Origin of the sequence: Rhodococcus sp. PvP016 (assembly GCF_017832185.1) — a bacterium.
GTDB lineage: Bacteria > Actinomycetota > Actinomycetes > Mycobacteriales > Mycobacteriaceae > Rhodococcoides.
This window is the reverse complement of record NZ_JAFIBH010000001.1, coordinates 115,343-173,013: the sequence shown is the minus strand read 5'-3', so window position 1 is coordinate 173,013 and position 57,671 is coordinate 115,343. Positions and strand designations below refer to the sequence as shown.

The window sequence follows — 57,671 nt, the reverse complement described above, 5'->3', positions numbered from 1 at the left end:
GTGAGGAACTCGGACTGTCCGGCGGCATCTGGGATGCGGTGGCCGCGGTCGATCTCACCCTGGCGGGTCAGATCGTGGTGGTCGTGTTCGTGGCGGTGTGGATCGGCTCGATCGTCTACTACAAGGCGGCGCGCATCGACGACCGGTTCGAGCGGGCGGCTCGGAAGACGTCGCCGAGCTGACTCGTGGGGTCATCGGGCGACGATGGCGTCGTGCAGTTCGGCGTGGTCGTCGAAGTACACGGTTCGGCTGCCGAAGTGCTGCCAGGTGTCGCTGCCTCGACCCGCCACGACGACGGTGTCCCCGGCCGCCGCGTCCGCCACGGCGTGATGGAATGCTGCGCGCCGGTCCGCGATCTCGACCACGCGGACGCCCCGATGGCCGGACCGGGAACCGAAGACGACGTCGGCGCGAATGGAGTGCGGATCCTCGCCGTTGGCGCTCTCGTCCGTGACGACGATGTCGTCCGCATACTCCGCGGCGACCGTGCCCAGTTCGACACGCTTGCCCACGTCACGGTCACCGGTCGCCCCGATGACCAGGATCAGCCGACCCGGCGTGATGCTCCGCAGGTACGGCAGGATCGCGCGCTGGCCGGACACGTTGTGCATGTAGTCGACGAGGGCGGTGAAGTCCTGGCCGGCCGCCACGGTCTCGCACCGGCCGGGAATGCTGTGCAGCGCCGAGATCCCGGCGGCCGCACTCTCGGCGTCCACCCCACCGGAGACGAGGGAGGCGAGTGCGACCAGAGCGTTCGCCACCTGGTGTGGTCCGAGGACCTGCAGCGAGAGCGGGAGTTCGCCCACCGGGGTCCGGGCGAGGAACCGGGTGCGGTGCGTCGTGCAGTCGATGCGATCGGCGCGGAAGTCCGCCGAAGGATCGGACACCGAGCACGTCACCGTCGGCACCGCGCACTCCGACGCGAGCCGCCGCCCGTACTCGTCGTCGATCATGACGACGGCTCGTCCGGTGCGGTCCGGGGTGAACAGTGAGGCCTTGGTCCGGTAGTACTCCTCCATCGAGCCGTGGAAGTCGAGGTGGTCCCGGCCGAGATTGGTGAAGGCGGTGACGGCGAACTCGACTCCGTCGACGCGGTGCTGGGCGATGGCATGCGACGACACCTCGAGGGCGGCGGCCGTGCATCCGTTGTGGACGAACGTCGACAGCGTGCGCTGGAGCACCGTCGCCTCGGGAGTGGTGCGCACCGGGGCCTCGTCGCTGCCGGCGCCGCTGACCGCCACCCCGGAGATCATCCCCGCACGATGACCGGCGGCGCGCAGGCCGGCGTGGTGGAAGTGGGTCGTGCTCGTCTTGCCGTTGGTACCCGTCGCTCCGAACACGGCCATCGACGAGGACGGGCTCCCGTGGAACCATGCGGCCAGCGGACCGACGACGACCCGCGGATCCGCGACCACGACGCTCGGCAACCGGGTGCCGGGCCGATCGCTGAGCACGGCCACCGCGCCGGCGCGCTGCGCGTCCTCTTCGAAATCGAGACCGTGCCAGCGTGTTCCGGGGAGTGCGACATACAGATCGCCGGGCCGCACCGCACGCGAATCGTCGCAGAGATCGTCCACAGTGACCGGCTCGGCGGCACCCGCCACCGATCCACCCACGCGGTCGGCGACGTCGAGGAGTGACCTCGCCGACTGGCCACCGGCATGCCGGATCGGACGGCGGGACACGACACTCACCAGAGGGCGGTACCCGAAAGCGGAACGCCCAACCACCTCGGTGCGACACCCGGGACACTGGAGGGGTGAGCGCAGCCGACGGAGACTCCACGCAGGCCCGAGTGGTGCTGAGGACCATGCCCGACGATCGACTTCCCGGATGGGTCGAACGCAGCCGCGGCGACTACCGCGCCGATCGCGTCCGCGCGGGGGACACCCTCGAACAGGCGACCGACAATGCCGATCAGAGCTTCTCCGCGTACTTCCCCGACGGCCGTCCGGCACCGCACCATCAGGTGTACGAGGTGCTGGACGACGAGACCGTGGTGGGGTCGCTGTGGATCGGGCCGCAGTCGATCGGGACCACGACCGACTGGTGGGTCTGGGAGGTCGCCATCGACGAGCGGTACCGGGGTCGCGGTCTCGGCCGGGCGGCGATGCTCCTGGCGGAGGACGCCGTGCGGGAGAACGGTGGAACGGTGCTCGGGCTCAACGTGTTCGGCTTCAACACGGCGGCGCGTCGGCTGTACGAGTCGCTGGGGTACGACACCGCGTCCCTCCGGATGCAGAAGGTTCTCCGGGAGGACGCGCGATGAGCGAGGAGGAGCCGGTGGTGTCCGACCTCGCCGCGGCGCGCGACGAGTTCACGCGATTCATGATGTCCTACCGCTTCGGCATGCAGGAGCTCACCACGAAGATCGACATCCTGAAGGACGAGTTCACGCACCTGCATTCCTACAGCCCCATCGAGCACGTGGTGTCGAGGCTCAAGACGCCGCGCAGCATCGCCGAGAAGGCCGTGCGCAAAGGGATTCCGTTGACGTTCCAGGCGATCCGGGCCGGTCTGTTCGACATCGCCGGCGTCCGGATCACCTGCAGTTTCATCGCCGACACCTATGCGGTGAAGGAGATGCTGGCGTCGCAGAGCGACATCCGGGTGCTCGAGTTCGAGGACTACATCGCGAATCCGAAGCCCAACGGGTACCGCAGTCTCCACCTCACCATCGAGATTCCGGTGTTCCTGTCCGACCGCACGGAGCACGTCTTCGTGGAGCTGCAGATCCGCACGATCGCGATGGACTTCTGGGCGAGTCTCGAACACAAGATCTTCTACAAGTACGACGGTGAGGTGCCGCAGCGCCTGCGGGACGAGTTGCGCGAGGCGGCGATTGCCGCGGGCACGCTCGACATCACGATGGAGCGACTGCACGCCGAGATGGTCCGTCTCGGCGGCGCCCGCACCGACGCCGGCCCCGACTACGAGGAGCTGTTCCTGCGCTCGCTCGTGCCGGGGCTGGCGCCGGATCCGCGGTCAGGCGGGGACGTTCCGCACCCGTAGCGAGGTCTTCGTGGCGAGCACCCAGTAGAGGGCGAAGCCGATACCGCAACCGATGAACCAGCTGTACTGCGCCGCGGTGTGCATTCCGGTGAGGGTGCCGCCCGTGAGCACGGGGAACATCGCGAAGACGGCACCGACGGCGGTGGCGATCAGCGCGGCCGGGTTGTAACCCTTGGCGTAGTGGTACGTGCCGCTCTCGTCCATGGTGAACAGGTCGTCGACGATGACCTTCTGCTTGCGGATGAGGTAGTAGTCGGCGATGAGGATGCCGAACAACGGTCCGATGAACGCTCCCAGGGTCTCCAGCGTGTAGTGGATGACGTCGGGATTGTTGTAGAGGTTCCACGGCGTGATGAGCACGGAGCCGACAGCGGCGATCATGCCGCCGGCGCGCCAGCTGATCTTCTGCGGGCTGACGTTGGAGAAGTCGAAGGCCGGCGAGATGAAGTTCGCGACGATGTTGATGCCGATCGTGGCGATCGTGAAGGTCAACGCGCCCAACACGATCGCGAAGGTGCTGTCGATGCGCGCCACCGTGGTGACCGGGTCGGTGATGAGCTCGCCGAAGACGGGAACGGTGAGGGACGCGGTGACGACGACGAGAATCGAGAAGAGCAGGAAGTTGACGGGCAGACCCAGGAAGTTGCCGCGTTTGACGGCGGCGTAGCTCTTTCCGTAGCGCGAGAAGTCGCCGAAGTTGAGCATCGGACCCGAGAAGTAGGAGACGACGAGCGCGATCGCGCCGAGCATGACGGGCACCGCGGCGAACCCCGTGTACGTGACGTCGCCGAGATTCAGGTCGATGGCACTCCAGCCCGCCTCGTGAATCAGGTATCCGCACAACAGGAACATGACGACGTAGACGGCCGGGCCGCAGAAGTCGATGAACTTGCGGATGGACTCCATGCCGCGCCAGAACACCGCCGCTTGCAGGACCCAGAGGAGCATGAAGCTGCCCCACCCCAGAGTGGACAGTCCCGCGAATCCGTGGAGATCTCGATCCGCCCAGGGGCCGAGTGCCGGGAACAGCTTGATCAACACGATGTCGAGGGCTGCGGAGGCCAGGAAGGTCTGGATCCCGTACCACGCCACCGCGATCAGTCCTCGAATGATGGCGGGAACGTTGGCCCCGAGCACGCCGAAGACAGATCGACAGATCACCGGGTACGGGACACCCGCGACCTGGCTGGGCTTGGCCACCAGGTTGCAGAACACGTAGACGATCGAGATGCCGACGAGGAGGCAGACGAGCACCTGCCAACTGGCCAGTCCCAGTGCGAAAAGGCTGCCCGCGGTGACGTATCCGCCCACGGAGTGCACGTCGGACATCCAGAACGCGAAGATGTTGTACGACGACCAGGTCTGCTTCCGCAGCGGGGCGAGGTCCTCGTTGGTGAGCCTCGGGTCGTACCCCTCCTTGATCAGCGCACCCCCGGCGGGGTGCTCCTCTGTCGTCGATCCGCCTCCGGGGAGTGGGTCGACGGGGCCGGTGTGCGGAATGGTGTCGGTCATCGTGTCTCCGTCGCTGGTGCGAACCGTGGTCGGTGCTGCGGAGAAGTCTGAGCCCGTTGTATTTCCGTGTCGTGACGAAACCGATATATTTTTTGACCGGCAGGTTTCCGGGTCCGGTATGTCCGGTTCCGGGATCAGGAGAGCAGGCCGGAACCGGACGGAAGCGTCGCGATGACGTCGTTCAGCCGCTCGTTGTGGTGCGCCGCCGCCGCCAGGAGTGCGGCCGAGTCACGGTCGACGAACGCGCGGACCATGACGGAGTGATCGTCGTTCAACGCCGCTCGATCCGCACCCTTCACGTGCACCATCGGTTGGACCGGCTCCGTGACGTTCCACGCGACGTCGAGCATGTGGAGCAGGCGGTGCATCCGAGACGGCGCGGTGAGGGCGACGTGGAACTCGCGACTCAACCGGTGGTAGCGCTGGGGATCGTCGTCGGCGATCGAGGAACGGAGGTCTCGCTCGATCTGTTCGGCACGACGCCGTTCCCCGTCGGTGGCGGACTCGGCCGCGACGGCGAGGGCGGCGTTCTCGAGCACCTCCCGGACGATGTACATCTCACGCAGTTCCTGAGAGGTCAACTGCGCGACCGTGTATCCGAGGTTGGGGCGATGCGACACCAGGTTCTCGCCGATGAGGGTCTTCAGCGATTCGCGCACCGGGATGCGGCTGACGCCGAACACGTCCGCGACGTCGCCGAGGGGAATGGGCGTTCCCGGCGGGGCGTCACCCGACAGGATGACCCGGCGGAGCTCGGTGAGGATCTCCTCCTGGGATCCCCCCGCGACGTCGCGGGACAGCTTCGCGAGCAGGGCCGAGCGGCGACGCGGCGGCATCGTGACCCCTTCTGCGAACCGGGACGGGACAGGGCGACTCTAACCGGGGGAGTCGTCGGATGCTCGCGTGTCGCCGCATCGGCGGCGACGAGAGTTGGTGAACGTTCACGTCGGTGGAAGCCGGTCGACCGATGCCCTGCTCGGCGGTCGGCTCGGCTGCTCGAACTCGCGCCGCGCGTTCCACGGCACACGTCGATCCGCGGGTGACGATCCGATCGGTGGCCGCTCGATCCGAGTGAACCTCAAGTCTCGCTTGACAGTCGAGACCGGGGATGCCGCCCGATCCGGGTCACGCCGTGCCGAGCAGCGCCGATGCACAGCGTGCGCTGGGTGAGTGTCCCTCGAACGGACCACAGCGCGATTCCCGCGTCGGTGGATGTTCGAGCCGATCCTGACCGACTTATGACAAATACCGAGAAAGGCCCTTACGATGACCCGATGCGCGACGGTCGTCTTCCCGATGGATTCGGAGTGCGTATCGATCCTCGAGTCCGGACTCTCTCGAACGGTCGAGTTCTCATCGGCGGATCGCCCACCAGGATGGTGATGCTGGCACCCGCTGCGGCCGCGATGATCGGCGACGGATTTCTGCGAGTGTCCGATCCGGACTCCGCCACGGTGGCGCGTCGACTGCTCGACTCCGGTGTCGCGAACCCCCGGCCGATGAGCACCCCGTCCGCCGCGGACGTGACGGTCGTGATCCCCGTCCGCGACAATCACGAGGGGCTGCTGCGGCTGATGCGGGCGCTGCGTGGTCTCCGTGTGATCGTCGTCGACGACGGGTCCCGCGTTCCCGTCCGGCGCGCCGAGATCGCCGTGGACGATCTGTGTGCCTCGGTCGCGGTGGTGCGGCACGACGCGCCCCGGGGACCGTCCGCGGCGCGCAACGCCGGCCTCGCCGCGGCCACGACCGATTTCGTCGCCTTCCTCGATTCCGACGTGGTGCCGCGCAAGGGCTGGCTCGAAGTCGTCCTGAGTCATTTCTCCGACCCCTCCGTCGGGCTCGTCGCTCCGCGCATCGTGGCGCTCGAGCCGGAGGGCAGTGCGCTCGCGCGCTATGAGCGCGCACGGTCCTCCCTCGATCTCGGTCGCCGCGAGGCGCCGGTCTTCGCGGGTGGCCCGGTGTCGTACGTCCCCAGTGCGGCGGTCGTCGCGCGGCGACGGGCCGTGCTCGACTGCGGGGGCTTCGACGAGGCGATGCACGTCGCCGAGGACGTCGATCTGTGCTGGCGGCTGCAGGACGCAGGATGGCGCCTGCGGTACGAGCCGGTGGCCCGCGTCGCCCACGATCACCGCGTCACCTTGCGGGAGTGGTTCGGCCGCAAGCTGTTCTACGGCACCGGTGCCACCGAGCTGGCCTCCCGCCACCACGGGAAGGTGCCGCCCGTGGCCATGGCGCGGTCGACACTGCTCGCGCTGCTGCTGGCCGCGTCCGGGACACGTGTGGGCATGCTCGGCGCGCTGGTCACGCTGATCACCACGGTGGTCCGCCTCCGGCGCCTGTTCGTCGACCTCGATCACCCCACCCGCCTCGCCGCGGTGTTCGCCGCGCGCGGAACCGTCGGGGGCGCTTGGCAGTTGGCCTCCGCGGCGGTGCGGCACTACTGGCCGATCACTCTGGTGGCCGTACTGTTCTCCCGGCGCATTCGTCGTCTGGCGCTGGCCATCGCGGTGGCGGAGGGTGTGCGGGACTGGGTCGAGCACCGGGAGCCGGGCGGCCTCGGTCCGGTGCGCTACGCGGCCTACAAGCGCATGGACGACGTCGCCTACGGCACCGGGCTCTGGGTGGGCGCCGTGTCGCACCGCGACCCCCGCGCTCTGGTGCCGCGTCTCGGCAACCGGTAGGCACTGCCGCCGATATGTGAGCTGGGTTACAGTGAAGGTCGGTCAGGTGTGCCGATCTGCCGGGCGAGGCTGTTGACGGAAGCGGGGTCTGTGGTGACGGTCAATCCGTGGGTCGCGATGAGACCCGGGGACGACGCCGCCACGCTCGCGCGCTCCGTCTCCCGCGCTCACGAGACCTTCGTCGGGCCGGGTCTGTCGACCGTGGGACTCGCGCGTCCCGTCGACCCCCACTCGCCCGTGCGGTCCGTCGTTCTCGACTCCTGGCTGCGTAGCCGTGACATGGGTGTCGATCCCGACCGTGGCGCGGACGATCTCCTCGACGACGTCACGCTCGCGCAGTACCGCGCCGATCACCCCATGGCCGTCATCCGACCGGTGGTGCGCAAGCTCCTCGTCGAGGACGCCGCCGACACGGGCCTGCTCGTGGCCATCACCGACGCGTCGGGCCGGCTGCTGTGGGTCGAGGGCGACACCGCGGCGAAGGACCGGGCGAACGCCATGAACTTCACCGAGGGCGCCGACTGGAGCGAGGGGCGGATGGGCACCAACGCCCCCGGCACCGCGCTGGCCATCGATCACTGCGTGCAGATCTTCGCCGCCGAGCACTTCTCGCGGCCCGTGCACGAGTGGAGCTGCAGTGCGGCCCCCGTCCACCACCCCGTCACCGGCCGCATCCTGGGGGCCATCGACATCACGGGTGGTCCCCGCGTCGCCGTTCCCGAAGTACTCTCCCTCGTGCGTGCGACGGTCGCCGCAGCCGAGTCGGAGCTGCGCCTGCACCTCCTCGAGTCGCCGCGTACCGGCATCGACACGCGACTGCGCCTCGAGGTACTGGGTTCCGGCAGGCCGGCGCTGGTGCGTGGGGGAGAGCGGATCACGCTGTCCGGCCGTCACGCCGAGATGTTGCTGCTTCTGCACGCGCACCCGGAAGGTCTCAGCTCGGACCACCTCGCGGTACTCCTCGACGAGAACGACCTGGACTCGGTGACCGTCCGCGCCGAAATGTCCCGCCTTCGCAAGGTTTTCGGTGCCGACGGTCTCGCCTCGCGACCGTACCGTCTGGTCGCCGAACTCGCGTCGGACGTCGAGGACGTCCGCGCGGCGCTCGATCGCGGCGACGTCGACTCGGCACTGCGCTCGTACGTCGGCGTCGTACTGCCGTCCTCCTACGCACCGGGCATCGAGGAGATCCGCGAGGAGTTGCGCGTGCGAGTGCAGGCGGCGCTGCTGCGGTCGGGCGACCCGGTACTGCTCGCGCGGTGGACGGCGTCGGTGCACGGCCGCGAGGACGCAGCGGCGTGGTCGGCCTATCTCCGCACTCTCGACCCGTCGTCCGTCCTATTCTCGCAGGTGCAGGCCCGTCTCGCACTGCTGGGTCGCTGACGCAACGTAGTTGCAACTGTCCGCGTTCTAGTGTTCCGCATCACAGCCCCCGATCACTCGGGGGCGCATCACCGATGAAGGAGCACGTTCGATGACTGTCTACGCTCGCCCGGGTACACCCGACGCCGCCATGTCCTTCGAGGCCCGCTACGACAACTGGATCGGCAACGAGTGGGTGGCTCCGGTCAAGGGTCAGTACTTCGAGAACCCGACGCCCGTCACGGGACAGAACTTCTGCGAGATCGCGCGGTCCACCGCCGAGGACATCGACCTCGCGCTGGACGCTGCACACAGGGCCGCTCCGGCATGGGGCAAGACCTCGCCCGCCGAGCGCGCCGTCATCCTGAACAAGATCGCGGACCGCATCGCCGAGAACCTCGACTCCATCGCGCTCGCCGAGTCGTGGGACAACGGCAAGCCGATCCGCGAGACCCTGAACGCGGACATTCCGCTCGCGATCGACCACTTCCGCTACTTCGCCGGATGCATTCGCGCGCAGGAGGGTTCGCTGTCCGAGATCGACAGCGACACCGTGGCGTACCACTTCCACGAGCCCCTCGGCGTCGTCGGCCAGATCATCCCCTGGAACTTCCCGATCCTCATGGCCGTGTGGAAGCTCGCTCCCGCACTCGCCGCCGGCAATGCCGTCGTCCTGAAGCCGGCCGAGCAGACCCCCGCGTCGATCATGTACCTGATCAGCGTCATCGGCGACCTGCTGCCTCCGGGCGTGCTCAACATCGTCAACGGTTTCGGCACCGAGGCCGGTAAGCCGCTGGCGTCGAGCCCCCGCATCAAGAAGATCGCCTTCACCGGTGAGACCACGACCGGGCGCTTGATCATGCAGTACGCCTCGCAGAACCTCATTCCGGTGACGCTCGAGCTCGGCGGCAAGAGCCCCAACATCTTCTTCTCCGACGTGTTGTCGCAGAACGACGACTACCAGGACAAGGCGCTCGAGGGCTTCACGATGTTCGCCCTCAACCAGGGTGAGGTCTGCACCTGCCCGTCGCGTTCGCTGATCCAGGAGGACATCTACGACGACTTCCTCGCCCTCGCCGCGATCCGCACCAAGGCCGTCCGTCAGGGTGATCCGCTGGACACCGAGACGATGATCGGCGCCCAGGCCTCGAACGACCAGCTCGAGAAGATCCTGTCCTACATCGAGATCGGTAAGGGTGAGGGCGCGAAGATCGTCACGGGCGGCGAGCGCGCGCAGCTCGGCGGCGACCTCAACGGCGGCTACTACGTGCAGCCCACCATCTTCACGGGTAAGAACAACATGCGCATCTTCCAGGAGGAGATCTTCGGACCCGTCGTCTCGGTCACGTCCTTCACCGACTACGCCAACGCCATCGAGATCGCCAACGACACGCTCTACGGCCTCGGCGCCGGTGTCTGGTCCCGTGACGGCGGCGTCGCCTACCGCGCCGGCCGCGACATCCAGGCCGGTCGTGTGTGGACCAACACGTACCACCAGTACCCGGCGCACGCGGCCTTCGGTGGCTACAAGCAGTCGGGCATCGGCCGCGAGAACCACAAGATGATGCTCGACCACTACCAGCAGACCAAGAACCTGCTGGTGAGCTACGCCCCGAAGGCTCAGGGCTTCTTCTGATGCTCCCGGATCACGGGTCGGTACCGCCTCCGAGGCTCAAAGCAACCGCCGGGGCGATGGAGCTTCTCCGTCGCCTCGGCGGGCTCCACGGCGCGCTGATGATGCATCAGAGCGGCGGATGCTGCGACGGGTCGTCCCCGATGTGTTACCCCGCAGGCGAATTCATCGTCGGGGACCGCGACGTCCTGCTCGGCCTCCTCGACCTGCGCGCGGAGGTGGGCACCGTCGCGGACGACCTGCCGAGCGACGGCGACGCCGTTCCGGTGTGGATCTCGGGCTCGCAGTTCCAGGCCTGGAAGCACACTCAGATGGTGCTCGACGTGGTGCCCGGTCGCGGCAGCGGCTTCTCGCTCGAGACACCGGAGGGGTTGCGGTTCCTCAGTCGTGGGCGGGCCTACACCGCCGAGGAGAACGCGGAACTCGAGGCGCAGGACCCCATCACCGGTGCGCAGTGGGAGGAGGGCGCTCGCCCGCCCGTCCCCACCGAGTCCATCGTGGTCGCCGAGGCCGTCGACGCCTGCCCGGTGCCGGGGATGGCGATACAGGGGTGACGTGAATCCGGTGCAGAATTCTTCGCTCAGCGAGGGATTCTGCACCGGATTTCGTCCAGCACCGCCGTCGGACGCTCGACGAGGTCCGCCCACGTGTAGCGAAGCACGGTCCAGTCCCGGCTCAGGTCGTTCTGACGGCGCCGGTCGCGTCGGAAGGCGGTCACATCCGAATGGAATGCCCATCCGTCGATCTCGATCGCCAGTCCTACTGCCGGGAAGGCGAAGTCGATGACGTAGGCGCCGAAGCGGTAGTTCGCGATCCAGCCGGTGATGCCGCCGGCTCGCAACAACCTGATGAACAGCCGTTCGGCCTCGGATCGTGCACCGCCCTCGGCGGCTCGCAACATCCGCTCGGCTGCGGCGGCTCCGCGGCGGCCGGCGTTGCGGGAGTGTGTGGCGCGCAGAGCCGACACAGTCGTGTGTCTGCCGAGCGCGCGGTCCATCACAGCGATGCCTCCAGTCGGGTCGACGGATGCTTCGAGGACGGTCAGTGCCAGAGCCGTGACTCGAACGCCTTTGCGCACGACGACGTCCGAGTAGGTGAGATCGCGACGCCGCACCCGCGTGCCGGCCAGAGCGTGGCTCCGGCCCCGGCGAGGCGTGGTGACGTCGACGATGCGGGGTGGTGTGGTGACGAGGTCGAGCCAGAACGCAGCAGTCATACCGGACGCGGTGGCACCTGCGCCCGAGCCCCACACCGCACTGCGGATACGTGCCCGGTCGGTGAACTCGCGGTCGTTCACGAAGTACACGTTGGGCGCCACCCGGAGCCACACGCCGCTTCGTACACGGCGGTCGACGCTCTGTCGCGAGAGCCCGCACGCGAGGGCCTGCGCTCCCGTGATCACCCCGTCCTGGCTTCCGATCACCTCGTTCAGCATGCGAGATGGACGGTTCCAGGCTTCCGCAGGTTCCCGTTCGACCGAATCCGGTGCGGAAATAGTCGCTCAGCGAGCATTTCTGCACCGGATCCGCAAAACACCAGCAACGTCCCCGCAACACGGAAGTCCTAGCCTCACCCTCACACCCGCCCACACTCCGAAAGAGGCTCACCCATGGCCGTGAAGGAACCGCGCCCCGTGGCGTCCGATTCTCGAGACGAATCGTCCGACTACCTGGCCAAGCGCACGCTCAAGACCGGCAGCGCGGGGTGGGTGCTGCTGGCCGGGTTGGGTGTCAGCTACGTCATCTCGGGTGACTACTCGGGGTGGAACTTCGGGCTCGAGCAGGGCGGGTTCGGTGGTCTGCTGATCGCGGGCATCCTCATCGCCGGCATGTACTTGGCGATGGTGCTGGGTATGGCGGAGATGTCGTCGGCGCTCCCGGCCGCGGGCGGCGGATACACGTTCGCCCGGCGCGCGCTCGGACCGTGGGGCGGGTTCGCCACCGGCACAGCCATTCTCATCGAGTACGCCATCGCCCCCGCGGCCATCGCGACGTTCATCGGCGCGTACGTCGAGTCGCTCGGCCTGTTCGGGATCACCGACGGGTGGTGGGTCTACCTCGCCGTCTACGCCATCTTCATCGGCGTGCACCTCGCCGGTGTGGGTGAAGCGTTGAAGGTCATGTTCGTCATCACCGGCATCGCCCTCGTAGGCCTCGTGATCTTCGCGGTCGCCGCGGTTTTCCAGTTCGACGCCTCCAACCTCACCGACATCGCCCCGACGGACGCCGCGGGCGCGTCGAGCTTCCTGCCGATGGGCTACCTGGGGATCTGGGCCGCCGTACCGTTCGCCATCTGGTTCTTCCTCGCCATCGAGGGCGTGCCGCTCGCGGCCGAGGAGGCCAAGGATCCGGCGCGCAACGTCCCGCGCGGCATCATCGCCGCCATGGCGGTGCTGCTGGTGACCGCCACTGCCATGCTCATCCTCGTGACGGGTGCCGGCGGTGCCGACGCGATGCAGGCGTCGGGCAACCCGTTGGTCGAGGCGCTGGGAGACAGCGGCGCCGCGACGGTGGTCAACTACATCGGTCTCGCCGGTCTGATCGCCAGCTTCTTCTCCATCATGTACGCCTACTCCCGACAGCTGTTCGCGCTGAGCCGCGCGGGCTACCTGCCGAAGTCGATGTCCGTGGTCAACAGCCGGAAGGCGCCGACGCTGGCACTGATCGTGCCCGGCGTCATCGGCTTCGCCCTGACATTCACCGGTAAGGGCTCGATGTTGTTGAACATGGCCGTCTTCGGGGCGGCGCTGAGCTACGTTCTGATGATGGTGAGCCACATCGTGCTCCGTCGCCGCGAGCCCGACATGCCGCGCCCGTACCGCACCCCCGGCGGCACGGTCACGACCGGGTTCGCCCTCGTCATCGCGGCGTTCGCCGTGATCGCGACGTTCCTCGTGGACAGCCAGGCGGCGCTGTGGTGCCTGGTCGTCTTCGCGCTCTTCATGGTCTACTTCGGCGTCTACAGCCGCCATCACCTGGTGGCCAATTCTCCGGACGAGGAGTTCGCGGCGCTCGCAGCGGCCGAGGACGAACTCGGGTGAGCACGTACCACCAGCAGATCTCGGGATCGACCTACACCTTCGACGGTCTCGTCGAGGTCATGGCGAAGGCCACCCCGGCGCGATCGGGGGATCAACTCGCCGGCTGCGCGGCGGAGTCGGACGCCGAGCGTGCCGCCGCTGCATGGGTTCTGGCAGATCTCCCGCTCCAGACCTTCCTGGACGAGCAGGTGGTGCCGTACGAGAGCGACGAGGTCACCCGCCTCATCATCGACAGCCACGATGCGCAGGCGTTCGACGCGGTCTCGCACCTGACGGTCGGCGGTCTGCGGGACTGGTTGCTCACGGTCGCAGCGGAACCCGACAGCGCCCGGACATTGCGGGAGGTCGCGCCGGGGCTCACGCCCGAGATGGTGGCCGCGACGAGCAAGATCATGCGCAACCAGGATCTCATCGCCGTTGCGCGGGCGGCGACGGTGATCTCGGCGTTCCGCACCACCATCGGTCTGCCCGGCACGATGGCCACCCGGCTGCAGCCCAATCACCCGACGGACGACCCGCACGGTATCGCCGCGGCGACGCTCGACGGTCTGCTGATGGGTTCGGGCGACGCCGTCATCGGCATCAATCCGGCGACCGACTCACCCGCTGCGACAGCGGATCTGCTGTACCTGCTCGACGAGATCCGCCAGCGCTTCGAGATCCCGGTGCAGTCGTGCGTGCTGTCCCACGTCACCACCACCGTGGACCTGATAGGCAAGGGCGTTCCGGTGGATCTCGTGTTCCAATCCATCGCGGGAACCGAGGGTGCCAACTCCAGTTTTGGGGTGACGGTGCCGATGCTCCTCGAGGCCAACGAGGCGGGAAAGTCGTTGCACCGCGGCACCGTCGGGAACAACGTCATGTACCTGGAGACGGGGCAGGGTTCGGCGCTGTCCGCCAACTCGCACTTCGGTGCCGGCGGCAAGCCCGTCGATCAACAGACCCTCGAGACCCGCGCGTACGGGTTGGCCCGCGCGCTCGATCCGCTGTTGGTCAACACCGTCGTAGGCTTCATCGGACCCGAGTACCTCTACGACGGCAAGCAGATCATCCGCGCCGGCCTCGAGGACCACTTCTGCGGCAAGATCCTGGGCCTGCCGATGGGTGTCGACGTCTGCTACACCAACCATGCCGAGGCCGACCAGGACGACATGGACACGTTGCTGACGCTCCTCGGTGCCGCGGGCGCCGCCTTCGTCATCGCCGTGCCCGGTGCCGACGACATCATGCTGGGTTACCAGAGCCTGTCCTTCCACGACGCCCTCTACGTCCGACAGGTGTTGGGCCTCAAGCCCGCTCCCGAGTTCGAGGCGTGGATGCACCGGCTGGGGATGACCGACGACGCGGGACGGGTGCTGCCCATCGATGCGTCCACCTCACCCCTTCGAGCATTGACGACGCCGGCATGAGCACCCCGGACTTCTGGACCGACCTGCGTGTCACGACGCAGGCGCGCATCGGACTCGGCCGGGCGGGCGACGCGTTGCCGACGACACGGGTGCTCGAGTTCCGGGCCGCCCACGCCGCGGCGCGGGACGCGGTCCACATGCCGCTCGACACCGACAGCTTCGCTCGGGAGATCGCGGCCGTCGGACTCGGCGATCCGGTGGTCGTGTCCAGCAAGGCGGCCACCCGCAGCGAGTATCTACGTCGTCCCGATCTGGGACGGCGACCCGAGGACCTGTCCGGTGTCGACGCCGTCGATGCGGACATCGGAATCGTGTTGTGCGACGGCCTGTCCCCGCGGGCGCTGATGGATCACGGTGCGGGTCTGCTCGCTGCGCTGAAGGAGTCGCTGGGCACGTTCACGATCGCGCCTCCGGTCATCGCGACCCAGGCCAGGGTGGCTCTGGGTGACCATGTCGGCGCGGCGCTCGGGGTGTCCACTCTGATCGTCGTCATCGGCGAGCGTCCCGGTCTGTCGGTGGCGGACAGTCTGGGCATCTACCTGACCCACGGACCGAAGCCGGGGCGCAACGACTCCGAGCGCAACTGCATCTCCAACATCCACCCGCCCGGCGGCATGCACTACGACCACGCGGCACGGGTGACGGCATCGCTGGTCGCGGGTGCGCGCACGCTCGGGCGGTCCGGCGTCGATCTCAAGGACTCCTCTCGCGAACTGACCTGACTCGCGCACCGTTAGGGTCTGACATCGTGCTGCTGCAACGTGTGCGCGTCGATCCCGCGCGGGACGACCTCTCGGACGTCCGCATCGTCGGTGACCTGGTGAGCGAGATCTCGGCACCCGGAGAACGCCTGACTCCCGCCTCCGCCGAGACCGTCGTCGACGGGCGCGGGGGAGTGGTGCTGCCCGGGTTCGTCGACGGGCACCTGCACATGGCGCAGTGGGCGCTCGCGCGCCGCCGCCTTCCCGTCGACGCTGCCACCAGTGCACGGCACCTCGTCGATCTGCTGGTGGCGTCGGGCCTCACCGGCGACGTACGTGCGCAGGGCTTCCGGGGTGCCCTCTGGCCGGACGCACCGCACAAGGACATGCTCGAGGCCGCGCTGCCGGGTGTGTCCGTCGCGGTGACGAGCATGGACCTGCACACCGTGTGGCTCTCCCCGGCGTTGCTGCGCGAACTCGCGATCGACCACCCCACCGGCGTCTTCCGCGATCACGACGCCATCGCGATCGCGAGTGCCGTCGACGCGCGCGTCGGAACGGGCGTGCTCGACGAGTACGTCTGCGAGGCCACCGAGGATCTCGCCGCGCGGGGCGTCACCGAGGTCCTCGATTTCGAGTTCGACGACAACCTCACCGCGTGGACGCGACGCTTCGCCTCCGGTCGTCCCGCGGTGCGAGTGAGCGCGTCGACGTGGCCGACGTGGCTCGAGGAGACGCTGGCGGCCGGTCACCGGACCGGCGACGTCGCCGCGGACACGGGCGGCATGCTCCGCATGGGGCCGCTGAAGATCATGGCCGACGGGTCGCTCAACACGCGGACGGCCTGCTGCCACGACCCCTATCCCGACGCGGGGCACGCCGCGCCGGCGACGCACGACGCCGAGGCGCACGGGCTGCTGCTCGTCGACCACCCGGAGCTGGTGCGGTTGATCTCGCGCGCGGCGGGCGGCGGTGTCGCCGCCGCGGTCCACGCGATCGGCGACCGCGCGAACACCGTCGTGCTCGACGCCTTCGAGACGGTGCGCGCGCTGATGGACTCGGGCGCTCTCCCCGTCGCCGGTGGCCGCGTGGAGCACGCGCAGCAGGTCCGCCCGGAGGATCTGGACCGGTTCGCGGCGCTGGGCGTCGTCGCCTCGGTCCAGCCACAGCACGCGGTGACCGATCGCGACGTCGCCGACGTGCTGTGGTCCGGCCGACGATCGATCGCGTACGGCTATCACACGCTGCACCGCCACGGGGCCATGCTGCAGTTCGGGTCCGATGCTCCCGTCTCCCCGCCCGATCCGCGGTCGGCCGTCGCCGACGCGGTGTTCCGCACCGACGACGAGCGACCGTCCTGGCATCCGGGCGAGGCGGTGCCGATGGACGTCGCACTGCGGGCGGCGTCGGGTGGGCGCGTCGGTGTCGACGTCGGATCCGCCGCCGACCTCGTCGTGCTCGCCGAGTCTCCGTACGTCCTGTCGAACGCCGACCTGCGGTCCGTTCCGGTGATCGCCACGATCGGCGCGGGACGCGCGACCCACGTCTCCTGAGCCCGGGCCACCGTGTCGGAGACACACGCGGTGGCCGAGCAACCGACCCGTGTCGCTACCCGGCGGTAGTGTCGATGTGTGACAACAGTCTCGCGGTGTGGGTGCATGTTTCACGCCTGGTCGACGCCGCCAGGTGCGTCGCGGGCCGCATTCGGGGCGACGGTGAGTCACAGGCCGTGCCGGTTCGGTGGAAAGTCCGACAACTCCTCAGGAAACGGGTCCGGCGACCGTTTCCGTGCCATTCCCCGTGACGCGGGTGGGAAACATGTTCCGAGGGCGTCATTCCTGGTCACGCGCCCGTGTCGCGCGATGCGCGGCGAGCGCGTTGAGTCGTACCCGACATGGTCGACTAGCATGGAGGGCTGCCTGCCAACGAAAGGACTGTCATCGACCACGTCGATTCATCGTCGCTGATCACCGATGTAACGAGTGGCGCCCGCATTCCGGTAAGGAATGAGGTGGACGTGGAGCACGACGCCCACGGGCGAATCGACGGTCACAGCGCCGGCTACGGACCGCGAATCGGGGGAGTCGCTGTTCTGCCGCCGTTCACGACGGTGAGCTCGGCCGGCCGGGGCGCGGTGGGCGAGCACGGTGTCGCGAGAGATCACGGGGAGTAGACGAGTGGATGACGGTGCACGGTTCGACGGCGGACCGGCTGACGACGACCGCTCAGGTGAGACGGTGACGAGCGCGACGCCGACGGTGTTGCCCGAGGGTGCGTTCCCTCTGTCGGGAGCACAGCGCGGCATCTGGTTCGCCCAGCAGTTGGCCGGGGACGTGCCGATCGCCATCGCGCACTACGTCGAGCTGAACGGAAGCCTCGACCTCGATCGTCTCGAGTACGCCCTGGACCGGGCGGGCCGTGAGTTCGGATCGGGTTATCTGCGTCTGGCGGAGGTGGACGGCGAGCCGTTCCAGTACGTCGACCTGAGCATGCGTGACCACATCTCCTACTTCGACCTGCGCTCCGAGTCCGACCCGGAAGCCGCGGCGATGGACTGGATGACGCGCGAGTACAGCACGCCGGTCGACATGCTGGTCGACCGCCTCGTGGTGTCCCACGTCCTGCAGCTGAGCGACGAGCGGTGGTTCTGGTACTCCCGCATCCATCACGTCGCGCTCGACGGCTTCGGCGCGATGACGATGATCCAGCGCACCGCTGCGCTGTACACCGCGGCGGTGGAGGGCCGGGAGCCCGAACCCTCCAAGGCCGTCGACCTGAACGATCTCTATGTCGACGACGCCAAGTACCGCTCGTCGGACCGCTTCGAGAAGGACGCCGCGTACTGGGCGGAGAGGGTGCGCAGCCTCCCGGATCCGCCGTCGCTCTCGGCCGTCACCGCGCCGCCGACGTCGCCCGCGCTCATCGCCGGTGGTTTCGTCTCCACTGATCTCGCCGAGCGTCTCGACCGGCGTGTGACCGAGCTCGGCACCGCGTCGGCACCGTTCGTGGTCGCCGCCTTCGCCGCGTTCGTCTCGCGCATGACCGGGGCCGAGGACACGGTCCTGAGCCTGCCGGTCTCGGCTCGCACGACGGCGGCCATGCGTCGCTCGGGCGGCATGGTCTCCAACGTCGTCCCGCTGCGTCTCGCACTCCCGCCGAGCTGCACGGTCGCCGAGTCCGCGTCCCGCGCCCAGCTCGAACTCACCGGCGCCCTGCGCCGACAGCGCTACCGCCATGAGGACATTCGTCGCGACAGCGGCGAGTCGGCGACCCAACGCGGACTGTTCGGCCCGTCGATCAACATCATGCTGTTCCACGACGAGCTGCGGCTCGGCGACCTCAACGGCTCGTACAACGTCCTGACCACGGGTCCGGTCGAGGATCTGGCGCTGAACATCTATCCCGGTGCGGACAGCCGGGAACTGCGCATCGACTTCGAGGCGAACCCGCTGCGGTACACGCAGGACCAGTTGAACGCGCATCGTGCCCGCTTCGTGCGCTTCCTCGATGCGCTGATCGATGCCGAGCCCGACGCCCCGCTCGGATCCCTCGAGGTGCTGACCGTCGACGAGCGGCGGCGTTTCGTCCCCGCGCTGGGTGGCGAGAGCTTCCCGCAGGTCACCTTCGGCGACATCATCGCCCGCGCCGTCGACGCCGCTCCGGAAACGGTGGCCGTCACGTGTGGGTCGGAATCGGTCACGTACGCCGAACTCGACGCGCGCTCCAACCGCCTGGCTCGGCTGCTGATCTCGCGGGGCGTCGGACCGGAGAGCGTGGTCGCGGTCGCGCTCGGTCGATCGGTCGAGATGATCCACGCGACGTGGTCGATCGTGGCGTCGGGCGGCGCCTTCCTGCCCATCGACCCGGCGTATCCGCTCGAGCGCATCGTGCACATGCTCGGGGACTCGGGCGCCCGGATCGGCGTGACCACCCGACGACACGTCGCCGATCTGCCGGACACGATCGACTGGCTCGTCGTCGACGATCCCGAGCTGTGCGGCGACCTCGAGGTCTGCTCGCCCGCCCGCATCACCGACGCCGAGCGATCGGCTCCGGTCCGACCGTTCACCGCTGCGTGGATGATCTACACCTCCGGGTCCACGGGTCTGCCCAAGGGCGTCACCGTCGGCCACGACGGACTGTCGAACATCATCGGCGAGATGACCGTCTCCTACGGGGTGTCGACGACGTCCGTCGTCCTCGGTGTCGCGTCCCCGAGTTTCGACGCGTCCATCTTCGAGCAGCTGATGGCGCTCTCGTCGGCGACGACGCTGGCTCTCGCTCCGTCGGGGGTGTTCGGCGGAGAGGAACTCGCGGACTACATCCGTGAGAAGAACGTCACGCACGTCGTCATCACGCCGGCCGCGTTGGGATCGCTGGACCCGGAGGGTCTGGAGCAGATCGAGTCGATCATCAGCGCGGGCGAGGCACTGCCGTCCGAGGTGGCGGCACGCTGGGCTCCCCGGACCGCGCTGCGGAACGCCTACGGCCCCACCGAGACCACGATGATCGGATCGATCTCCGATCCCCTGGAGCCCGGCGCTCCCGTGACCATCGGGTCGCCCATCCGGGGAACGCGACAGGTGGTGTTGGACAACAGGCTCCGGCCCGTTCCCGTGGGTGTGGTGGGCGAGCTGTATCTCGCCGGTGTGGATCTCGCCCGCGGCTACGCCAATCGCTTCGCGCTCACCGCCACGCGCTTCGTGGCCGGGCCGTGGGCCGAGCCGGGCGGGCGCATGTACCGCACCGGTGACCTGGTCCGGTGGACCGAGGACGGGGACATCGTCTACGTCGGTCGCGCCGACTCGCAGGTGAAGATCCGGGGCTTCCGCATCGAACTCGGCGAGATCGATGCGGTGCTCGCGGAGCATCCCAGCGTCCGTACCGCCGTCACGGTGGCGCACCGGCAGTCGTCCGGAGCGACGGTGCTCGCGGCGTACGTCGTGCTGCGTCCGGACTCGACGCTCGAGCACACCGAACTGCTGCGCCATGCGGCGCAGCATCTTCCGTCGCACATGATCCCCGCCGCCGTCGTGGTCCTGGACCGCCTGCCCGTCACCGTCAACGGCAAGATCGACCACCGGCGTCTGCCCGAGCCGGTGCTCGCGACGCGCGAGTTCCGCGCCCCGACCACCGTGGTCGAGGAGATCGTGGCATCCGTCTTCACGCAACTGATGGGTGTGGACCGGGTCGGACTCGACGACGACTTCTTCGCTCTCGGCGGCAACTCGCTCATCGCGACGCGCGCCGTCTCCCGCCTGGGTGCCGCTCTGGGAACCCAGGTCTCGGTACGCACGCTGTTCGAGGCTCCCACCGTGGAGTCGCTCGCGTCCCGGTTGCAGCAGGGTGGCCGCGGCGAGACCCGGACGCCGCTCGTGCCGCGCGAGCGAACGGGCCCGGTGCCGCTGTCGCTCGCGCAGCGCCGCATGTGGTTCCTCAACCAGTTCGACCCGTCGTCGGTCGCCTACAACATCCCGTTGGCCCTGCGCCTCGAGGGTGATCTGGACATCGCCGCGCTGCAGGTCGCGATCATGGACGTCGTCGACCGCCACGAGGCGCTGCGGACGTCCTACCCGGACACCGAGAACGGACCGGTCCAGGTCGTCCACGACCCCGAGGCCGTGGTGCCGGATCTGACGCCCGTGCCGGTCGACGCGGAGGATCTGCACGGCGTGCTGATCTCCTTCGCGATGACCACCTTCCAGGTCACGGAGCACGTGCCGCTCGTCGGTCGCCTGTTCCAGATCAGCGAGACCGACCACGTGCTGGCCATCGTGGTGCACCACATCTCCGCCGACGGCGCGTCTCTGACGCCCCTCGCGCGCGACCTGATGGCGGCCTACAGCGCTCGCATCGCGTTCTACGCGCCCACGTGGACTCCACTGCCCGTCCAGTACGTCGACTACACGTTGTGGCAGCGGGAGGTGCTAGGGTCCGAGGACGATCCCACGTCGCTCATCGCGCAGCAGGAGCGCTACTGGGTCGAGACCCTGCGCGACGCACCGGATCTGTTGCCGCTCCCGATCGACCGTGCTCGTCCGTCCCGGTCGTCGCTCAGCGGCGGAGCACACGCGTTCGAGATCGACGCCGAGCTCCACGCGAAGATGATCGACCTGGCCGGCCGCCACCGCACCACGCTCTTCATGGTGGTGCACGCGGCGTTGGCCGTGACGCTCGCCAAGATCAGCTCGACCGACGACATCGTCATCGGTACCCCGGTCGCGGGACGCGGCGACGCGGCGATCGACGACCTCGTCGGGATGTTCGTCAACACGTTGGCGCTGCGCACCACCGTGGGCAGCCGCCAGCCGTTCGACGCGCTGCTGGACCATGTCCGGGAACGCGACCTGCAGGCGTTCGCCAACAGCGACGTGCCGTTCGAGCGTCTCGTGGAGGTGCTGTCCCCGGCGCGGTCGGAGTCGCGTCACCCGATCTTCCAGGTGATGCTCGCGTTCGAGAACATGGGTCACTCCACGGTGGAACTCACCGGACTGCGCCTGTCCACGGTCGATCTCGATCTGCAGGTGGTCAAGTTCGATCTGCAGCTGACCATGACCGACCGCACCGACGACGCGGGCCGTCCCGCCGGTATGCCGGCGACGTTCTCGTATGCGTCGACACTGTTCGACGCGTCGACCATCGAGGCGATCACGCGCCGGTTCGTGCAGGTGCTGACCACGATCGTCGACGATCCCACCGTGTCGGTCGCCGACATCGACGTGCTCGACGCCAGTGACCGCGTGGTCGCCGAGAGGTCGATCCAGCGCGTGTCCGAGGGCCGTCCCGTGGGCGACGACACCATCGTCTCGCGCGTGCTCGATCACGCTGCGAGCCACCCCGAGGCGAGTGCGGTGCGGTTCGGCGAGGTGTCGATCACGTACGGCGAGTTGGACTCTCGTTCGCGCGCTGCCGCAGCGAGGCTGTACGCGCTGGGGGTGCGGTCCGGCGATCGGGTCGCGGTGGTGTGCGACCGGTCGGTGGATCTGGTCGCCGTGCTGTTCTCCGTCATGCGGGCCGGCGCGACCTACGTGCCGATCGACCCCGAGTATCCCGGTGACCGCGTCGACTACGTCGTCGCCGACTCCGGTGCGCGCTTCGCCGTGGTCTCCGCTCGGCTCGAGGACCAGGTGCGCCGGGACGGACTGACAGTCGTCGTGGACACCGATGTCGTGGCGCCCGAATCGGATTCGGAGTCGGACTCCACCGCGCTGCTGCCCATGGCGCGGCCGGACGACGTCGCGTACATCATCTACACCTCCGGATCCACCGGTAACCCCAAGGGTGTGGCGATCCCGCACACCAACGTGGTGACGTTGCTGACGAACACCGAGCAGTACTTCGGCTTCGGACCCGACGACGTCTGGACGATGTTCCACTCCTACGCCTTCGACTTCTCGGTGTGGGAGCTGTGGGGCGCGCTCACCACGGGCGGCAGCGTCGTCGTGGTGGACCACTGGACCGCGCGCTCGCCGGGCGACTTCCTGGACATGCTCGCCGATCGGGGCGTGACGGTGCTCAACCAGACACCGTCGGCGTTCTACCAACTCGCCGAGGCCGAGCGCGACCGGGCGGGCACCGAGCTGTCCCTGCGCCACGTCGTCTTCGGCGGTGAGGCGCTGGATCTGTCGCAGCTGCAGCGCTGGTACGCGCGGCACGCGGACGACAGTCCCCGACTCGTGAACATGTACGGCATCACCGAGACGACGGTGCACGTCACCTACCAGGAGCTGACGGCGGCGTTCGCGGCCGCGGCCCAGGGCAGCGTGATCGGCGTTCCCGTCCCGGGTCTCGGCGGCATCGTGCTCGACGACGCGCTGCGACCCGTCCCGGTCGGCGTACCCGGCGAGCTCTACGTCCTGGGTGATCAGTTGGCGCAGGGCTACGTCGGTCGCCCCGACCTGAACGCCACCCGGTTCGTGGCCAACCCGTACCTGGCCGGTCAGCGGATGTACCGCTCCGGCGACGTCGTGCGGTGGAACCGCGACGGCGCGCTGGAGTACCTGGCACGCGCGGACGCCCAGGTCCAGATCCGCGGGTTCCGTGTGGAACTGGGCGAGATCGAGACCGTGGTGGCGTCCACGCCCGGGGTCGCGGGGGCCGCGGCGTCGGTGGTGCGGCGTCCGGCCGGCGATGTCCTGGTCGCGTTCGTGGTCCCCGAATCGGGCTCCACGGTCGACGCGGTGGCAGTCACCGAACACGTCGCCTCGCTGTTGCCGGCGTACATGGTTCCCGCGCGCATCGTCGAGCTGGACCGTCTTCCGCTGACCGTGAACGGCAAGCTCGACCGCAAGGCGCTGCCCGAGGTCACCGAAGACTCCGATCGCACGTACCGCGCACCCGAGACGCGGGTGGAGAAGGCGATCGCAGGGGTCTTCGAGGACATCCTCGACGTCACGCCCGTCGGCCTGGACGACGACTTCTTCGGACTCGGCGGCAACTCGCTCGTCGCGACGCAGGTCGCGTCCCGCATCGGTACCGAACTGGGCGTGCACGTTCCGGTCCGCGCCGTGTTCGATGCGACCACCGTGGCTCGTCTCGCGGCGGTCGTCGCCGAGCTCGGTGCCTCCGATCGACCCGCGCTCGTCGCGGGTCCCCGTCCCGACGTGATCCCGCTGGCGCTCGCGCAGCAGCGCATGTGGCTGAGCAACCGGCTCGACCCGTCGTCGCCGATGTACAACCTGCCGTTGGGCATTCGACTCGAGGGCCGTCTCGATCTCGATGCGCTGCGCCGGGCCGTGCACGACCTCGTGACGCGGCACGAGATCCTCCGCACCGTCTATCCCCACACGGACGGCGTACCGCGGCAGGAGATCCTGACCGTCGACGAGGCGGGCGTCGAGCTCGCGGTCGAGGACGTTCCGTCCGCGCGCTGGATCGACGAGTTCGTCGCTCTCGCGACGCGCGGCTTCGACGTCACCACGGCGGTCCCGCTGCGGCTCGCGGTGTTCCGCGACCCGGAGATCTCCACCGAGGCCGTGCTCGCGATCGTCGTGCACCACATCGCCGCGGACGGCGTGAGCCGCGTGGCGCTGACCCGCGACCTCGTCACCGCCTACCTCGCACGCACCGAGGGCGCCGATCCCGCGTGGGCTCCGCTCCCCGTCCAGTACGCGGACTACGCCGTGTGGCAGCGCGACGTCATCGGATCGCCCCGCGACGCCGAGTCGGTCGCGTCCGCCCAGATCGCCTACTGGAAGCAGGCTCTCGACGGCCTGCCCCCGGAGCTGGACCTGCCGCGTGACCGGGAGCGACCCGCGTCGCCCACCCGCGAGGGCGCGTCGGTGCACTTCGCCGTGGACGGGTTCGCGGCGGATCGGGTGGAGGCCCTGGCCCGCGACCACAACGCGACGCGCTTCATGGTGGTGCACGCGGCCCTCGCCGTCGTCCTCTCCCGCCTGTCCGGATCGACGGACATCGCGATCGGCACCGCCCTGGCGGGCCGTGGAGATCCGGCGCTCGACAACCTGGTCGGCATGCTCGTCAACACGGTGGCCCTGCGGCTGCGGGTCGACGAGGATCTGAGCTTCGCCGAACTGGTGGTCGCCGCGCGCCGCGTGGACGTCGACGCGTTCGCGCACTCGGAGGTGCCGTTCGAGACCGTCGTCGACGCCGTCGCGCCGCAGCGCACGGGGTCTGTGCCGCCGCTGTTCCAGACGGCACTGGCGTTCCGCAACATCACGCCGGCCCGGGTGGAGCTGCCCGAGATCACCGTGTCCGAACTGGAGAACCCGTTCGAGCCGGCCAACTTCGATCTGTTGCTCACGGTCGACGACGACGGCTCGCGGAAGCCGGGCGGCGACATGACGATGATGTTCACGTACTCGACCGAGCTGTTCGACGCGGAGACGGTGGAGACGTTCGGCCGGCATCTGGCGTCGGTGCTGCGGGCCGGGGTCACCGAACCCACGCGCGTCGTCGCCGATCTGCCGCTCGCCGAGGTGGTCGCCGCGGCGCCCGAGGTGGAGCCCACAGCTCCCGCTGCGTACTCGGGACCGTCGGTGGTCGCGTCGTTCGCGTCGGCCGTGGAATCGGATCCGGACGCGCCCGCCGTCGTGGTCGGCGAGAACGAGGTCAGCTATGCCGACCTCGACGCCCGCTCCAACCGTCTGGCGCGCTGGCTCGCGGGGGCAGGCGTCGGTGCCGGGTCGACGGTCGCCGTCCGGTCCGGCGACTCCGGCCTCGACACGGACACCCTGGCCCTGTGGTGGGGGATCCTCAAGGCGGGCGCGGCGCTGGACATCGGCCGAGTCGCACCCGATGTGATCGTGCTGTCCGGCGCCTCCCGCAACGGGAGCCGGGCGCCGCTGATCCTGTCGGTGGACGACGCGGCCGATGACGTGGCGGAGTTCTCCGCGCGCCCCGTCACGTACGCGGACCGGGTACGCCCGCAGAACGGCGCCGATCCGGCACTGGTCCTGCCGACCGGGACGGGCTCGGTCGGCGTGCTGACGTTCGACGAGCTCTCCGGCATCGTGTCCGCCGAACTCGATCGACTCGCCGTGGACTACGAGTCCCGGTTGTTCGCGACGGCGGCGGTCTCGTCCGTGTCGCAGGCGCTGCGGGCGCTCGTCGCCGGTGTGGCGGGTGCTGCGGTGCTGGTGCAGGACGGTGCGGCGGAGTCGCTGACGGACGTGCTGCTCGACCAGTGGGTGACGCACCTGTTCGCCACCCCGTCGGACCTGTCGGTGGTGGACGCCGGTGAGTTCGAGGATCTCGCCGTGGTGGTCACCGACGCGGGCCGGGGCGACAGCGAGTCGTGCGACGGCTTCGCCGACGGCACCGAGATCGACGTCGTGCCGTTGACCTCGACGGGTATCGGACTCGCCATGCGGAGCTCATGACGGGATCCGTCCACACCACGGAGACAGGCGCCGTTCACACCACCCGGGTGAGCGGCGTGCGCGCCGCCCTGCTCGATAGGGTGGATCAGATGGGGCGACGCCCCATGAAGCACGCGTGCGCGCATCCGCGGGGAGTGTCGCGAGTACGCAGCGGGATCGTCGGTGGGCAACCACGGGCGAGGCTCGGTATCGATTCACGAGGAGCACGACGATGACGGATGGCACTCCCGACGAGACCTCGAACGAGGACCGGTCGCGGGCGGAACGTCCGGGACGCGCGGGGGCACCCCGCCGCGAGCGTCCGACCAGGGAACGACCGCGTCGCCGGCAGCGTCCTCGCGCGGCCACCCTGCCGCAGATTCTCGCGGCCGCCGTGGAGGCGAACGCCGACGGTGTGGCTCTCGTGTTCCGCGACGAGTCCGGCGCGACCACCGAGTGGACCTACCGCGAGCTCGACGCGGCGTCGTCGAAGCTGGCGCGCGAGCTGATCGCGCGCGGGATCGGTGCCGAGGACGTCGTGGCGCTGGCCGTGACGCGGTCCGCCGAGTCGATCCTGTCGATCTGGGCGGTCGCCAAGACAGGTGCGGCATACGTGCCGGTCGATCCGAAGTACCCCGCGGACCGCATCGAGTACATGCTCACCGATTCGGGGGCCACCCTCGGGATCACCACCACGGAGCACCGCGAGACCCTGCCCGAGGGAGTGGGCCCCAGCTGGCTCGTCCTGGGCGACGCCGACCTGGACGCGGCCGTCGACGCGCGGTCCGCCGAGCCGGTCACCTACGCCGATCGCGTGCGGGTGCTCGGCCCCGCGAACACGGCCTACATGATCTACACGTCCGGATCGACGGGTCGACCCAAGGGCGTCGAGGTGACGCACGCCGGCCTCTCGAGCCTGGTGGCCGAGCAGCGTGAGCGCTTCGGTATCGACGCGTCCGCCCGCACCCTCGCCGTCGCGTCCCCGAGCTTCGACGCCTCGGTCTTCGAACTGCTCATGGCCGTCGGGTCCGGAGCGACGATGGTCGTCTCGCCGCCCGACGTCTTCGGTGGCGACGATCTGACGGCTCTGCTGCGCGAGCAGCGGGTGACCCATGCCGTCATCACCCCGTCCGTGCTGGCCTCGGTCACGCCGTCGGAGTTGCCCGACCTGCGGGTCGTGGTCACCGCCGGTGAGGCGTGCCCGCCGGAACTGGTGTCGCGCTTCGTGACCGACACCCGCCGCATGTTCAACGGCTTCGGTCCGACCGAAGCCACCATCATGACCAACTGCGCCGAGCTGTTCCCGGACGCGCCCGTCTCCATCGGCGGAGCGATCCGCGACTTCCGCACGCCCGTGCTCGACGGCCGCCTGCGCGACGTCCCGGCCGGCGTCGCCGGTGAGCTGTACGCGGCCGGCCCCGGTCTGGCACGCGGGTATCACGGTCGGCCGTCGCTCACCGCGGAGCGTTTCGTCGCGGATCCCTTCGGTGAACCGGGCTCGCGTGTGTACCGCACCGGCGACCTCGCCCGCGTGCGCAGCGGCGGCGCGGTCGACTACCTGGGTCGCTCCGACTTCCAGGTGAAGGTCCGCGGATTCCGCATCGAACTCGGCGAGATCGACGCCGCCCTGACCGCGCACCCGGACGTCCGCTTCGCCGCGGCGGCCGGACACCAGCTGCCCGACGGTTCGACGGTGCTCGTCGCGTACGTGCAGCCCCAGCCGGGCCACGAGATCGACGTCGACGACGTCACGGCCTTCGTCGGCCGCAGCCTCACCGCGTACATGGTGCCGTCCGAGATCATCGTCATCGACGCCGTGCCCCTCACACCCGTCGGCAAGCTCGATCGCGCGGCGCTGCCGCAGCCGACCATCGGCACGTCGACGAAGGAGTACCGGGCTCCCGAGACCCGGATCGAGATCACGGTGTCCGAGGTGCTGGCGGACCTGTTGTCGGCCGAGCGCGTGGGTCTGGACGACACCTTCTTCGAACTCGGTGGCAACTCGCTGCTCGCGACCCAGGTGGTCGCCCGGATCAACCAGGCGGCGCAGTCCCGCATCGCGGTGCGGGACGTGTTCGAGGCGACCTCCGTCGCGGATCTCGCCGCGCGCGTGGACCTCTCGCTCGGTGCCCCCGAGCGGCCGCCGCTCGTGCGCCGTGATCGATCGGGCGACCTGCCGCTGTCCTACGCCCAGCAGCGGATGTGGCTCACCAACCAGTACGACGTGACGTCACCCGCGTACAACCAGCCTGTCGTGCTGCGGATGACGGGTGCGCTGGATCTCGAGGCGCTCGGGCGAGCGTTCGAGGATCTGATCACCCGGCACGAGACGCTGCGCACCGTCTACCCGCAGACCGACAGCGGCCCGGTGCAGCGCATCGAGCCCGCGTCGTCGGTGTCGGTGGTCCTCGACCCGGAGCGGATCGACGAGAGCTCGGTGTACGAGCGACTGACCCCGGTGGTGCTCGACGGCTTCGACGTGTCGTCCTCGGTGCCCTTCCGTGCCAAGCTCTTCCAGATCGCGGACCAGGACTACGTCCTCGCCGTGGTCATGCACCACATCGCCAGTGACGGTGGATCGCTCGCCCCGCTGGTACGCGATCTCACCACGGCCTACGTGGCGCGCAGCGCCGGTGCGGCTCCCGAGCTGCCCCAGCTCGAGGTGCAGTACGCGGACTACGCGATGTGGCACCGCGAGCTCCTCGGCGACGAGAGCGACCCGGAGTCGCTGAGCGCCAAGCAGATCGACTTCTGGACTCGTGCCCTCGCCGGTACTCCCGAGGTCATCGAACTCCCCACCGACCGGCCGCGACCGGCGCAGCCGTCGTCCCGCGGTGCGACGGTGCCGTTCCGGCTCGAGTCGGACGTCGTCGAGGGTCTGAACAACCTTGCGCGACGCACCAACTCGACGCTGTTCATGGTGGTGCACGCCGCCCTGGCCGTGCTGCTCTCGCGCATGGCCGCCACCGACGACGTGTCGGTCGGCACGCAGATCGCGGGCCGCGGTGAGCAGGCGCTCGATCCGCTCGTCGGCATGTTCGGCAACACGCTGGTCCTGCGATCACATCTGGAGCCGGGGGAGTCGTTCGAGGACTTCCTGCTCCGCACCCGCACCGCCGACCTCGATGCCCTGGGCAACTCGGACCTGCCGCTGGACCGGCTCGTCGAGATCCTGCGACCCCAGCGCTCGCTCGCCTACGCGCCGCTGTTCCAGGTACTGCTCATGCTGCAGAACTTCGAACGCACCGAGATCGAGCTGCCCGACGTCACCATCGGTCTCCTCGACTCGGACGTGCCGGTCGCGAAGCTCGATCTGACGTTGACGCTCATGGAGCAGGTGAACCCCGACGGGTCGCCCGGTCCCATCGACGGATCGCTGCTGTACGCGACGGACCTGTTCGACGAGCCCACCGCGCGCACCATCGCGGAACGCTACGTCGGCATCCTCGCCGCCGTCGTGGCCGATTCCTCCACCGCCGTCGGCGATCTCCCGCTGACCACCTCCGGCGAGCAGACGCAGCTCGCCGCGCTGCGCGGCATCGACGCTCCGCTGCCCGCCGAGACGCTCGTCGACGCGTTCCGCCGCGGCGCCGCACAGGATCCGAGTCGCACCGCGCTCGTGTACGAGGGGACCTCTCTCACGTATGCCGAGTTCTCCACCCGGGTGAACCGGTTGGCACGGCACCTCGTCGCACTGGGGGTCGGCCCCGACGCCCGTGTGGCCGTCGGCATGCGCCGCTCGCTCGAGATGATGATCGGCATCTACGCCGTGCTCGAGGCCGGTGGCGCCTACGTGCCGGTGGATCCGGACCACCCGCACGAGCGCACCGAGTACGTGCTCTCGAGCGCCGCACCCGTCGTCGTGCTGACCACCACGCGCGATCACCGAGACCTGCCCGAGCACCACAACGTGATCGACGTCGACACGGTCGATCTCGTCGACGTGTCCGCGGAGCCGCTGTCGGACGCGGAGCGAACGGGCACGCTGGTGCCGTCCAACATCGCGTACATCATCTACACGTCGGGCTCGACCGGCCGCCCCAAGGGCGTGGCGGTCTCGCACCGCTCCGTCCTGAACCAGATGCTCTGGATGCACGAGACGTACGACCTCACGGTCGGCGACACGATGCTGCAGAAGACGCCGGTGACGTTCGACGCGTCGGTGTGGGAACTCTTCCTGCCCCTGCAGCTCGGAGCCACCCTCGTCGTCGCGCGTCCGGACGGCCACCTCGACGTGCAGTACCTGCTCGACCAGGCGCGCTCGCACGGTATCGCGATCCTCGAATTCGTACCGTCCATGCTCGAGCTCTTCATGTCCGATGCCGGTCTGGCGCTGCCGGAATCGCTGCGCTACCTGTCGGTGGGCGGCGAGGCGTTGTCCGCCGATCTGGTGCGTCGGTTCGCGGCCTCGTCGGCCGCCGAGCTCGACAACACGTACGGCCCCACCGAGGCGACGGTCACGTCCACGCTGCACCGGACCACCGAGGCCGACGTCCGTACCGTGCCCATCGGTCGCCCTATCCGCAACACCGGTGCGCGCGTGCTCGATTCGCGTCTGCACGACGTCCCGGTCGGTGTCCCGGGAGAGCTCTATCTCACGGGCGCGCAGCTGGCTCGTGGATACTTCGGTCGGCCCGACCTCACCGCCGATCGCTTCGTCGCCGATCCTCGCACGACGGGTGAGCGGATGTACCGGACCGGCGACCTCGTCTCGGTCACCGCGTCGGGTGAGCTGGAGTTCCTCGGCCGCACCGACTTCCAGGTCAAGCTCCGCGGTCTGCGTATCGAGCTCGGCGAGATCGAGTCCGCTCTCACCGCACATCCGGACGTGGCCCGCGCCGTGGCCATCGTGCACTCCGACGAGCGGACGGGCGAAGCGCTCGTCGCGTACCTCGTCCCCGAGGTGGGCCGTGCGCCCGATCTCGGCAGTGTCCTCGACCTGGTCGCCGAGCGCGTCCCCGCGTACATGGTGCCGTCCCACCTGACGGTGCTCGACGAGATCCCGCTCAGCCCCAGCGGCAAGCTCGACCGCCGCGCTCTGCCCGAGCCTGTCGACGTGTCGGGACCGCGCGAGTACCGCGCTCCGGAGACGGTGTCCGAGAAGGTCGTCGCGGACGTGTTCTCCGCACTGCTCGACGCCCCGCGCGTCGGCATCGACGACTCGTTCTTCGAACTCGGCGGCAACTCGCTGATCGGCATGCGCGCCGTCGCTCGGGTCAACGAGGCGCTGTCCAGCTCCATCGGCGTCCGTGATCTGTTCGAGAAGCCCACGGTGGCCGCACTCGCCGCCCGGATCGACGCCGCGGCACAGACCGGCCGCACCCGGCCCGTCCTGGCACCGCGGGAGCGCCCGGAGCGGATTCCGTTGTCGCTCGCGCAGTCCCGCATGTGGTTCGTCAACCAGTTCGACACCGAGTCGGCGGCCTACAACATTCCGCTCGTCATCACGCTGCGCGGTGCGCTCGACGTGGACGTGCTGCGCGCGGCCGTGGGCGACGTGCTCGAGCGCCACGAGTCTCTGCGCACGCTGTACCCGCAGGTGGACGGAACGCCGTACCAGGTGATCCTGCCCGCCGACCGCGTCGCCGGTCAGTTCGCCGTGATCGAGGTCGCCGCGGACGACGTGCAGGCGCGCGTCCTCGACATGGTGACCTCGGGCTTCGACGTCACCGCGGAGGTGCCGCTGCGCGGCGCACTGTTGCGGACGTCGGACACCGAGGCCGTGCTGGCGTTCGTCGTGCACCACGTCAGTGCGGACGGATTCTCGATGGGCCCGCTCGCGCGCGACGTCATGACCGCCTACGCGGCACGTCAGGCCGGCACGCCGGCGTGGTCCGAGAACGGCCCGCTTCGTCCGCTGACCGTGCAGTACGCCGACTTCTCCCTGTGGCAGCGCGAGATGCTGGGCTCCGAGTCCGACCCGGAGTCTCTGGCGTCGCAGCAGGAGGCGTACTGGGTGACGCAGCTCGACGATCTGCCCGAGGTGCTCACGCTCCCGTCGGACCGCCCGCGTCCCGCGGTGTCCACCGGGGCCGGATCCGCGGTTCATCACACGATCGACGCCGAGATCCACACTCGTGCAGCAGACTTCGCACGCGCGCACGACGCGAGCCTCTTCATGGTCGTGCACAGCGCGCTCGCCGTCGTGCTCGCCCGTCTGTCGAACACCACCGACATCGCCGTCGGTGCCCCCATCGCCGGTCGCGGCGAGGAAGCGCTCGACGACCTCGTCGGCATGTTCGTCAACACCCTCGTGCTGCGCACGCAGGTCTCGCCGCACGCCACGTTCACCGAGCTGCTCGCCGAGACGAAGACCGTGGACCTCGGCGCCTTCGGCAACGCGGACATCCCGTTCGAGCGGCTGGTCGAGGTTCTCGCTCCGGAGCGCTCGACATCGCACAACCCGCTCTTCCAGGTGGCGTTGGCGTTCCAGAACCTCGAGCGCACGACGTTCGAGCTCGGTGGCCTCGAGGTCGCCCGGTACGACGCCGGCATCCACTCCGCGAAGTTCGACCTGTCCATCGAGATCACCGAGACGGTGGAGGCCGGAGGCCGGTCGGGTGACGTACAGCCCGCGGGCATGACGATGGAGGTGACGTACTCGACCGACCTGTTCGACGCGGAGACCGTCGCCCTGTTCTGCGAGCGCTTCGAGCGCGTGCTGGCCGCGGCGATCGAGACGCCCGACCGCGCCGTCGGCGACATCCCGCTGCTCGACTCCGAGGAGGCGGCGTCGTTGGCGCCCGTCACCGGGGACGACGCGGTTGCGGAGCGGACGCTCGGCGACCTTCTCGTCGATGCTGTCGAGACCAACTCCGACGGGCCGGCGCTGGTCTTCGACTCCGCGGTCCTGTTCGACGGGACGTCGGTGTCCTACCGCGAACTCGGCGAGTTCTCGGCTCGGCTCGCCCGGGTGCTGATCGACCGCGGCATCGGGGCCGGATCCGCCGTGGCGCTGTCGGTCCCGCGCTCGGCCGAGTCGGTCGCGTTGATGTGGGCGGTGACCCGTACGGGTGCGGCCTTCGTCCCGATCGACCCCAACTACCCGGCCGATCGCATCGAGCACATGGTGACCGACTCGGGCGTCCGTGTCGGTCTGACGCTCGCCGTGCACCGTGCGTCCCTGCCCGACGAGATCGACTGGCTCGTCGTCGATTCCGAGGAGATCCGGGCACAGGTCTCGGCCGCGTCGGCGGATCCGATCACCGACGCCGACCGTCGGACGGCCGTCACGCCGGCCGATCGTGCGTACATCATCTACACCTCCGGTTCCACCGGTCTGCCCAAGGGCGTCTCGGTGTCTCATCGTGGTCTGAACCAGCTCGGGGTCTCCCAGCGCGAGCAGTACCGCGTCGAGAGCGACTCGCGCGTCATGCACTTCGCGTCGCCGAGCTTCGATGCCTCACTGCTCGAGCTGCTCCTCGCAGTGCCGGCAGCCGCCGCGCTCGTCATCGTTCCCACCACCGTGTACGGCGGTGAGGAACTGGCGCAGTTCCTGCGCCGTCACGCGGTGACGCACGCGTTCATCACCCCGGCCGCGCTGGCCTCGGTGGACCACTCGGGTCTCGAAGCGTTGCAGACCATCTCGGTCGGCGGCGAGGCGTACTCGCAGGACCTGGTCACCAGGTTCGCGCCGGGTCGTCGCATGCTCAACGTGTACGGACCGACCGAGACCACGATCGTCTCGCACATCGGCAAGCCCATGGTGCCGGGTGGCCCCATGCCCTTCGGCGGCCCGATCCGCGGCGGTCGCGCCATGGTGCTCGACAGTCGACTGGGTCCCGTTCCCGTCGGTGTCCCGGGTGAGCTCTACACCGCGGGACCCGGTGTGGCGCAGCACTACCACGAGCGCCGGGCACTCTCGTCCGAGCGCTTCGTCGCCGATCCGCACGGTGAGCCCGGTGCTCGCATGTACCGCACGGGCGACGTCGTGCGCTGGTGGCGCCGTCCCGAGACGGGCGACCTCGAACTCGAGTACGTGGGTCGTGGCGACTCGCAGATCAAGATCCGCGGGTTCCGCATCGAGCCCGGCGAGATCGACGCCGTCGTGTCCTCGCACCCCGAGGTGCAGTTCGCACTGACCACGCCGTTCACCACGGCAGCGGGGGCGAAGGTACTGGTCACGTACGTCACGCTCACCGCGGGATCGTTGCTGCGCGAGTCGGACGTCACCGAGTGGGCCGCGGATTCGCTCCCTGCGCACATGGTTCCGTCCGCCGTGGTCGTCATGGACGAGGTGCCACTGGGCGCCACGGGCAAGGTCGATCGACGGGCTCTGCCGACGCCCGAGTTCGGCACCGACACCGACACCTACCGTGAGCCGGCCACCGAGACCGAGCGCGCCCTCGCCGCCGTGTTCGCCGACGTCCTCGGTGCGCCGCGGGTGGGCGCCGACGACGACTTCTTCGCCCTGGGCGGCGACTCCATCGTCTCCATCCAGCTGGTGTCGCGCGCTCGCGCCGCCGGGCTCTCCCTCAGCCCGCGTGACGTCTTCGAGCGCCGCACCGTCGCCGCGCTGGCCGCCGTCGTGTCGTCGGGGGAGAACGCCGTCCGCATGCTGCCCGAACTCGAGGGTGGCGGCGTGGGATCGCGTCCGCTGACCCCGGTGGAGCACTTCATGACCCGCCGCGGCGGCGCCTACGAGCGCTTCTCGCAGAGCGTCGTGCTGGACCTGCCGACGGGTATCGACGAGGCCGGCATGACCGCGACACTGCAGGCCGTGCTGGACCGTCACGACATGTTCCGCGCGCGCCTCACCGGGTCGCTCGACGATGGTTTCGAGATCGTCACCGCGGCACCGGGTTCGGTGGACGCCGCGTCGCTGCTCACCCGAGTCGACGTCGATGCCGACGCCACGGGCGACGACCTCGAGAAGGTGGCTCGCACGGCACTCGACTCGGCGCTGGATCGCCTGTCGACGGCCGAGGGTCGTCTCGTGCAGTTCGTCTGGCTGGACCGGGGGCCGTCGACCGGCGGCCACCTCGTCGTCGCCGGCCACCACCTCGCCGTCGACGGTGTCTCGTGGCGCATCATCGTGCCCGACCTGGTCACCGCCTGGTTCGCCGTCTCGACGGGGACCGAGCCGCAGCTGCAACCGGTGGGCACGTCCATGCGGACCTGGGCGCACGCCCTGACCGATCAGGCTGCGTCGCGTCGCGGCGAACTGCCGTTCTGGACGTCCGTCGTCCGGTCCGAGGACATCCTTCTGGGTGACCGCGATCTGGACCCGTCGATCGACGTGCAGAACACGCTCGACAAGATCCGGGTCACCGTCCCGGCGGACGTCACGACCGCCGTCGTCACCACTGCGCCGCAGGTGTTCCGGGGCGGCGTGAACGACGGACTGCTGTCCGCCCTGGCTCTGGCCGTGGCGAAGTGGCGCCGTGAGCGCGGAACCGAGACATCGTCGCTGCTGCTGCGACTCGAAGGCCACGGCCGCGAGGAGGACGTGCTCGGGGACGCCGGTCTCGCGGATCTGTCGCGGACCGTCGGCTGGTTCACGTCGATCTTCCCCGTGCTGCTCGACCTCACCGACGTCGATCTCGACGACGCGTTCGCCGGTGGCGCCGCGGCGGGCCGGGCGGTCAAGGCCGTGAAGGAGCAGCTGCTCGCCGTGCCCGATCGCGGCATGGGCTACGGCATGCTGCGCTACCTACAGGATTCGGGAACTTCGGACGAGACGGGACGCTCGGTTCTCGCGCGATCCGTCGGCCAGATCAGCTTCAACTACCTGGGCCGCCTGTCCGCGGGCGAGCTGCCCGAGGGCGCGGAGGGTCTGGGCTTCCTCCCATCGTCCGACATCACCACCCTCGCGGACGTGCCTCTCGACGCCGACATGCCGGCGATCGCCGTGCTCGACATCAACGCCGTCCTCGCCGACGAGCAGCTCGGTGCCACGTTCGCGTTCCCGCGCGGCATCCTGTCGTCGGAGGACGTGTCCGCGCTCGGCGACTACTGGGTCGAGGCGCTCACGGCGCTCGCGCAGCACGTCGGGAGCGGCGATGCCGGCGGCCTCACGCCGTCGGACGTGCCGCTGGTGCCGGTGTCCCAGAAGGACATCGACGTGTTCGAGGCGGACGTCCCAGATCTCGAGGACGTCTGGTCCCTCGCGCCGCTGCAGGCAGGTCTGCTGTTCCACTCGTCGATGCAGCCGGCCGGCGCTCCCGACGTCTACGTCATGCAGGTCGTGATGGATCTGACCGGCGACGTCGACCGGGACCGGTTCGTCGCCGCGGCCGGCGCGCTGCTCGCGCGCTACGACGGGCTGCGGACCTCGTTCCGCACCACCGCGGACGGTCGTGCGGTGCAACTGGTTCCGAGCTCCACGGAGGTCCCGTGGGTCGACGTCGACCTGCGCGGCCACGACGACATCGAGGGCGACCTGCGCGTCGAGCTCGAGACCGAGCGGGACCGCCGGTTCGCCATGGACAGCGCTCCGCTGGTGCGCTTCCGGATGATCCGCACCGCCGACGACGCGGTCACGCTGTCGTTCATGGCGCACCACATCGTCATCGACGGATGGTCGATGCCGCTGGTACTCAAGGATCTCCTGACGCTGTACGCACTGCGCGGTGACGCGTCGCTGCTTCCCGAGGTCCGCTCCTACCGTTCGTTCCTCGAGTGGCTGTCGGTCCGCGACCGCGCCGTCTCGGTCAAGGCGTGGACCACTGCCTTCGCAGGCGCAGAGGAGCCCACCGTGTTGTCGGGTGTGACGGACACGTCCGGGGTCTCGACCGACACCGGTCGCGTCGAGGTCGTCATGGACGAGAAGGTCACGTCCGAGCTGACCGATCTGGGGTCGCGGCTCGGTGTCACGCTCAGCACGATCGTGCAGGCGGCGTGGGGCCTGGTGCTCGCCCGTCAGCTGGGTCGCGACGACGTCGCGTTCGGTGGGACGGTCTCCGGTCGCCCCGCCGACCTCGAGGGCGTCGAGACCATGGTCGGCCTGTTCATCAACACGCTGCCCGTCCGCGTGCGCATCGACGAGTCCGACAGCATCGAGTCCTTCCTGCTCCGGTTGCAGGAGGAGCAGACGGCGTTGCTCGATCACCACTACCTGGGACTGGCGGACATCACCACCGCTGTCGGCCCGGGCGCGGTGTTCGACTCGATCACCGTTCTCGAGTCCTACCCGGTGGACGAGGAGGGTCTGAAGGCCGCCGCGTCCATCGACGGTATGGCGGTCACCGGCGCTCAGGTGCTCGACGCGACGCACTACCCGATCAACGTGGTCACGTTCGCGGACACGCAGATCCGCATGACGCTGCGCTACCTGCGCGACCTGTTCTCGGACGAGTACGTGTCCGCACTGGGCAGTCGCCTGCACGCGGTGTTCGCGGCGTTCGCCACGTCACCGGGTGCGCCCGTCGGCCGCATCGAGACACTGCTCGCCGACGAGCGCGCGGACCTGCTGTCGCGCCGCGGATCCGCCGACGTCGACGAGCGCACGCTCGTCCGGATCCTCGAGGACGCCGCGGATCACGCTCCCAGCAGACTCGCTGTCCGCCAGGGATCGGTGCAGTGGACGTACGAGGAGCTCGACGCTCGTGCCGCGCGCCTCGCGCGCGTCCTCGTCGACGCGGGTGTCGGACCGGACGTCGTGGTGGCCGTGGCGGTTCCGCGGTCGCCCGAGTTCGTGCTCTGCATCTGGGCCGTCGCCAAGGCGGGCGGCTACGTGGTGCCCGTCGACCCGGCGCACCCTGCCGAGCGCATCGACTACATGGTCCACGACTCGCAGGCGGCCCTCGGCATCACGACGGTCGCCGACCGCCCCGCCGACGTCGACGGGCTGCAGTGGCTCGTCCTCGACGACGAGCAGTTCGCGGCCGACGTCGATTCGCGCTCGCCCGAGCGCCTCACCGACGGCGAGCGTCTCGGCGCCGTACGCATGAGCAACGCGGCGTACATGATCTACACGTCCGGATCGACCGGCCGCCCCAAGGGCGTCGTCGTCCCACACGCCGGTCTCGCCAATCTGGTTGCCGCACAGACGGATTCGCTCGGTATCGACCACGCGTCGATCGTCCTGGCCGTGGCATCGACGAGCTTCGACGCGTCGATCTTCGAGATCCTGCTGGCCGCCGGCAACGCGGTGCCGCTGGCACCGGCGCCCGCCGGCTTCTACGGCGGACCCGATCTGGCGCGCTTCGTCACCGACGAGGGCGTCACCCACATGGTGATCACGCCGTCCGCGCTCGCGACCGTCGAGCCGGACGCGGTGCCGTCCGTGCGCGCCGTCATGCCCGTCGGTGAGGCGCTGCCGCCGGATCTGATGGCGGCGTGGGCGAATTCCGGGCGCACGGTCGTCAACGGGTACGGACCCGCCGAGACGACGATCATGATCAACGCGTCGGTGCCGCTCGCGGCGGGCGATCCGATCACCGTGGGTCGGCCCAGCAAGGGCACCCGCGAGTACGTGCTCGACGGCCGGCTGCGGCCCGTGCCGGTCGGTGTTCCCGGTGAGCTGTACGCCGGAGGTCCGGGTGTCGCGCGCGGCTACCTCGGCCGCCCGACGCTCACCTCCGAGCGATTCGTCGCCGATCCGTACGGTCCCGCGGGCAGCCGCTTGTACCGCACGGGCGACGTGGTCCGCTGGACCGAGGCCGGCACCATCGAGTACATCGGCCGCAGCGACTTCCAGGTCAAGATCCGCGGCCAGCGCATCGAGCTCGGCGAGATCGATGCCGCACTCGCAGCGCACCCGGACGTCGACTTCGCCGTGACGGTCGGCCACCGATCCGTCGGTGGCGTCACCGACCTCGTGTCCTACGTCCTGCCGGTGGCGTCCCTGCTCGAGGCGGGCGCGACCCTGGACATCGCGGCCGTGCACGCCTCCGTCAAGGAGAGCCTGCCCGCGCACATGGTGCCCGCGGTGATCATGCCGCTCACCTCCGTGCCGCTGAACCCGGTCGGCAAGCTCGACCGCGCCGCGCTGCCGGAGCCCACCCTGGTGCGGCAGCAGGCCGAGTACCGCGCCCCGGAGACGCCCGAGGACCAGGCCGTGGCCGAGGTCTTCGCGGATCTTCTCGGCGTGGAGCGGGTCGGCGTCGACGACAGCTTCTTCGATCTCGGTGGCAACTCGCTCGTGGCGACCCAGGCCGTCGCGCGTATCAACGCGGCCCTGGACACCCACATCGGCGTGCGCGACATCTTCGACGCGTCCACCGTGGGGGAGCTCGCCGCGCGCGCACTCTCGGGTGGAGTCGGTCGTCGCCCGGCGCTCGTCGCGGGGGAGCGGCCCGATCCGGTGCCGCTGTCGCTCGCACAGCGCCGCATGTGGTTCCTCAACCAGTTCGACACCAGCTCGCCCGCGTACAACATCCCGTTGGCGGTGCGCCTCACCGGCACGCTCGACGTCGCCGCGCTGGAGGAGGCCGTCCGCGACGTCCTCGCCCGGCACGAGACGCTGCGCACGGTGTACCCGGGGTCGGAAGATGGTCCCTACCAGGTGATCCTGGGTGTGGACGACGTTCCCCTCGACCTGGCGCCACGTCCGGTCGAGACCGCCGGTGTGCCCGGAGCGTTGTTCGAGTTCATCGCGTCCGGGTTCGACGTCACGGCCGCCGTGCCCGTGCGTGGTCTGCTGCTCGAGGTCGTCGACCCGGCCGGCGACGCGGCGGAGTACGTGCTGTCCATCGTCGTGCACCACATCTCCGCGGACGGATTCTCGCTCGGACCGTTGGCCCGCGACGTCATGGTCGCCTACTCGGCGCGCGTCACCGGAGCGATCCCGGAATGGGCACCCCTGCCCGTGCAGTACGCCGACTACGCGCTGTGGCAGCGCGAGGTACTGGGATCGGAGAGCGACCCGGAGTCGCTGACCGCCCAGCAGATCGCGTACTGGAAGCAGCAGCTCGCCGGTCTGGACGATCCGATCGAGCTGCCGACCGACAGGCCGCGCCCCGCGGTGCAGTCCATGCTCGGCCACTCGGTGCAGTTCGCGCTGACCCCCGCGCAGACGGCCGGACTGCGCGCCGTCGCCGCGTCGCGTCAGGGCACGCTGTTCATGGCCGTGCACGCGGCGTGGTCCGTGCTGCTCGGCGCCTTGTCCGGCTCACGGGACATCGCCGTCGGAACCCCGATCGCCGGACGTGGTGAGCGCGAACTCGACGACATGGTCGGCATGTTCGTCAACACGCTGGCACTGCGTCTCGACGTCGATCCGGACGCGTCGTTCGCCGATCTGGTCGCGGCCGCCCGTTCGGCCGACCTGGCCGCGTTCGGTCACGCGGACGTACCGTTCGAGCAGCTCGTCGAGGCCGTCGACCCGCGTCGGTCGACCGCGTACCACCCGATCTTCCAGGTGGGCTTCTCGTTCCAGAACCTGGCGCCGGTGACGTTCGAGCTCCCCGACCTCACCGTCGGGGACGTCGGGCTCGAGGCCGCGGTCTCGCAGTTCGATCTGCACCTCATCGTCAGCGAGGGAGCCGAGGACGGCTCGCTGCAGTCGGTGCTCACCTTCGCCGAGGCGCTGTTCGACCGCGCCACGGCCGAGTCGTTCACCGAGCGCTTCTCCCGCGTGGTCGACGCGCTGATCGCCCGTCCGGACGCACCGGTGCACACCGCGGACGTCCTGAGTGCGGACGAGCGTCGGTCGATCCTGGTGGACACCAACGACACTCGTGTCGCGGGTGCGCCCACCTCCGTCGCGCGGATGTTCGCCGACCGGGTCGCCGAGCGTCCCGACGTCGCGGCCCTGACCGAGGGCGACGTCTCACTCACGTACGGCGAGTTCGGCTCTCGCGTCGCACGGCTGGCGCGCAGGTTGCTGGCCGACGGCGTGCGGACCGGCGATCTCGTCGCCGTGGCGATGCCGCGGTCGACCGAGTCGATGATCGCGATGTACGCGGTGGTCCAGGCCGGTGCGGCCTACCTGCCGATCGACCTCGACCACCCGGCCGAGCGCACGGAGTACGTGCTGGGCGATGCCCGGCCGTCGCTGATCCTGCTGGGTGGGCGAGCTCTGTCCGCGCCCTCGGACGTCCCGACGCTCGACGTGCTCACGGCGGAGCTCTCGGAGTTCTCCGACGCTCCTGTCACGGACGGCGAGCGCACCCGCCCGCTGACGGCCGAGGACCCCGTGTACGTCATCTACACCTCCGGCTCGACCGGACGTCCCAAGGGCGTCGCGCTGCCGCATCGAGCTGTGGCGAACCAGCTCTGGTGGATCCAGAACGAGTTCGGACTCACGGCGGACGACGCGATGGTGCAGAAGACACCGTCCACGTTCGACCTGTCGGTGTGGGAGCTGTGGTGGCCGCTGACCGCGGGCGCCCGGTTGGTGATCGGCTCGCCCGAGGCGAACCGGGACCCCGCCGAACTCGCGCGACTGATGCGCGAGCAGAACGTCACCGTCGCGGACTTCGTGCCGTCACTCCTCGGTGCGTTCGCGTCGGTGGCGACGGCGGAGGACGTCGCGTCACTGCGAGCGGTCCTGTGCATCGGCGAGGCGCTGCCCCGCGATGTGGTCACGGCGTTCGGCCGACTGTCCGACGCTCCGGTGGTGAACCTCTACGGACCGACGGAGGCCGCGGTCTCGGTCACCGTGCACCACATCGCATCCGACGAGACGGGTCCGGTGTCCATCGGTGGACCCGAGGCGAACGTGCAGGTCTACGTTCTCGATTCGCGACTGCGGCCGGTACCCGTCGGTGTCGCGGGAGAGCTCTACCTCGCAGGCGATCAGCTGGCGCTCGGCTACTTCGGCAACACCACCCTGACGGCCGAACGCTTCGTCGCCGATCCGTTCGGGTCCGGCAGGCTCTACCGCACGGGTGACGCGGTTCGCTGGGTCACCCGCGGTGACGCGCGGGTGCTCGAGTTCGTCGCCCGCACCGACGACCAGGTCAAGGTGCGCGGTTTCCGTATCGAACTCGGCGAGGTCGAGGCCGCGCTGACCACCGCCGACGGCGTCGCCGCATCGGCGGCCACCGTCGCGCGCACCGCCGGCGGCGAGCTGCTGGTGGGCTACGTCGTCCCCGAGAAGGACGTCACCCTCGACGTCGACGCGGTGCGATCCGCTGCGGCCGAGGCAGTTCCGGGCTACATGGTGCCCGCGCGCATCGTGGTGATCGACGAGTTGCCGCTGAGCGTGAACGGCAAGCTCGACCGTCGCCGACTGCCCTCGATCGATCTGGACGTGGCGCGGGAGTACCGCGCGCCGTCCACCCCGGTCGAGGAGATCGTCGCCGCCGCGTACGCCGCGGTGCTCGGTGTCGAGCGAGTCGGCATGGACGACAACTTCTTCGAGCTCGGCGGCAACTCGCTGTCGGCGACGCAGGTGGTGGCGCGGGTCAACGCCCGGCTGAACACCCGCATCGGCATCCGCGAGATGTTCGAGTCGGCCGACGTCGCGACGTTCGCGGCGCGCGCCGAGTCGGCGTCGACGTCGGACACCCGCGCACCGCTGGTGCCCGTCGAACGTCCTGCCCACGTACCGCTCTCGCTCGCGCAGTCGCGCATGTGGTTCCTCAACCAGTTCGACACGTCGTCGCCCGCCTACAACGTGCCGCTGGCCATCCGCCTCGAGGGTCGCCTCGACCTCGACGCGCTGACGCTCGCCGTCCGGGACGTCCTCGAACGCCACGAGTCGCTGCGCACGGTCTACCCGCAGACTCCTGACGGCCCGACCCAGGTGGTTCTCCCCACTCGGGACGTGCCGCTCGACCTCGCGGTCGAGGACGTCAGCGAGGAGAACATCGCCGCACGGCTGTTCACGTTCGTCTCCGGCGGCTTCGACGTCACCGCGGAGGTACCCGTCCGCGGACTCCTGCTGCAGGTGACCGACGCGGCGGGAGACGCCCCGGCGCACGTGCTCGGCATCGTGATCCACCACGTGTCGTCCGACGGCTTCTCGCAGGGCCCGTTGGCCCGTGACGTCATGGTGGCCTACACCGCCCGCGTCCGCGGCGAGGCTCCCGGCTGGACGCCGCTCCCGGTGCAGTACGCCGACTTCGCGCTGTGGCAGCGGACCGTCCTGGGATCGCTGGACGACGACACCTCCGTCGTCTCCCGGCAGGTCGCGTACTGGCGGACCCGTCTCGCCGGCCTCGGCGACGCGTTGCCGCTGCCCACCGACCGCCCCCGCCCCGCGGTGCAGTCGTTGCAGGGCAAGTCGATCCGCTTCGAGATCTCCGCGGACACCACCGCTGCGCTCACCAGCATCGCGCAGGAGCGCCGCGCGACGCTGTTCATGGCGATGCACGCCGCCTGGTCCGTCACGCTGTCCGCACTGAGCGGCAGTCGCGACATCGCCGTCGGCACCCCGATCGCCGGTCGCGGCGAGCCGGAGCTCGACGACATGGTCGGCATGTTCGTGAACACGCTCGCGCTCCGCGTCGACGTGGACCCGGACCTCACGTTCGGCGCCCTCGTGGACGCGGTTCGCGAGTCCGATCTCGCGGCCTTCGGTAACGCCGACGTGCCCTTCGAGCAGCTGGTCGAGGCACTGAACCCCGTGCGCTCCACGGCGTACCACCCGCTGTTCCAGGTGGGCTTCTCGTTCCAGAACCTCTCGCCCGTCCGGTTCGAACTCCCCGACCTCACGGTCTCCGACGCGGGCTTCGACTTCGACGTGTCGCAGTTCGACCTGCACCTCATCGTCAGCGAGGACGCCGCCGCAGGACAGATCGCGATGCTCACCTTCGCCACGTCGCTCTTCGACGAGTCCACGGCGCAGGTCTTCGTCGACCGCTTCCTGCGGGTTCTCGACGCCGTCACCGCACGGCCCGAGGACCGTATCGCCGCAGTGGACGTCCTGTCGCCCGAGGAGCGCCGCGACATCCTTCTCACGCGCAACGACACCGCGGTGCCCGGCGTGCCCGAGCTGCTCACGGACATGTTCGCCGCACGCGTGGCGGCGGCTCCGGACACCACGGCACTGACGTATCTGGACGACTCGATCACCTACGGTGAGTTCTCCGAGAGGGTGTCCCGACTCGCCCGGTTCCTCATCGGTGAGGGCGTGCGGACCGGTGACCTCGTCGCCGTCGCGATCCCGCGCTCGATCGACGCGATGGTCGCGATGTACGGCGTCGTCGCCGCAGGTGCCGGCTACCTGCCGATCGACCTCGACCACCCCGCCGAGCGCACCGAGTACGTCCTCGACAGCGCGTCCCCGTCGGTCGTCGTCATCGCGGGCACCCCGTTGTCCGTCGAGACCACGATCCCGACGGTGGATCTGGCGACCGTCGACGTGTCGCTCCTCGACGGCTCGCCCATCACCGACATCGATCGCAGCCGGCCCCTGCTGCCGCAGGACCGTGCCTACGTCATCTACACGTCGGGATCGACGGGTCGCCCCAAGGGCGTGGCCCTTCCGCATCGCGCCGTCGCCAACCAGATGACGTGGATCCAGAACGAGTACCGGCTCACGGCGAACGACGCCATGGTGCAGAAGACGCCCGCGACGTTCGACCTGTCCGTGTGGGAACTGTGGTGGCCGTTGACCGCCGGCGCGCGTCTGGTGCTGGCGTCGCCCGAGGGCAACCGCGACCCGTCGTACCTCGCTCGCCTGATGCGCGAGGAACGCGTCACCGTCGCCGACTTCGTGCCGTCGTTGCTCGGTGCGTTCTGCGCCGTCGCGTCGCGGGAGGACCTCGTGTCCCTGCGCGCCGTCCTGTGCATCGGCGAGGCGCTCCCACGTGACGTCGTCCGCGCATTCGAGGCACTGTCCGACGCGCCGCTCGACAACCTCTACGGACCGACCGAGGCCGCCGTCTCCGTGACCGCCCACCGCACGGTGCGCGGTGCGACCGGAGCCGTGCCCATCGGTACCCCCGAGGCGAACGTCCGCGTCTACGTTCTCGACGACCGGCTGCGTCCGGTTCCGGCCGGCGTCGGGGGAGAGCTCTATCTCGGCGGCGTCCAGCTCGCACTGGGCTACGTCGGTCGACCGGATCTCACGAGCGACCGCTTCGTCGCGGATCCGTTCGGCGAGAACGGCTCTCGGCTCTACCGCACCGGTGACGCCGTGCGATGGAACGCCGACGGCGTACTGGTGTTCCTCGATCGCACGGACACCCAGGTCAAGATCCGCGGGTTCCGCATCGAGCTCGGCGAGATCGAGAGCGTGCTCGTGTCCCACGAGTCCGTGGCCGCGGCCGCGGCTGCCGTGTCCTCGGGACGCGGCGGAGACACCCTCGTCGGCTACGTCGTCGCCCGTCCGGACACGACGGTGGACGTCGACGCCGTGCGCGCCGCTGCCGCGGAGCAGCTGCCGTCGTACATGGTTCCGCAGCGCGTCGTCGTGATCGACGAACTGCCGTTGAGCGTCAACGGCAAGCTCGATCGACGTCGTCTGCCGCAGGTCGGCGTGGACACCGCCTCGACCTACCGCGCGCCGTCGACGCCGGTGGAGGAAGTGGTGGCGGGAGCCATCGCCTCGGTGCTCGGCGTGCCGCGCGTCGGCGTGGACGACAACTTCTTCGAGCTCGGCGGCAACTCGCTGTCGGCGACGCAGGTGATCGCCCGCGTCAACGCCGCACTGAACGCCCGCGTCGGGATCCGGGAGATCTTCGAGGCGCCCACCGCGGCCGGTCTCGCCCTGCGCGCCGAGCGCGCAGTGGAGTACGGGACCCGCGTACCGCTCGCTCCTCGCGAGCGGCCGGACGAGATCCCGCTGTCGCTCGCTCAGCAGCGCATGTGGTTCCTCAACCGGTTCGACGCCTCGTCTGCGGCGTACAACATCCCGCTCGCCATCAAGCTCACCGGCGATCTCGACGTCGCGGCACTCGAGCAGGCGGTCGTGGACGTCGTCGGGCGGCACGAGGTGTTGCGCACGGTCTACCCCGAGGGCGAGAACGGCCCACACCAGGTGGTGCTGCCGGTCGATCGCACGGGGCTCTCGCTCACGGTCGACGACGTCGACGAGGCGGACGTCCGCGCACGCCTCTACGGCTTCGTGACTCGCGGGTTCGAGGTCACCACCGAGGTGCCCGTGCGAGCGGCGATCTACCGGACCGGACCGTCGGAGCAGATCCTGGCGTTCGTCATCCACCACGTGTCCTCGGACGGGTTCTCGCTCGGGCCCCTCGCCCGCGACGTCATGGTGGCGTACTCGTCCCGCATCGCCGGCAACGCTCCGGTGTGGGCGCCGCTGCCGGTGCAGTACGCGGACTACACGCTGTGGCAGCTCGAAGTGCTGGGAGACGAGTCGGATCCCGAGTCCGTACTCGCCCGGCAGGTCGAGTTCTGGCGTACCGCACTGGCGGGCATCGAGGGACCGATCGAGCTTCCGTTCGATCGCCCGCGCCCGGAGATCCAGGCCATGGACGGCGAGTCGGTGCGCTTCACCATCTCCGCCGACCGTGCGTCCGCGCTGAACCGCGTCGCCGCGGCGTCGCGTTCGACGCTGTTCATGGCGATGCACGCCGCGTTCGCGGTGACTCTGTCGAAGCTGTCCGGATCGCGCGACATCGTGGTCGGCACCCCCATCGCCGGCCGCGGCGAGCAGGAGCTCGACCAGATGATCGGCCAGTTCGCGAACACGCTGGGCCTGCGGCTCGACGTCGACCCCGACAGCACGTTCGCCGATCTCGTCGAGCAGGCACGCGGCCGCGATCTCGCGGCCTTCGGCAACGCCGACGTCCCGTTCGAGCGCCTCGTCGAGGCGATCAACCCCGAGCGGTCGACGGCGTACCACCCGCTGTTCCAGGTCGGTTTCTCGTTCCAGAACCTCGAGCAGATCTCGCTGACCCTGCCCGGTCTCGAGATCTCCGACCTCGGCGTCGAAACCGGTGCGGCGCAGTTCGATCTGCAGCTGCTCGTGGGTGCGGAGGAAGGTGGCGACGGTGTCACCAGTGCGCTCGACTGCGCGCTGACGTTCTCGACGGCGCTGTTCGATCGCAGTACCGCAGACCAGCTCGTGGAGCGGTTGCTGCGCGTTCTCGACACGGTGACGGACGATCCGACGGTGCCGGTGCGCGCCGTCGACGTCCTGTCCGACGCCGAGCAGCGCACGCTGATCGACTCGGTCAACGCCACCGACCGCGACGGTGCGCCGTCGCTGCTCTCCGAGATGTTCACCTCGCAGGTCGCGGCCACCCCGGACACGGTCGCCGTCACGTTCGAGGGCGAGTCCCTGACGTACGCCGAACTCGGCGCCCGTGTCGCGCGCTCCGCTCGCCACCTGATGGCGTCGGGAGTGGGCACCGGCGATCTCGTCGCCGTCGCGGTGCCGCGGTCGCTCGACTCGATCGTCGCGCTGTACGCCGTCGTGCAGACCGGCGCCGCGTACCTGCCGATCGATCCGGATCACCCGGCGGACCGCACCGAGTACGTGCTCGCGGACGCCGGGCCGTCACTGGTGATCACCGGACCCGACGGGCTCGCCGTGTCGAGCGACCTCGCGCAGATCGATCTGTCCTCGGTCGACCTCGCCACGTACCCGTCCGATCCGATCACCGATGCCGAGCGCAGCCGCACACTCCTGCCGGACGACATCGCCTACGTCATCTACACCTCCGGGTCGACCGGCAGGCCGAAGGGTGTGGCCCTGCCGCACCGTGCCGTCGCGAACCAGATCTGGTGGATGCAGTCGGAGTTCGCCCTCACGGTCGACGACGCGATGGTGCAGAAGACACCGTCGACCTTCGACCTCTCGGTGTGGGAACTGTGGTGGCCCCTCACCACGGGCGCCCGGCTCGTCGTGGCGAACGCCGAGGGCAACCGCGATCCGGTGTATCTCGCACGGCTCATGCGCGACGAGCGCGTCACGGTGGCCGACTTCGTGCCGTCACTGCTCGGGGCGTTCACGGCCGTGGCCACCCGCGACGACGTCGCCGCGCTGCGTGCCGTCGTCTGCATCGGCGAGGCGCTGCCGCGCGACGTGGTCACCGCGTTCGCACGCCTGTCCGACGCGCCCGTGATCAACCTGTACGGGCCCACCGAGGCCGCGGTCTCGGCGACCGCGCATCGCATCACGACAGCCGAGTCGGGTGTCGTGCCCATCGGCGCACCCGAGGCGAACGTGCGTGTGTACGTGCTCGACGACCGGTTGCGCCCGGTGCCGCAGGGCGTCATGGGAGAGCTCTACCTGTCGGGCGTGCAGCTCGCCCGCGGCTACCACCGTCGGCCGGGTCTGACGTCGGAGCGCTTCGTCGCCCACCCGTTCGGCGAGGGCCGTCTGTACCGGACCGGCGACGCCGTGCGCTGGAGCGCCGGCGCGAACGGGCCCGAACTCGAGTTCGTGGCGCGGACCGACGACCAGGTGAAGGTGCGTGGTTTCCGCATCGAGCTCGGCGAGGTCGAGTCCGCCCTCACGTCGGCCGACGGTGTGTCCGCTGCCGCGGCCGCGGTCAAGCGCATCGCCGGCGGCGACGTCCTCATCGGCTACGCCGTGCCCGAGGCCGGCAGCACGGTCGACGTCGACGCCGTCCGGGAGACCATGCGAGGACTCGTTCCCGCATACATGGTTCCGGCGCGGATCGTCGTCATCGACGAGCTGCCGCTCAGCGTCAACGGCAAGCTCGATCGCCGGCTGCTCCCTGCGGTCGACGCGTCGGTCACCCGTGAGTACCGCGCACCGTCCACTCCCGTCGAGGAAGCGGTCGCGGACGCGTTCGCCGCAGTCCTCGGGGTGCAGCGCGTCGGCGTCGACGACAACTTCTTCGAACTCGGCGGCAACTCGCTGTCGGCCACGCGGGTCATCGCGCGGATCAACGCGCGCCTCGGGACCTCCGTCGGCATTCGCGAGATGTTCGAGACCGCGGATGTCGCCGGGTTCGCCGCGAGGGTGGAATCGGCGACGTCCGACACCCGTGCGCCGCTGGTCGCGAGGGAACGGCCGGACCGCATCCCGCTGTCGCTCGCGCAGCAGCGCATGTGGTTCCTGAACCAGTTCGACACCGTCTCGCCCGCCTACAACGTGCCACTGGCCGTGCGACTCACCGGGCCGCTCGACGTCGACGCGCTCGTGCGTGCGGTGCAGGACGTCGTCGCCCGGCACGAGAGCCTGCGGACGTACTACCCGCAGGACGAGCTCGGACCGTTCCAGAAGATCGTTCCGGCGGCCGAGCTCACCCTCGACTTCGAACGGAACTCCGTGGCCGAGGACCGCGTGCGCGGGCGACTGGTGTCGTTCGTCGCCCGCGGGTTCGACGTCACCGCGGGGGTGCCGGTGCGCGGTCTCCTGCTCGAGACCGCCGCGGACAGCCACGTGCTGATGATCGTCATGCACCACATCTCGGCGGACGGTTTCTCCGTCGCTCCGCTCGCACGTGACGTGATGATCGCGTACGGATCCCGGTCCGAGGGCAATGCGCCCGTGTGGAGTCCGCTCGAGGTGCAGTACGCGGACTACACGCTGTGGCAGCGTGACGTACTCGGAGCCGTGGACGATCCGAATTCAATTCTTGCCGAACAGCTCTCGTACTGGAAGGAGGCGATGGCCGGGCTCGACGGGCCCATCGAACTGCCCTTCGACCGACCTCGTCCCGAGGTCCAGTCCATGAGCGGACACGAGATCGGGTTCTTCGTCCCCGCGCGCGTCATGGACGCGTTGCAGGAAGTGTGCCGAGGATCGCGGGCGACGCTGTTCATGGGTGTGCACGCGGCCTTCTCGGTGCTGCTCGCCAAGCTCGGCAACACCCGCGACGTCGTCGTCGGCACCCCGATCGCCGGTCGCGGCGACGAGGCGCTCGATCACCTCGTCGGCATGTTCGTGAACACGCTCGCGCTGCGGCTCGACATCGATCCCGATCTGTCGTTCGTCGATCTGGTGCGCAGTGCGTCGGCGGTCGATCTCGGCGCCTTCGCCAACGCGGACGTGCCGTTCGAGAACGTGGTCGAGGCGGTGGACCCCGAGCGGTCGACCGCCTTCAACCCGCTCTTCCAGGTGGGCTTCTCGTTCCAGAACCTCGCCCCGGTGCAGGCGACGCTCTCCGGTCTCGAGGTCGCGGCGCTCGAACCGGGCTCCGAGATCTCGCAGTACGACCTGCACCTCGTCGTCGCCGAGGGACACGAGAACTCCGAGTACGGACGCGGTCTGGAGATGGCGTTCACGTACGCGACGTCGCTCTTCGACGAGACGACCGTGCAGAGCTTCGCCGATCGTCTGCTGCGCGTGCTCGAATCGGTCGCCTTCGCACCCGACACTCGGGTCCGTGACATCGAGATCATGAGCGACGACGAGCGGTCCGTCGTGGTGGTCGAGCGCAACCGCACCGAGATGGCGGGAGTGCCGCCGACGGTCACCGAGATGCTCGATCGTCAGTTCGCGGCGTCACCGGACGACACCGCGATCGTCGCGGGTGACGTCTCGCTCACGTACCGCGAGTTCGACGAGCGGGTACAGGCGCTCGCCCGCTATCTGATCGCTCACTCCGTCGGACCGGGCGATCTCGTGGCGGTCGCGATTCCGCGTTCGTTCGACATGATGATCGCCCTGCACGCGATCGTGCGGTCCGGGGCGGCATACCTGCCGATCGACCTCGAGCATCCGCCGGAGCGCACCAGGTACGTGTTGGCCGACGCGCGTCCGCGCGGCGTCCTGACGGTCTCCCCGGTGGTTCTGGATCTGGACGACACGGGGTGCTCACGCGTCGACGTGGACACGCTGGATCTGGACGAGTTCGCGCTCGGACCGATCCGCGAGGAGGAGCGCACCAGGCCCATCACCGGCGACGACCTGATGTACGTCATCTACACGTCGGGATCGACGGGCAAGCCGAAGGGCGTGGCGGTGGGCCATTCCGCCGTCGCGAATCAGCTGGCCTGGATGACCCGGGAGTACTCGCTGTCCACGGCGGACGCGGTGGTCCAGAAGACTCCGGTCACGTTCGACGTGTCGGTGTGGGAGCTGTGGTGGCCACTGACCGCGGGCGCCACGGTGGTGCTGGCCAAGCCGGGCGGGCAGAGCGATTCGCTCTACATCGCGGATCTGATCCGTACGCAGAACGTCACCATCGCGGTGTTCGTGCCGTCCCCGTTCGTCGCCTTCCTCACGGTGGCCGAGGCCGCCGACGTGGCGTCGGTGCGAGCCGTGCTCTGCGCCGGCGAGGCGCTGCCGAGAGACAGTGTCGACGCGTTCGGCCGAATCAGCGACGCGCAGGTGGACAACCTCTACGGCCCGACCGAGGCCGCCGTCACCGTCACCCGTTTCTCGGGCGCGTACACCGGTACCTCGTCGTCGATCCCCATCGGGCGTCCGGCCGCGAACACCAGCGTCTACGTGCTCGACGGTGCCCTGCGTCCGGTCCCGGACGGTGTCGTGGGCGAGCTGTACCTGGCCGGCGACCAGCTGGCATGGGGATACTTCGGCCGCACCGAACTCACCGCGGACCGATTCGTCGCCGACCCCTTCGGACCCGGCCGGATGTACCGCACGGGTGACGCCGTCCGGTGGACCACCGCCGGCGACATCGAGTACATCGGCCGTACCGACGACCAGGTGAAGGTCCGCGGCTTCCGCATCGAGCTCGGCGAGGTCGAGAAGGTCCTGGCCTCGTTCGACGGAGTGACCGTGGCCGCGGCCGCGGTGAAGCGCTTCGGTGGCAGCCCCGCGCTGATCGGCTACGTCGTCCCACAGGACGGCGCGACGGTCGATCTCGCCGCGCTCGAGGAGTTCGCGGGAACCAGGCTGCCGTCGTACATGGTGCCGAGCCGGATCGTCGTCATCGACACCATCCCACTCGGAGCCAGCGGCAAGATGGACCGCAAGTCGTTGCCCAACCCGGAAAGGGCGGCCCAGCGGGAGTACCGGGCGCCCTCGACCCCGATCGAGGCCGCGTTCGCCGAGGCCTTCGCGTCGGTACTGGGCGTCGACCGGGTCGGCGTGGACGACAACTTCTTCGAGCTCGGCGGCAACTCGCTGAGTGCGACCAAGTTGCTGAGCACTGCCAGGGCGTCCGAGGCCATCGAACGCGACGTTCCGTTGCAGTGGATCTTCACCTCACCCACGCCGGCGACGCTCGCGGCGAAGGTCGAGGCGGGATCGGTGGGGGACGACAAGGACGCGCTCGGCGTGCTCCTGCCCATCCGCACCACGGGCGATCAGGCACCTGTGTTCTGCTTCCATCCGATCGTCGGGTTGGCGTGGAGCTTCACGGGTCTGGCGTCGCGGCTGAGCCCGGAGATCCCGATCTACGGCATCCAGACGCCGGCCCTGTCCGGGGACGACACCCTGGAGGAGTCACTGGTGGCGGTGGCGGAGCGCTATCTCGCCGAGATCAGGACGGTTCGTCCCGATGGGCCGTACCGATTGCTGGGGTGGTCCTTCGGTGGCAAGGTGGCGCAAGCGGTCGCCGTGCTTCTGCGCGAGGCCGGGGAGACCGTGGAGATGGTCGCCGTTCTCGACACGTACGGCACGCCGCCGACCACGTCGTCGCTCGACACCGAGGCGGGTCTGTCGTTGACCGACATTCTGGGTGCGGTCGGTGTGAGCACGGAGGGTGTGCCGGACGTCCCGTTGGAGAACACCGCGGAGGCCGCTCGCCTGATCGTGTCCGCTCCGGCGGTCGCGGACGTCCTCGACGAGCGCACCGTCGAGCTGATGCTGCGAGGTGCGGCGCACAACGGTGTGCTGATGGAACGGCACCGGCCCGCCTACTACGACGGGACGATCCTGTTCTTCGCGGCCGGGATCGACGACCCGAGTGGGCGTGTCTACGCCGATTCCTGGTTGCCCTACGCCGACGTGGTCGACGCGTACTCGGTGCCCGTGACGCACTGGTCGATGACCACCGACGCCGCGTGGGACGTCATCGTCCCGGTGATCCGCCGGGCCATCGGGGGCTGACGAGGCCGGACCGACGGGCGGGACGACGCGACCAGCGCCGTCCCGCCGCGGTCAGGCCCGAGTCGTGTCGACGTCCGGGTCCAGGAGATCGAGTGCGTGTCGGACGATGTCCATGTAGTGCTCGATGTCCGGCAGGGACTGTCCGTTCGCCGCGACGGACAGGGAGATCGACGTGCCGACCGATCGCGCCGAGTGCGTGAGATGCACCCCGCGCACGGCGGGAAGAACTCCGTAGCAGCCGACCACCGGCGCGCCGAGCAGCGCGAGTGGCCCACGTCCGTAGCTCACGTTGCTGAGCATCGTGGTCACCGGTGCCGTCGCGGGATCGGTCGACGGTGCCCGCGTGAGGGCACCGATCACGGGAACCACGACCGAGGGCAACGCACCGAGAGGGTGTGGTGGGCCCGTGCGCTCGGTGGAGCGCGCCACCGATTCCTTCGCCGCCACCAGTGACTCGTGAATCCTGCGGAGGCGTTCCGCCGGATCCGGCACGTCGGTGTGCAGGTCGACCATCATCGGCGTGAGTTGGTTCGCGGTGGTCGCATCGGTGAGCGAGCGTGTGCTCATCGGCATCGAGATCGAGAGACTGCCCGCAGGCAACTCGCCCCGTTCCTCGAGGTACGTCGAGAGGGCGAGCGAGATGATCGCGGTGAGCATGTCGTTGACCGTCGTGCCCGGGTACGCGGACTTGACGCGCCGGATGCGGTCGAGGTCGAACCACGTCAGGTCCCACGACATGTCCGGTTCCTTGTCGCCGTTGAACCGTGTCGCGGGCACTGCGGTCGGCGCGGTCGACGACGCCGGTGGAGTCCCGGTGCGAGACCGTGTCGACCAGCGGACCGCCACCGCGGCGAGGCGCACCAGGTCGGCCGGAACGCGAGAGAGTGCCCGCACTCGACCGGGAACCGGAACCTCGGCGGTCTCCGGTCGCGGCTCAGCCGGAGTGGGGGACAACATGCGGGAGATGAGGTCGGAGGCACTCACACCGTCGATCGCGCTGTGGTGGAACTTGGCGATCATCACCGTGCCGCCGTCGGGAACCCCGTCGACACCGTGCAGGTCCACCAGGAAGTGCAGTTGCCACGCCGGCCCGGTCGTGAAGTCGAAGAACTCACGGGAGAGTTCCACCGTCCGGCGGCGCACGATCTCGACGTCGCCGTCCTGCTGGTGCGTCACGGTGACGTGCGAGTCGACGTCAGCGTCCGGGTCGTCCACCCAGAACGGGTAGTGCACGTCGCCGGGGAAACGGTGGAGCCGCTGCCGGAAGATCGGGTCGAGATGCACGATCGAGCGGGCGTAGGCCACCGCATCGGCGTGCGTACGTAGTCCGGCGCCGGGACCGGCGGCGACGTCGACGACGAAGGCGTGGATGAGGATCGCCGACGTGTGCGGCGACTCGAGATAGAGGTTGAGGGCGTCACGGGACGTCATCGGTCGCCCTCGGGCGGGGGTGGAGCGTCGTACGGTTCGCCGGAATCGGCTCACGGGGTCTCCTGTGCATGTCACATCGGGTGGTGCGGCTACCACGGTAAACGGCGTTGTCTCCGTCCAGGTGGTTCGTGCCAGGTCCCGACAAGGCTCGGTGAGATTTTGTGTACTCTCCCGAACCGGGACGAATCAGTGGTCACGTCTCGCTTTCGACGATCGGCTCGGGCCGAACGTCGACGGCGGGCGCTGCAGTCGAACCCGGTGTTCGGACCGGTTGCCTTGTCGGGGTTTTGGGACTGTGAAACACTGAATAACCGGATCGAGGACCAGCAGTCGAGCGTGGCGCGGACCGGGTTGCGATCCTCATCGACGACGCAGAGTGCGCCGTCACCGGATTCGGAGGTCCAGGTCTGTGCAGTCGTTCGACACCGCGCGCGTAGCGAACCGAAGCGTCGGTATCGCCGAGGCGACGGACGCGGAGGACGACGGCACCCGTGAGGACGGCCTCGCGCCCGTGCTCGACCCGGTTCCCCTGACCGCGGCTCAGCGCGGGATCTGGTTCGCTCAGCAGCTCGCCGGCTCCGTGCCGGTGTCGATCGCCCACTACGTCGACCTGCGTGGACCCGTCGACGCGGCGGCTCTCGAGGCGGCGATGATCTCGGTCGGCCGGCAGTTCGGGTCCGGATTCGTGCGCATCGTCGAGGAGGACGGAGTGCCGGCCCAGGTGGTCGACCTGTCCATCACCGACACGGTGCGTTTCCTCGATCTGCGCGAGGACGGGACTCCCGTGGAGACGGCGATCGAGTGGATGCGCGCCGAGTGCGCCGCACCTCTGGACATGACCTCCGACCGGCTGGTCGTCACCTACCTGATCCGGGTCGAGGACGAGCGCTACTTCTGGTACTGCCGGATCCACCACATCGTGTTGGACGGCTTCGGTGCGATGACCATGATCCGCCAGGTCGCGGCGCACTACACCGCGCTCGTCGAGGGCCGCGAGCCGACGCCGACGCGGGCGGGCGACCTCCGGACGGTCCACGACGACGACGTCGCCTACCGCGAGTCGACGCGCTTCGAGAACGACCGTCGCCACTGGGCCGAGAAGTTCGAGACGCTCCCCGCCGGAGTCTCGTTCGTCGACAGCACCGCACCGGTCTCGGTGCCGTGCCGGGCGGCGTCGGGACGCACTCCCGTCGAGGTCGCGGAATCTCTCGCGAAGGGTGTCGACTCGCTCGGCACCACCACGGTCACGCTGGCCATCGCCGCGTTCTCGGCGTTCGTCTCCCGCACCACCGGAACCACCGACGTCGTGCTGTCCCTCCCCGTGTCGGGCCGCGCGAGCGCGGTCCTGCGGCGCTCGGGCGGCATGGTCTCCAACGTCGTTCCCCTCGTCGTCCGCGTCGACGCCGCCGCCACCGTGTCCGACGTCATCGACCGCGTGCAGCGCGAACTCACCGGTGCTCTGCGACGGCAGCGGTACCGGCACGAGGACATCCGGCGCGACGCGGGTGAGATGACGAACACGCGCGGTCTCTTCGGTCCCACCGTGAACTTGATGATGTTCGACAACGAGATCGTGCTCGGCGACGTCCGCGGGTCGTACCACGTGCTCACCACCGGCCCGGTCGAGGATCTCTCGATCAACCTGTACCCGGCTCCCGGCGACGGCGACGAGCTGCAGATCGACTTCGAGTCCAACCCCAACCTCTACACCCAACAGCGCGTCGAGGACCTGCGGTCGCGGTTCCTCGACTACCTCCGCCGCTTCTCCCACAGCGCCGCGGACGGCCGGGTCCTCGACATCGAGGTCCTCTCCCCACAGGAGCGCGCCACCCTCGTGCCCGCGCGAGGAGCATCGAGTGTCCGACCCCGGCGGTTCGTCGACGTCATCGACGACGCGGTCGCGGGGTCTCCCGACGCCATCGCCGTCGAGACGGCGCACGGCGCCCTCACCTATGCGGAGATGGACGCGTCGGCGAACCGCATCGCTCGACTGCTCGTCTCGCGCGGCGCGGGGCCGGAGACCACGGTGGCGATCGCCCTCCCACGGTCGCTGCATTCCATTCTCAGCACGTGGGCCGTGGCGCGAACGGGCGCGGCGTTCCTGCCGATCGACCCGGCGCTGCCCACCGCGCGCATCCTGCACCTCGTCTCCGACTCCGGGGCGATCCTCGGGATCACCGACACGGCGCGCGCGGGGAGCCTCCCCGATGCACTCGACTGGCTCGCGATCGACGCCGCCGAGACCGACCGCCTGGTGTCGCAGTACTCGCCGGCGCGGGTCACCGATGCCCATCGCCTCTCGCCGATCCACCTCGAGACTCCGGCCTGGATGATCTACACCTCGGGATCGACCGGTCTCCCGAAGGGCGTCGTCGTCGGCAACGGCGGTGTCGCGAACCTGACGCGGGACATCGCTCTGCGTCTGGACGTCGGGTCGTCCTCCCGTGTCCTGGCCCTGGCCTCGCCCAGCTTCGACTCGTCGTTGTTCGAGATGCTGTCCGCCCTGAGCCGGTCGGCGACACTGGTGGTGTCGCCGGCGGACGTCTTCGGCGGCGAGGAACTCTCGCGCTACCTGTCGGAGAAGGCGGTCACCCACGTGACCATCACCCCCGCCGCTCTGGCCTCGGTCGATCCGGACGGGCTCGATCAGGTGCAGCACGTCGTCACCGCAGGCGAGGCCTGCCCACCCGATCTCGTGGCGCGGTGGGGTACCGGCCGACGCATGTACAACGCGTACGGACCCACCGAGATCACCATGATCAGCCACATGTCGCGGCCGCTGGATCCGGCCGCGCCGATCACCGTCGGTCACCTGGTGCGCGGAGCCTCGTGCCTCGTTCTCGATCCGTGGCTCCGGCCCGTGCCCGAGGGCGTCGTCGGCGAGCTGTATCTGTCCGGGCCGTCCGTCGCGCGGGGCTACGTCCACGCGCCCGGCGTCACGTCGGGGCGCTTCGTCGCGTCGCCGTACGAGCCGGGCGCACGGATGTACCGCACGGGCGATCTGGTGCGCTGGTCGGCCGACTCCGAGATCGCGTACGTCGGCCGGGCCGACTTCCAGATCAAGATCCGCGGGATGCGCGTCGAGCTCGGTGAGGTCGACGCGGTGCTGTCGATGCACGAGAGCGTCCGCGCGTCCGTCACCATCGCGCACCGACCGTCGTCCGGCTCCCTCGCGCTCGCGTCCTATGTCGTCCTGCAGGACGGCCGCACCGTCGACAGCGACGAGATCCACCGCTTCGCCGTGCAGAGCCTGCCGTCGCACATGGTGCCGTCGTCGGTGATGGTGCTCGATGCGCTCCCCATCACCGTCCAGGGCAAGATCGACCGGCGAAGTCT

The 57,671-nt window shown here is 69.5% G+C and carries 19 protein-coding genes (2 of these 19 running past the window's edge); 14 read left to right on the top strand and 5 right to left on the bottom strand.

What is annotated here, in order from left to right:
• On the top strand, window positions 1–182 hold the final stretch of the coding sequence (locus JOE30_RS00550; protein WP_204868963.1) for a HoxN/HupN/NixA family nickel/cobalt transporter. It extends 928 nt beyond the left edge of the window; only the last 182 of its 1,110 coding nucleotides appear in the window; its start codon lies off the left edge, out of view; its stop codon occupies window positions 180–182.
• Window positions 183–191: 9 nt separating this feature from the next.
• Here the strand turns inward: JOE30_RS00550 and JOE30_RS00545 are convergent, their stop codons facing one another.
• Window positions 192–1,694 (bottom strand): UDP-N-acetylmuramoyl-L-alanyl-D-glutamate--2,6-diaminopimelate ligase, encoded by a 1,503-nt coding sequence (locus JOE30_RS00545; protein WP_307806008.1) that lies wholly within the window; start codon window positions 1,692–1,694, stop codon window positions 192–194.
• A gap of 65 nt (window positions 1,695–1,759) precedes the next feature.
• Here JOE30_RS00545 and JOE30_RS00540 point away from each other — a divergent pair, with 65 nt between their 5' ends.
• Both JOE30_RS00540 and JOE30_RS00535 read left to right on the top strand, forming a co-directional pair.
• On the top strand, window positions 1,760–2,269 hold the full coding sequence (locus JOE30_RS00540; RefSeq protein ID WP_204868962.1) for a GNAT family N-acetyltransferase: 510 nt from the start codon (window positions 1,760–1,762) through the stop codon (window positions 2,267–2,269).
• Window positions 2,266–3,012: a GTP pyrophosphokinase family protein gene (locus JOE30_RS00535; protein ID WP_204868961.1), complete on the top strand. Its 747-nt coding sequence runs from the start codon at window positions 2,266–2,268 to the stop codon at window positions 3,010–3,012. The genes JOE30_RS00540 and JOE30_RS00535 overlap by 4 nt, the downstream gene beginning before the upstream one ends.
• Here JOE30_RS00535 and JOE30_RS00530 read toward each other — a convergent pair.
• Window positions 2,986–4,524, bottom strand: a complete 1,539-nt coding sequence (locus tag JOE30_RS00530; protein WP_204868960.1) for an NCS1 family nucleobase:cation symporter-1 — start codon at window positions 4,522–4,524, stop codon at window positions 2,986–2,988. The two genes, JOE30_RS00535 and JOE30_RS00530, sit on opposite strands and share 27 nt — an antisense overlap.
• Window positions 4,525–4,658: 134 nt before the next feature.
• Window positions 4,659–5,360, bottom strand: a complete 702-nt coding sequence (locus tag JOE30_RS00525) for a GntR family transcriptional regulator (RefSeq protein ID WP_204868959.1) — start codon at window positions 5,358–5,360, stop codon at window positions 4,659–4,661.
• Between the two features lie 438 nt (window positions 5,361–5,798).
• On the opposite strand from JOE30_RS00525, the gene mftF reads away from it, so the two are divergent.
• The 4 genes from mftF to JOE30_RS00505 all read left to right on the top strand — a co-directional run bounded on the left by mftF (window position 5,799) and on the right by JOE30_RS00505 (window position 10,754).
• Window positions 5,799–7,205 (top strand): mycofactocin biosynthesis glycosyltransferase MftF, encoded by a 1,407-nt coding sequence (mftF, locus tag JOE30_RS00520; protein ID WP_204868958.1) that lies wholly within the window; start codon window positions 5,799–5,801, stop codon window positions 7,203–7,205.
• Between the two features lie 117 nt (window positions 7,206–7,322).
• Complete coding sequence (locus JOE30_RS00515; protein ID WP_204868957.1) at window positions 7,323–8,588, top strand: helix-turn-helix domain-containing protein; 1,266 nt, start codon at window positions 7,323–7,325, stop codon at window positions 8,586–8,588.
• Window positions 8,589–8,679: 91 nt separating this feature from the next.
• Window positions 8,680–10,203, top strand: a complete 1,524-nt coding sequence (gene adh, locus JOE30_RS00510; protein WP_204868956.1) for an aldehyde dehydrogenase — start codon at window positions 8,680–8,682, stop codon at window positions 10,201–10,203.
• Window positions 10,204–10,259: 56 nt separating this feature from the next.
• On the top strand, window positions 10,260–10,754 hold the full coding sequence (locus JOE30_RS00505) for a DUF779 domain-containing protein (protein ID WP_204868955.1): 495 nt from the start codon (window positions 10,260–10,262) through the stop codon (window positions 10,752–10,754).
• 26 nt (window positions 10,755–10,780) lie between these two features.
• On the opposite strand, the gene JOE30_RS00500 is transcribed toward JOE30_RS00505, so the two are convergent.
• Entirely contained in the window at window positions 10,781–11,635 is an 855-nt protein-coding gene (locus tag JOE30_RS00500) for a type IV toxin-antitoxin system AbiEi family antitoxin domain-containing protein (protein ID WP_204868954.1), read from the bottom strand.
• 174 nt (window positions 11,636–11,809) lie between these two features.
• Between JOE30_RS00500 and eat the strand changes: the two genes are divergently transcribed.
• The 6 genes from eat (at window position 11,810) to JOE30_RS00470 (ending at window position 52,904) form a co-directional block, all read left to right on the top strand.
• Window positions 11,810–13,240: an ethanolamine permease gene (eat, locus tag JOE30_RS00495; protein WP_204868953.1), complete on the top strand. Its 1,431-nt coding sequence runs from the start codon at window positions 11,810–11,812 to the stop codon at window positions 13,238–13,240.
• Window positions 13,237–14,649 (top strand): ethanolamine ammonia-lyase subunit EutB, encoded by a 1,413-nt coding sequence (locus tag JOE30_RS00490; protein ID WP_204868952.1) that lies wholly within the window; start codon window positions 13,237–13,239, stop codon window positions 14,647–14,649. The genes eat and JOE30_RS00490 overlap by 4 nt, the downstream gene beginning before the upstream one ends.
• Complete coding sequence (gene eutC / locus JOE30_RS00485) at window positions 14,646–15,371, top strand: ethanolamine ammonia-lyase subunit EutC (RefSeq protein ID WP_204868951.1); 726 nt, start codon at window positions 14,646–14,648, stop codon at window positions 15,369–15,371. The genes JOE30_RS00490 and eutC overlap by 4 nt, the downstream gene beginning before the upstream one ends.
• 26 nt (window positions 15,372–15,397) lie before the next feature.
• Window positions 15,398–16,903, top strand: a complete 1,506-nt coding sequence (locus JOE30_RS00480; protein ID WP_204868950.1) for an amidohydrolase — start codon at window positions 15,398–15,400, stop codon at window positions 16,901–16,903.
• 684 nt (window positions 16,904–17,587) lie between these two features.
• Window positions 17,588–26,191, top strand: coding sequence for an amino acid adenylation domain-containing protein (locus JOE30_RS00475; RefSeq protein ID WP_204868949.1), 8,604 nt, complete (start codon window positions 17,588–17,590; stop codon window positions 26,189–26,191).
• A gap of 211 nt (window positions 26,192–26,402) precedes the next feature.
• Window positions 26,403–52,904 (top strand): non-ribosomal peptide synthetase, encoded by a 26,502-nt coding sequence (locus tag JOE30_RS00470; protein ID WP_204868948.1) that lies wholly within the window; start codon window positions 26,403–26,405, stop codon window positions 52,902–52,904.
• A 51-nt stretch (window positions 52,905–52,955) separates the two neighbouring features.
• On the opposite strand, the gene JOE30_RS00465 is transcribed toward JOE30_RS00470, so the two are convergent.
• Complete coding sequence (locus tag JOE30_RS00465) at window positions 52,956–54,335, bottom strand: wax ester/triacylglycerol synthase domain-containing protein (RefSeq protein WP_204868947.1); 1,380 nt, start codon at window positions 54,333–54,335, stop codon at window positions 52,956–52,958.
• A gap of 409 nt (window positions 54,336–54,744) precedes the next feature.
• Here JOE30_RS00465 and JOE30_RS00460 point away from each other — a divergent pair, with 409 nt between their 5' ends.
• Window positions 54,745–57,671, top strand: partial view of a non-ribosomal peptide synthetase gene (locus tag JOE30_RS00460; protein ID WP_204868946.1) — the start only. The gene runs 5,569 nt beyond the window's last position; 2,927 of the gene's 8,496 nt are visible here — the first part of the coding sequence; it begins with the start codon at window positions 54,745–54,747; the stop codon falls past the right edge of the window.

What these genes read in the sequence shown, in the direction of transcription:
- JOE30_RS00535 (WP_204868961.1), top strand. Translation starts at nt 2,266, where the DNA reads ATGAGCGAGGAGGAGCCGGTGGTGTCCGACCTCGCCGCGGCGCGCGAC.
- JOE30_RS00530 (WP_204868960.1), bottom strand. Translation starts at nt 4,524, where the DNA reads ATGACCGACACCATTCCGCACACCGGCCCCGTCGACCCACTCCCCGGA.
- JOE30_RS00525 (WP_204868959.1), bottom strand. Translation starts at nt 5,360, where the DNA reads ATGCCGCCGCGTCGCCGCTCGGCCCTGCTCGCGAAGCTGTCCCGCGAC.
- mftF (WP_204868958.1), top strand. Translation starts at nt 5,799, where the DNA reads ATGCGCGACGGTCGTCTTCCCGATGGATTCGGAGTGCGTATCGATCCT.
- JOE30_RS00515 (WP_204868957.1), top strand. Translation starts at nt 7,323, where the DNA reads ATGAGACCCGGGGACGACGCCGCCACGCTCGCGCGCTCCGTCTCCCGC.
- adh (WP_204868956.1), top strand. Translation starts at nt 8,680, where the DNA reads ATGACTGTCTACGCTCGCCCGGGTACACCCGACGCCGCCATGTCCTTC.
- JOE30_RS00505 (WP_204868955.1), top strand. Translation starts at nt 10,260, where the DNA reads ATGGAGCTTCTCCGTCGCCTCGGCGGGCTCCACGGCGCGCTGATGATG.
- JOE30_RS00500 (WP_204868954.1), bottom strand. Translation starts at nt 11,635, where the DNA reads ATGCTGAACGAGGTGATCGGAAGCCAGGACGGGGTGATCACGGGAGCG.
- eat (WP_204868953.1), top strand. Translation starts at nt 11,810, where the DNA reads ATGGCCGTGAAGGAACCGCGCCCCGTGGCGTCCGATTCTCGAGACGAA.
- eutC (WP_204868951.1), top strand. Translation starts at nt 14,646, where the DNA reads ATGAGCACCCCGGACTTCTGGACCGACCTGCGTGTCACGACGCAGGCG.
- JOE30_RS00470 (WP_204868948.1), top strand. Translation starts at nt 26,403, where the DNA reads ATGACGGATGGCACTCCCGACGAGACCTCGAACGAGGACCGGTCGCGG.
- JOE30_RS00465 (WP_204868947.1), bottom strand. Translation starts at nt 54,335, where the DNA reads ATGACGTCCCGTGACGCCCTCAACCTCTATCTCGAGTCGCCGCACACG.